Source organism: Leucogemmata humicola (genome assembly GCF_055379415.1).
Map to the genome: position 1 here is coordinate 4,828,086 of NZ_AP040875.1, position 57,671 is coordinate 4,885,756.

Below are 57,671 nucleotides of genomic sequence, written 5' to 3' on the forward strand. Positions count from 1 at the left end.
TTCGGCTTGCGCGCGGCCTTGGCAAACGACTCGGCGATCTCGAGCGCGAGCACCGAGCCGCTGCCGTCGTCGTCGGCGCCGTTGTTGATGGAGTCGACGCGGGCGGGACGGATGGCGCGGAGGCTGTCGAGAATCGCTTTTACGCGAATCATCTCGTCAGGCGTTGCGGGCCGAGCGCGATCGTCGGCGCCGCGAGGGCGAACGACCGTATTGAAGGCGCGAATCGAATCGTGGTCGACGGGCCGCGCAAAGCCGACGTGATCGTGATGCGCGCCAACGGCGACATACGTCGCACGGAGCTTTGGATCGCTACCGCGGACGATGCCCACGACATTGTACGCCGGCGCCTCCGTCGGGCGATCGATGAATCCTGCGTGCCCGCTGAGCGGTGCTCCAACAGTTCCGAGCGCGACGTCGGACAGCGGCTTCCCGAAGAAGCGCGCAACTGCCGCGTTGCTCATTGAAATGACGGTCAGCGGCCGCGCGCCGGCGGGCGGCGACGGATCCCAGTACGTCTCGCGCGGTGTGCGATACGCAGCGGGAGCGCCGAGGTCGAGCGTGGCGACTACGACAGCTTTCGCGTCGGCGTAGCGACGAAGATTGTCGCGCTGCCAGAAGGCGAAATTCGGATTGGCACCCGCAGCGAACACCACGACCTTTCCGCGCGCGAGCTCGGGCGAGATCGTCGAATCGCCGATTCTGCCGCCGAAAACCGTGGACACGTTCTCGCCGCTGAATGCGCCGCCGAAAGGTTGTCCGCCGAGTGCGAGCGCGAAACCGATTTTCGGAATGACGAGAAAATCCGCGTCGGGACGAAGCGCGGCGTCGCCGATCTTGAGGGCGCTCGTCGAGTCTGGCGTACGCTGCACCCACGGGATCGCTTGGAAGTACGTCCCGTTGTCGCCGGCTGGCTCGAGGCCGAGTCGTTTGAGCTCGCCGGCGATGTAGTTGGCGGATCGGAGTCCGCCGCGACGGCCCGTGTCGCGCCCTTCCATCGAGTCGTCGGCGATGACGTACGTTCGCGTCATGACGTCGGCGACGGTGATGTCAGCGGTCGTCGGTTCCGGTTTGTGCGTGCGAGGCGGTTCGGCGCGTTGCGCCAGCGCGGTCTCGGACAACAGGGCGAACAGCGCGATAAATCGGAGTGTCATTCCGGACGCTAGCGCCGGCCATTGCGGCTGTCGAGGCGCCTTACGGATTTGCGACATCGCGCGCAGTCGTCATCACGGCGCGCAAGCGTGAGAGAAACGCGGCTGGGCCGGCGTCGTTCGGCAGGTCGGCGAGAACGCGAAGCACGTCTTCTTCGCGGACGGCGAGTCCGGCGCTGATCGTGTTGGGGTCGACGCCAACGCGCTCGAACTCGTGTAGGAGATGTGCAAACCGCTCCGTTTGCGACATCGGTGTTTGGCTTAGGGTCGTGGTGCGATATTAGACGGGCTCAAGCTGCGACGATCGGTGCGTTGGGGGAAGAGTCTGGCAAAAGCAAAGCGGCCGGTCCCGTTGGGGACCGGCCGCTCGTATTCCAGCGTGTTTCGTTAGCGGCCGAAGGCCATCACTGCGATGGTGACTGCGGCGGCAACGATCACGAGTGCGGAAGCTGCACCGACTGCGGCGAACGGCGTGATGACGAACTCGCGTCGGAACCAGGGCGTAATGACCTGAGGAGCCGACTGCGGCAGCGCTTCCATGATGCGCGACTCGAGATAGATCGGCGTCACCATGCGGCGACGACGTTCGACTTCGACGTTGATGTTCTTCCAGAACTCCACGTCATGAGCCGTATCACCCTTGCGAACGCTGGCTTCGGGAAGCTCACCGTCCAACCACGCATGCACCGCTGGCGCGAGCACCCGTGAATCATTCTCCTGATGACCTAGCGGCACTTCTCGGTCGGCGAGCGGACGCTCTTTTTCAGAGCGCCGCGTGGGCCGATGATGGTGGCCGTCGAACCCGCCTAGGCCGTCGTCGGAGCGGAGATCGTCGATCATGTTAGGCGTACTTTTCCTCTAAGAGTGCTTGGAGAGCTTCACGCGCGCGATGTACGCGCATCTTCAGCGCTCCGACTGTAGTACCCAGCAAATCGGCCATCTCTTCATATGACCGGCCTTCTACGTGTTTCATGACGAACGCTTCGCGAAGTGAAGCAGGCAACGTCGTGAGCGCTCGGTCGAGATCGGTCCTGAGTTCAGTACGGTCCAGTTCTTCGTCGGGTGTCGCGTACGCTGAGGGTTGATCATCCTCATCGTAGCTGAGATGCGATCGGCGAATGTTCTTCAGCCAATCCTTGCATCCGTTTGCGACAATCCGGAACACCCACGCATCGAAGCGTCCACGCACCTCAGCGAGATGCTGATACGCTTTGATGAAGCTGAGCTGCAAAATGTCTTCAGCGACATCCGGACTCCCCGTCATGCACAAAGCATGACGGTAGAGAGGATCGGTGTAGCGTTGGATCAGAGTTTTGAACGCATCCCGGTTTCCTGCCAGGACGCGCTGGATAATGAGTTGATCAGTGTTGTCCTGATCAACTACGCTTACGCTCTGATCAGCCCTTAAGGCTGGCTCCGTCGTCTTCACGACAACAGAGTAACGCACTTTCGTCGCTTCGGACAGGGCGGTAGGCCCTCCGCTTCGCTCTAAAAGGTTCGCCACGTTCAAGTGACGAGGAATGCGGATTGGAGGTAACGGGGGTGGAACAGACTGAAACGGACGGGTCTAGGTGCGGTGGTTTTGAGCCAGCGCAAACGCGCTCCACGCATTCCGGCGAATCAGATCGCCATGCTCGTCGATGCCGGGCGGATCGAAGCGGATAGCGCCACCGACACTCGACGGCATTCCCGTTATCGCCGATCCATTCGTTTCTCGCAGCATCTCGAGTACGGTCTGCACGACTCCGTTCGGAACGCCCACCGCGTCGAGCCGAGCGCGCCAGACCGCGGCCGTCTCGGTCACCAGCGTTCGTGAGAACTCTGTGACGATGCGATCGCGCTGAGCCAGCCGGCCGGCGTTGCTGCTCAGCGCGGGATCGTCCGCCAGCGCCGCGAGTCCGAGCGCTCGTGCGCATGCGCGCCACTGTGCATCGCTGCCGACGGCGATGACGATCGGCCGATCGGCGGCACGAAAGAGCTGATATGGAACGAGGTTCGGATGGGCGTTCCCCCAACGCTTTGCGTCAGCGCCGGATACGAGACTGTTCTGGGCGACGTTCACCAACGCCGCGCGCGCGCTGTCAACGAGCGAGATGAACGCGCGTCCGCCGATTCCGGTTCGGTCGCGTTGGATGACGCGCGCAAGAATCGCAATCGCCGCGTCTTTGCCGGCGAGTACATCGGCGAGCGCGACACCGATCTTCATTGGATCGCCATCGGGTTCTCCGGTAATGGCCATCCAACCCGTTTCGGCTTGCGCGACGAAATCATATCCCGGACGGTCCGAGTCCGGCCCGAATCCGGTAATCGTGCACCACACTAACTCTGGTCGGCGCCGGCACCAGTCGTCGGGCGAGATCCCGCGCCGCTCCAGGAGTCCGGGCCGATAGTTGTCGACCACGACGTCCGCCGTGGCAATCAGCTGCTCGAGCACCGTCCGATCCGACGGCGCGTCGAGATCTGCGGCGATGCCCAGTTTGTTGCGGTTGATACTCAGATAGTAGGCGCTCCGGCCCTGCCCATCGAACGGCGGCCCCCACGTCCTGGTCTCGTCGCCGACCTCCGGTCGCTCGACCTTGATGACATCAGCACCGAGGTCGCCGAGTATCATGGTGGACAAAGGGCCGGCAAGAACGCGCGTTAGATCGAGTACTTTGAGCCCAGTCAGCATCTAGTAGTCTTATACTCTTGCTATAGTGTTGGCATAGTGTCTTACTCACATGCAAACAGGACCGCGTTGCGTCAGAACGCTCCACTTTGGGTCAAGCTGGCTTGCGTAGCTGCTGCAGAATCATATACTTCCGCCCGACTCGGTCCCCCCTGCGCGCGAAAATAGCGCGCACGTCGAAGCCCGACAACGCGCTCGCCGGCCCCTTTCGCTACTTCGGCTACTTCATATGGTGGACAAGAATCCGGTCCCTGGTGCTTCCGTCTCTCCCAACCCGACGCCGACCGCGCCGCTCACACCGACCGACGCCGCCCCTTCGGCTGACGCCGGAACGGCCGCCGCGCCACTCCCTCCTCGGCGCGGACCCGGACACCGTGGCGCCGATATGCGCGACACGGTCGCCGAGATGGCCGAGCGTGCGCAGCTCATCAGTCAGGAAGCTGGGAGCAAGGTCGCCGCGGCAATGAAGGACGTCGTCAGCGCAGCCGCCGGAATCACCGGCTTCGCCATCGAAAGCGCGCGCGATCTCGTGCTCTATATGGTGAAGCGCGGTCAGATGACGCCGGAAGAAGCCGACAAGCTGATCAAAGAAGCTGAAGCCGCGCACGACAAGAGACCGGCGAGCGAAAAGGCTCGACCGACCGCGACGACGATCGCCGCGGAAAAGGCCGCTATCGCGAAAGCCGAAGCGCAGGCTCGCGCAGCAGCTGCTGCCGCGGCGATGCCACCCTTCCGACCGGCGCTGCGTCCGATGGCTCCCGCGCCAACAGCGCCCGTCGCCAAGCCTGCACCGCCGGTCGTTGCCAAGCCCGTAGCGCCAGCAGCGCCAGCGGCGCCGGCCAAACCGGAAAAGACGGTGGCAAAGCCCGCGGCGAAAACCGCCGCAGCAAAGCCGGCAGCAAAGGCAGCGGCCAAGCCCGCCGCCAAACCGGCCGCGAAGGCCGCCGCGAAGCCGGCGGCAAAGGCTTCAAAGAACGCGAAAGCTGCCCCTGCACCCGCCGCCAAGTCGGCGAAAAAGGGCGGGAAGCACTAACCGGTTTTCGCCAGCGACTCGCCGCTCCGCCGCCGGAATATCTCGGCGAGCAGTTCTCGAAGGGCTTCGGTATCCGTAACGCTGAACTCTGCCGCCGTCGCCGACGGTGGCAAGTCGTGCGCGACCCATACGGTCACGCCTCCGGGAATGGAAACACGGAGCGCGTTGAACATGTCCTCGTCGGTCAGATCGTCGCCTGCGGCGAGCACCGATGCATCGGGCTCGGTTGCTCCGAGCACGCTCGCGACCTCGAGCGCGGCAGTGCCCTTGTCGACCTGCACTGGCGGACGCACCTCGAGCGTTTTCTTCGCGTGCTTTACGATCAATCCATAGTCGCTGGCGATCTGCACGACGCGCGCGGTCAGTCCCGGTACCACGGCTGGATCGGCGAGTCGATAGTGCACGCTCGCCGTCCACTTCTTGTCTTCGATGAAAACGCCGGTGAGTTCGCTCGCAACATCGGAGAGGCGCGCCGACGCGGCCGCAACGCGATCCGCATACGGGGCGATATCCTCGCGGACCGCGATGACACCGTTCGGCGGCGCGATCTCGATGCCGTGATTTCCGATCGCCCAGACGCCGTCGACGTCGAGCATCCGGAGTCCGTCTCCGACTGCGCGGCCGGTTACGATCGCCACATACGTGTCTGGCATCGCAACGAGCGCCGACACCACTCGGCGCGTTTCATCCGGGACGATGGCGTCGATAGGGCGAGGCGCGATCGGCGACAGCGTTCCATCGACGTCGAGCAATAGCAGGAGCGGGCTGCCCGAGAGGCGCCGCACGAGCGACGGCGTCAGCGGCAACGCGGGCGTTGGCACGTGACTAGGCACTCACGACAGGTTCGTGGTCGAGCGCGCCCATGACCTGTGTCGCGCGAGCGAGGATCGAATCGAGCCAGTCGAAGATCGTGGAATGAAAGAGATGGCGACGCATTCGGTGCATTCGCCGGCGCCGCTCATCGGGCGACATCGCGAGCGATGTGCGGATGGCTTCGACAAATCCGTCCACGTTGAATGGGTTGATGAGCACGGCGCCGTCGATTTCCTCTGCGGACCCGGTGAACCGGCTGAGTATGAGCACGCCGCGTTCGTCGAGCTGACAGGCAACGAACTCTTTCGCGACGAGATTCATTCCGTCCTGCAACGACGAAACGATACATAGATCAGCCGCCCTGTACACCGCGGCGAGCAAATCGGCATCGACATTTTCGTTGATCAGCACGATTGGCGTCCACTCGGGCGTACCGAACTTCTCATTGATCGCGATCACGGACTGCGTGACATCGCGATCGAGCAGGTTGTACGCCGGCAGGTCGCTGCGCGACGGCGTGCAGACGAAGATGAACGTGAAGCGTTCGCGTAGCTCGGGCGATTCCGTCCACAGCGTTTCGAGTGCACGGACCCGTTCGGGAATTCCCTTCGTATAGTCGACGCGGTCGACGCAGACGCCGAGTTGGCGCGTGCCCTTGGCGTAGCGGCCTCGGAGCGTGGCAATGCGGGCTTCGCTGTCCGCCGATCGCGCCATGCGCTCGAAGCGCTCGACGTCGATGCTGATTGGGAAAGCGCCGACTTGGACGATTCGATCGCGAAACGACACGGTGAGGTTCACGTGGTCGACGCGCGCTTCGGGAATGTATTTGTCGACGCAGTCGAGAAAATTCATCGCGTATCGGTCGATCTGGAATTCGACGAGATCGTTGCCGAGCAGACCGCGCAGAACGTCTTGATGGGTTCCAGCGGGGAGCAGCCGGAGAATGTCGGCTGGTGGAAACGGAATGTGCCAGAACTGATGGATGAACAGCGACGGCTGCATCGCGCGCAGGTACTCGGCGGCGAGTGCGAAGTGGTAGTCCTGAATCCACGCCATCGCGCGCCCGGTGCATCGCTCCGCTTCGTCAGCGACCGCGTGCGCGAAACGCAGATTCACTGTGCGGTAGCGCTCCCAGTACTCCGTGCGATACTCGAAGTGCTGAATGAGCATGTGACACAGCGGCCACAGCGCGCGATTGGCGAATCCGTGGTAGTAGCCGTTGACGTCGGCCTCGTCGAGCCACACTCGGCGGAGCGTGTAGCAGTCTTCGCCGGGCGGGACTTGTACGCGACCCGTTTCGTCGGAGGATTCGTGGTCGGCGGTGCCGGAACCCCACGCGACCCACGTCCCATGCGTTCGACGCATGGTGGGATCGAGCGCAGAGACCAGCCCGCCGGCTGGTTGCTTCACCTCGATGCCGTGCTCGCCGTGCATGTGCTCGTACGGCTCGCGATTGGAAACGAGGATGAACTTGCAGTCAGCGAGATATTGTTCGAAATCAAGCATTGAGGGTGCTTGAGCCCGCACAAGCCATGCCCAGTGCGAATGAGCCTTTTTGGCGTGTTGATTGGCCGAAATCGGCGCCGATGAATACGTTTAGCCCGACTTTCACCCACGCCCCGGCCATGCAAAAACTTGGAATGCGTGGATGTTCAGCGCTCAGCGGTTCACTTCGTGGCTGACATCGTTACGCGCGCACCAACACGTATCGACTTCGGTGGCGGTTGGACCGACGTCCCGCCGTATTCCGAAGAAGTTGGCGGATTCGTCTGCAATCTTGCGATCAATCGCTACGCCACCGTGCGAGTTCAGCGCGGCGGCGGTGATCTACGCGCGCCGTCAGAATTTGTCGGCGATCGATCGATTGCCGACGCAGCAGCGCGACGCTTTCGCATGAGCGACGCGTGGCTGACAGTACAGAGTGATTTTCCGGTTGGTGCAGGACTGGGCGGTTCGTCGGCGGTTGGTGTTGCTGCGGTGGCGGCACTCGCAGCAACGCGCGGCGAGTCGATGAACCCAACCGCGATCGCCGAACTCAGCCGAGAGATCGAGATCAGCGATCTCGGAATAGCGGGAGGACGACAGGATCACTACGCGGCCGCATACGGCGGCGCGCTCGGCCTTCGCTTCTCGGCACGCGGTGTCGTGGTGCGTCCGATTCCAATGTCCGCCAAGACACGAACAGAGCTCGAGCGGCGCTGCATCATTCTATATACCGGGCAGAGTCGCATTTCTGGCGAAACGATCACGGCTGTGATGAACGGCTATCGTGAGCGCAACTCGCACGTGCTCAACGCGCTGCAGCAAATGCGTGAGATCGCTGAGCGCATGGCCGACGCACTCAGCCATGGACACGTCGACACGCTCGCAACGCTCGTTGGCGAACAGTGGAAGCGTCAGCGCTCGCTGCATCCGGCAATTCCCACTGCGACGATCGACGACGTGATCGCGCGAGGAACCGAAGCGGGCGCTGCCGGCGCGAAAGCACTCGGCGCATCCGGCGGGGGATGCGTGCTGCTCGTCGCGAAGCGCGATCGCGTCGATCAGGTTCGCAAAGCCGTTGAACCGCTCGGCGAAATTTTGCCGTTCGCGATTGACGTCGACGGCGTCGAGCGATGCACGTAGCACGCGGCGACGCGGTCGCGCTGACACGGGAGCTCGTCCGAATCGATTCGCGAAACCCATCGCTCGTTCCGAACGGGCCAGGCGAGCAAGAGGTCGCACGCGCACTCGCTGACGTGCTCGGCGCTTGGGGATTTCGCGTTGAAATCGTGGAGGTTGCGCCGCGGCGGCCGAACATCGTCGCGCGAATCGGTCGATCCGGAGGCGCGACGTTGATGTTCAACGGACATCTCGACGTCGTCGGCACCGAGGGCATGGTTCACGATCCGTGGAATGCGCCGGATCGTGACGGTCGAATGTACGGGCGCGGCTCCACCGACATGAAGAGTGGCGTCGCGGCGATGTGCGCGGCCGCGGTGCGCGCAGCAGACGATTCACTCGATGGTGAAATCATCGTCGCCGCAGTGGCCGACGAAGAATTCGAGAGCATCGGAACGCGGGCGCTGATCCAGTCTGGCGTGCGCGCTGATGCGGCGATTGTCACCGAGCCGACGCGACTCGCCATCATGCCGGCGCACCTCGGCTTCGTGTGGATCGAAGTAGTGACACACGGTAGAGCGGCGCACGGCAGTCGGTGGGACATTGGCGTGGACGCGATTCGACACGCGGGGTTGTTGCTCGCTGAACTCGATCGAATCGATGCAGAAGAGCTGCCGACGCGTCGTCATCCGCTCCTTGGACGGCCGTCGGTGCACGCGTCGACGATCGAAGGTGGAACGGGTATGTCTACGTATCCCGATCGTTGCGTCGTACGAATCGAACGTCGAACGATTCCCGATGAAACACCGGAACAGGTGCAGCGAGAACTCGAAGCCGCGTGCGAACGAATCGCGAAACGAAGCCCGCGCTTTCACGCTGACGTGAAGGTTACTTTCTCACAGATCCCGAGCGACGTGAGCGTTGACGCACCGATCGTCTGCGCCCTCGCGCAAGCACTCGGCGATTGTGCGGAAGAGCAGCGCGTCGAAGGAATGACGGCGTGGACGGATGCCGCACTGCTCAATGCAGCGGGAATTCCGGCGATCTGTTTCGGTCCGGGCGACATTGGTGTCGCGCACGCCGCCGAAGAGTGGGTGGCGATCGACGAAATCGAGCGCGCAACGCGAGTGTTGACGCGACTCGCGACGAACTGGTGCAATACAGCGAGAGGAACGAGTAGTTCATGGCGCAGTTGACCCACGAGCAATACGAAACGCTCGAACGAGCCTTGGCGGGCGGCACCCGGATCCTCGTGAGACGCCGTGGGCGCCGCGAGTATGTTCTGATTCCACTCAAGCTTCGACTGGAGGGCGGCCGCGAAGCCATCGAAGCGGTGAATCCGACGACTGGCCACGCGCTGACCATTTACTTGGACGACGTAGATGATATCGAGGTTGTGAGGTGAGTCACACGCCTAACGAGCCGGAAAGCCCCACCTTTCCTCTACTCGCGATCTACGCCGACGAGTCGTGCCTGGGAAATGGACGTGAGGGCAGTAACCCAGGCGCCGCGGCTGGGGTCATCGAGTATATCCACGCCGAGTCGGGGAATCTGACGCGGTGGGACTATTGGGTGTCGGAGCCGGGAACGACGAACAACCGAATGGCGCTTCGGAGCGTGATCGAAGCCTTTCGTGGAATCTCTCGGAAGGGCGTGCGCTTTCGCGTCTCGTTCACCAGCGATTCGCAGTATCTGGTGAAGGGGATGAGCGAGTGGGTGTTCGGATGGATGTCGCGCGGATGGAAGAAGAAGGAAGGTCCGATACTTAATCTCGAGCTGTGGATGGACGCGGTGGATTCGGTACGCGGCCATCAGGTGAGCTGGAACTGGGTGCGAGGACATGAAGGGCACCCGCAGAACGAGTACGCGAACTACCTGGCGACGAGCGCGGCGCGGGACCAGACCAGTTCGGATGGCATTGCGGCGTCGAAGTTCGACGAATGGTTGGCGGCGGAACGCGCCAAGGGGAAAATGAAGATCGAGCCCCAGGCGTTTCCGAACGCAGAGCGCTTTCGCGCGACGCGGCCCTACCCAATCATCGCTCGGCCGACGCTGATCACTTGAGCCTTCGACGACGGAGGCGAGGAGGCGGGAAATGAGGCGGGCAATCGTTGCGTTGATCGTCGGGCTGGCGCTGGGCTACCACTGGGGATACGGGGACGGCAACGGTGGCCGGCCGACCGTAGCGGCTCGGGCGCTCGACCGATTTGGAACGTCCAAAGTGAAGGCGGCTCAGGAAGCGCAGGATCGGCGGATTCAGGAGGCGAGCCGACCGTAGTATTATCCGCCATGGATAATCTCGACCGCATGTACCGCCACCTCGTGCGGACAATTCGTTCGCGCTTCCCTCAGTACATGTCGCAGCCGTTCGACGTCGGCGAGCTGCACCAAACAATCCTCCCGTACCGTCATCACCGACGTGAGCTCGGGATCGACACGAACGAGGATTACGAGATCACGCTGTCGCAGCTCCTCGCCGGGGAGCGCAACTACCTGATCGTCGACGACCGGATGCACGACGTGCTGAAGGCGGAGTTGGCGACGACGAATCCCGACCCGACACGATTCAAGCAGTTCGCATCGGCGCGAGTGGCGCTTTCACCCACAGCGCTCCGCAGTCTGAGCATCGGCCCCGAGGAGGATTCCCTCGACGCCGCGTCGATGCCGACGATGGAGATTCCGGTTGACGGCCCGCCCGCGGTGACTCCCGCGGAACCAGCGTCGCCGCCACCTCCGCCTCCGCGCCTCACTTCGCCGGTTGTCTCGCCCGTTCCGTCAGCCACGCCACCTGCGCAGCCCGTGATCATCTCGCGCACGGTCGTTCCGCAGGCTGGCGAGCACTGCCGGTCGTGCAATGAGCCGCTGCCGAGTGGGCGTGCCGTCACGTTTTGTCCTCACTGCGGGCAGAACGTCACCACCGCGCACTGCCCAGCCTGCGGGTCGGAGCTCGAAGTTGGCTGGCGGTTCTGTCCTACCTGCGGCCGACCGGCCGCCGCCGGGTAGTCGAGGTAGGCTTCGGCCGTCAGAAGGACCGCACGAACTGTGCGGTGTACAACGCTCTATGAACCACATCGACCAGCAGAAACGCGCGCCCCGATTTGCCGCGACCGCAGCAGGAGCGTCGCTGCTCATCGCGTGCGCCGCCGCCACGCTCGCGGCATCGACGCCCACTTTGCCGGCTTCGCCGCGCCACGCCGCTCGCGTGGCCGCACCCGTTGCACCACCAACGTGGCGCGTCGCAACGCTCGAACACGTGGACCTGTGGCTCCACGGTTTCGCAATGCTGACGAGCGACACTGGCCGCGTTCCGTTCTTTGCGCGGGGTTACAAGCAGCAGATCGCTGCCGCCAAGCGCGAGAAGAACATCGTCACGCAGCTCGACGCGAATCAACCAACGCTCTCGGCGCGCTTCGCGACGAATCCGGGCTTGGCGAACGCGCAATTCCTCGCGATGTACTTCACGTCGCTGCAGGAAATCGCGACGGCGACAGACTATTTCATCCGGTCGAATGGCAATCCTCGATCTGCGCGCGACCCGCAGATCGCGCAGGAGATCGCGATTCTCGCTGCCAACTTTCCGCAGCCTGGCGATCGCGTGTGGTTGCGCACGTTCGTGCAGAGTCTGCAGGACGAGGACACGCGCTTCTTTCACGCGTACTGGTCCAACCAACAGACGGTTCGCGCTGGCGCACTCGCCGCGGTGAACGAGCAGTGGTCGTCGCGCTACTATCCCAAGCTTACGCGTTTTCTAAACAACACGCAGCAAGCGGGTGGGCAGCTCCTGCTTTCTATTCCGCTGGGCGGTGAAGGCCGCACGGTGAACGACAGCAAGCAGCAGAACATCATCGCCGTCGGTTTTCCCACGACGCCCGAGGCGGCATCGGACGCGATTTTCGTGTTCGTGCACGAAGCGGTCGCAACACTCGTTAGCGAAGCGATCACCGACAACACAACTCCAGCCGAGCAGCGTTCGGGCGCGGCGAACGAATACGCGGGGAACGGCGCGGTGCGGGCAGGCTTGGTTCTCTTGCAGCGTGTCGCTCCCGACCGCGGCGCCGACTACATGCGCTTCTACCTGAGAACGCTCGGCAAGCCCGTGGCTGATGGCGATCCGACGGCTGCGTTTGCCGCGGCGTTTCCGATTCCGCCGGCCATTCTCGCAGCCACGACGAAGGCGATCGATACGGTGCTCGGGGGCATATAACGCGCAGCTATCTTTTACGTCATGGCTGATTCTTCGCCGTCCGGACCCAAGGTGCCAGCGCGACTCGACCGCGCGTCGCTCGAGCGCGTCCTCGCGCGCGCGTCGGAACTCCAGGCCGGCACGGGCGACACGCCAGACGAATTCACCGAGGATCAGCTGATCGACCTCGGCAAAGAGGTTGGACTTTCCGCGCAGCATCTCCGACAGGCGCTCGCCGAGGAGCGAACGCGGTCGATCGTGCCGGACGACGAGCGCGGAATCGCGGCCAGTCTGTTCGGACCGAGCCGCGTCCGCGCCGCCCGAACGGTTCCAGGTCGCGCCTCCGATGTCCTCGCGAGCATCGACACGTGGATGCAGCGCCAGGAAATGCTGATCGTCAAACGGCACCACGCCGATCGGATCGTTTGGGAGCCGCGCCGCGATTTTCTCGTGGGGCTCAAACGAGCTCTCAAGGTCGGTGGACGCGACTACGCGCTGTCACAAGCCTTCGAGGCCTCGGCGACGGTCGTGCAGATCGATGAGACGCGAGTACAGGTCGGGCTCGACGCCGACTTTCGCACGAGCGTTCGCGCGTCGACCAATCAGGTCGCCGGCACCACGCTCGCCGGCGCCGCGTTGACCACGTCGCTGTTCGTGATTGGCGTGATGGCCGCAGTCGCGGTGGCTCCGGTCGTCATTCTGCCGGCGGTGGGAGTCGTCGGCGCACGTGCGCTTCAGAGCCGCGTCGTCACGCGCGCGCAGCTTTCGCTCGAGCAACTCCTCGATCGGCTCGAGCGCGGTGAAATCGGCCGTCGTGGTGGCGAGTCGCTCCTCGGCGCCATCGTTGCCGCAGCCACCGCGCTCCCGCCGCGACGTCCGTAACCGGCCGTTCTACCAGCCGACGACGACGGGCTTTACGCGAGTCCGCGCGACGAGCCAGGTCATTACACGATTGCTGAATACGCCCATGACGCTCAGCGCGGTGAGCGACTTCACTTCTGAGCGTGAGATTTTCACGACCTCGCGGCGGGCAAGCGCGCCGGGATTCTTCGTGAGATCGCGCAGCGTAGCATAGGCGAAGAGAAGCGGCAGAGCGCAGAATAGCCGAATGCTGGCGGCGCGCCTTGGAATCGTGAGCAGGTACGCTGTGGCCTGATCGAGGTCCTGCCACGCGAGCTGGACGAGGGTTGCGAGCGCCGCACGCGTTTCGACCGCGCGATTGGGCGCGAGGATCTGGTCATGGCCACTGCCATGCTGTCGCAAAAGCTCGTCGGGCACATAGATCGAATTCTCATGCTCGGCGTCGCGCGCGACGTCCTTCAGGATGTTCACCGTCTGCAGCGCCTCAGCGAAAGCGCGGCAGCGTTCACGCAGCGCCTCGTACTGCGTGACACCAATGACCGGCGAGTGTTCGTGCCAGAGATCGGTGAGCATGTACCCCACCGTGCCCGCGACGTAGTAGCAGTACTCCTTGTACTCGTCGAGACTCTGAATGCGGACGCCGCGAGGATACGCGAGCGCGAACTTGCGCATGCCCACGATCATTTCGCCGACCCAGTGCTGAACGGCGGCGCGACTACGTCCCGGCAGTCCACGAAACGCCTCGAACACGAGGTCGCTGTTTCCGACGAGGCGCACGTGTGCCGGATCACCGCTGATCGCCGCGGCGCGCGACGTGAACGCCAGCGCAGCCTCCGGGCCCGTGAATGACGCGCTCAGCGCGTCGAAGAGCTCGGCCTTTTCCTCGGCGGCAAGACGCGGCTCGTCTTCGATCGTGTCAGCAATGCGGCAGATGAGATACGCGCACCGAACCGCACCACCGAGGTCGCCGGGAAGCAGACGAATGCTCAGCGCGAACGTGCGAGAGACCGCGGGAAGAATCTCGCGACAGAATTCGTTGGCCTGCTGGGATCGGGTCCCGGGCTGCGTCATGAGGGTGGGTTGCTCGCGTCGCTCGCGTCCGTTTCGTCGCTCGGGTTACACTACATCGGCGACGAATCGCAAGATAGCCGCAGGAAACCGGCGTCGCCGTAAACCGCCAATCGTAGACGATGCATCTGACTGCTCCCAAAGATTTTCGGGGCGTGTTTCGTGTGGACGACGACGCTCGCGGCGTATACGCCGAGGCGGCGGGCATCGCTCGCGTTTGGCCGCGCGCGGTGGCAGTACCGGTCGACGTAGACGATCTGTCGACACTCGTTGCCTGGGCTGCGTCGTCTGGCGTCCCGCTGATTCCACGCGGATCTGGCAGCAGCATGCCGGGCGGCGCGATCGGCGATGGCGTCATCGTCGACGTGAGTCGATGGAATGCGATCGGTGAAGTCGATCAGGCGGCGCGTACGATTCGCGTTGGACCGGGCGCCGTGCGCGCGAACGTCGATCGTGCGGCGCGGGCGCACGGACTGCGCTTTCCAGTCGATCCGTCGAGCGGAGCGTTTTGCACCGTCGGTGGAATGACCGGTACCAACGCGGCGGGCTCGCACTCGATGCACTTTGGCCCGATGCGTTCGTGGGTCCGCGCGATCGACTGCGTTTTCGCGGATGGCGCCCGCGGAGAAGCTCGTCGCGGCTCTCCGCCGCCCGATGTTGCGGCCGTTCGCCGGTTTGAGAGTGAGATGCCGAGGCTGTCGGCGGAGGGGTCGATCGCCGCTGCAGCGCACGCCGGCGTGATCAAAGACTCATCGGGCTATGCTCTGCGCACGTTTTTCCGGTCGCACGAGTTGGTGGACCTACTCGTTGGCAGCGAAGGCACGCTCGCATTTTTTGCCGGGCTGGAGCTCGACCTCGCGCCCGCGGCGCGCGCGACGAGCAGCGTGCTCGGAGCCTTTGCGTCGATCGAGGCAGCCGTGACGGCGGCGGTGAAGGCGCGCGCGGCTGGAGCGGTCGCGTGCGAATTGTTGGATCGCACATTCCTCGACGTCGCGGCGTCTGGCGGCGCGCCACGGCCCGTTCCCGCGGAGACTGAATCGGCGCTGCTGGCAGAAGTCGAGGGAGACGACGCCGACGCCGCCGCTGCGGCCGCGCGCGCGATCGAAGGAATTTTCCGCGAGGCGGGCGCGACGACGGTTCGAATCGCCCTCGACCGGCCGACAGAGACGGAGCTCTGGGAGCTGCGTCACGCTGCGAGTCCGATTCTCGCCAAGCTCGATCCGAGCCTGCGATCGATGCAGTTCATCGAGGACTGCGCCGTTCCGCCCGAGAATTTGCCGACGTTCGTGCGCGGCGTTCGAGAAATTCTCGCGGCGAACGACACGCGCGGCGTGATTTTCGGCCATGCTGGGGATGCACACGTCCACGTAAATCCTCTCGTTGACGTCGGACGAGCGGGTTGGCGGGAGCGTGTGGACGCGATTCTGTCCGCCGTCGTCGCGTTGACCGCATCACTCGGCGGCACGCTCACCGGCGAGCACGGCGACGGTCGTCTGCGGACGCCGCTGCTCGATCGCGTGTGGCCGGCCGCCGCGCTCGACGCGTTTCGCATCGTGAAAGACGCGTTCGATCCCGCGGGCATTCTCAATCCCGGCGTGAAAGTCCCGCTGCCGCACGAGCGCGCGCTCGGTGCGATCAAGTACGATCCGGCGCTTCCCGCCCTTCCGCCCAAGGTTCGTCGCGCGCTCGACGACGTCGAACGCCGTCGCGGTTACTCGGATTCTCGGCTGGATCTTCTCGAAGGGAATTGAGCCGGCGACTTATTCGCGACTTGTTCAACGACGCACAACGCCGTTGATTTCTCGCCTTCGCCATTCGCACTCCGCGTCGCGCGTCCCAACGCTTCCCGCCTCCGCTTCCCGCCATGCGTTACTACTCCGAGCCCGTTCTCACACTGCTGGCCCGTCCGAGCTTCACGGCGCCGGAACATCTGCCGGTCGAATGGATCGGTGACAGCACCGATGGCGAACGGCTGGCGGAATTTGCTGGGCGGTTGTGCTACATGAGCCAGCACAATCCGGCCAAGCGTCAGACGCGCGAATACCTCGAGAACATCAAGAAGCAGGGGCACGGCAGCGTCCTCGAGCACGCGAACTACTCGATTCTCTACGAGGGAGTCAGCCGGTCGCTGACCCACGAACTCGTTCGCCACAGAGCGGGATTCGCGTACTCACAGCTCTCGCAGCGGTACGTGGACGAGTCGAACGCGAGCTTCGTGATTCCGCCGGCGATGATCGGCGATGAGGCGCTCGAGGGCGCGTGGCGCGATCAGGTGGAGGGCGCGCAGACGACGTACGTGAACTTCGTTGGCGAGTTGATGGAGCGGTACGGTTGGGTTGCGGACAAGGTCCACCGCCGGAAAATGGCTCGTGAGGCGGCACGCGCCGTTCTGCCCAACGCGACCGAGACGAAGATCGTCGTGACTGCGAACGCACGGGCGTGGCGGACGATGCTGGAGCTGCGCAGCAGCGAGGGCGCGGAGCTGGAGATTCGTCGCATGGCGGTGGCAACGCTGCGCTTGATGCAGAAGGAGGCTCCGGGATTTTTCTCCGATTTCGAGATTTATACCGGGGAAGATCGTCGCGAGGCGGCTCGGATCTCGTACCACAAAGTGTGAGGCCTCGGTGTGAGCCGTGATGCGTACGGCGAGAAGTCTGCGGCGAGAAGCGTGCGGCGTGAGAAGATGTTCGATCGCGCGAAAGAAAATCATTGCGCCGAAATTTTTCCGTTCGTATTTTGCGCATCGTCGGTGAATGGCATTTCTCTTGCGCCCTCGCGTCGTTGAGCAGAACGCGACGCACTACTCGCAGATCGAGCTCCAGGCGGCGCGCTGCCGCGGACGACCAACAGAGACTGGATGACGCGCATCGGGTTCGCGTACAACCAAAAGCCTGAATCGACCGTGGGGCTGGTGAGCGATGCGACTGCAGAGTCGCGCGCGGACGAAGAGCCTCCCTCCCCCAGCATCGACGACGTTTTCGCGGAATGGGATTCCGCCGATACGATCGACGCCGTCGCGTCGGCACTGTCCGCCTACGGCACCGTAGTCCGCCTCGAAGCGACGTCCGAGTTCCCGGAACGCCTTCGCGCTGAGCGACCCGACATCGTCTTCAACATCGCCGAAGGCCTCCACGGCACGAATCGCGAAGCCCACGTTCCCGCGATCTGCGAGTTCTTCGACGTTCCGTACTCAGGCAGCGACCCGTTCACGCTCTCGCTGTGCCTGCACAAGGGCCGCACGAAAGACTTCCTGTCCGCTCACGGAATCCCGTGCGCGCCGTTCCTCGTCGTCGAATCCAACCACGACCTCGACGCGCTCCTCTCGAACTCGAACGCGCGCTTCCCGCTGACCGCCTCCCGCTTCCCGCTGTTCGTGAAGCCGGTGCAGGAAGGCTCATCCAAGGGAATCACCGAGCGTAACTTCGTCCGCACGCCCGACGAGCTCGAGGCGCAGACACGCTTTCTCCTCGAGACGTACGCGCAGCCGGTCATCGTCGAAGCATTCCTGCCCGGCGCCGAGTTCACCTGCGGCGTGCTCGGGAATGGTGCGAGCGCGCGCGTGCTGCCGCTCGTCGGGATGAACTTCGGCTCGCTCCCAGGCGGAGCGCTGCCCATCTACGGCTACGAAGCGAAGTGGATCTGGGATGTCCCGGCAAAGCCGCTCGACATCTTTCAGTGCCCCGCTCCAATCGCTCCACAACTGCAATCCGCGATCGAAGACGTCGTGCTGCGCGCTTACCGCGTGCTCGGCTGTCGTGATTGGTCGCGCATCGACGTTCGCCTCGACGCGGCCGGCGTGCCGAATATCGTCGAGGTGAATCCGCTTCCGGGCATTCTGCCCAACCCGCAGGACAATTCGTGCCTGCCAAAAGCCGCGCGCGCGGCCGGTCTCAACTACGACCAACTCATTCAGTCTGCGCTGCTCCACGCCGCGCAGCGATATGAGATCGCGCTCGAGCCGCGTGCCTCACGGCGCGCCCAACATGCCGAGGTCGCATGAAGGTGGCCATCCTCTTCGACGGCGCGTCGGCATACGCCACGAAACCCGATCAGCTCATCCTCGGCACAGTGGAGGCGATCGAGAAATCGCTTGTCGCTGAGGGGAACGAGGTCGGATACGTCCCGGTCTACCAGGACGGCAAATGGATCGAGAAGATGCGCCGCGCCAAGTTCGACCTCGCCTTCAACATGTGCGAAGGCATCGACGGCATCGCGGCGCTCGAGTCGGCCGTCATCTCGGTGCTCGAGCTGTTCAAGATTCCATTCACCGGCGCGTCGAGCTACACCACGGCCGTCTGCCTGCGAAAGCACGTCGTCAACGGAATGCTCGAAAAGGCCGGGCTGCCCGTTCCGCGCTTCGCGGCGATCCGTCGGGGCGACCCGCTCGTGAGCGTCGGTTTCCCTGCCATCGTGAAGCCCGCCGCCGAAGACGCGTCGCTCGGCGTGGAGCAGCGCTCCGTCGTGCGGAACACGCGTCAGCTCGCCGAACGTGTCGAAGCGATGCTCGAGCTCTGGGATGAAGTGCTCGTCCAGCGCTACATCGACGGGCGCGAAGTGAATGTCGGAATCCTGGGTGACACGGTTCTGCCGATCGCCGAGATCGACTTCAGCAACATGCCGAGCGGTCGCTGGCACATCGTGACGTATCAGTCCAAGTGGGCAAGCGGCAGCGTCGACGACCTCGGCGCTGAACCGCGCTGCCCCGCGCGCCTTCCAGCCAAAGTTGCTGCTGAGTGTCGTCGCGTTGCGCTCCGCGCCTGGAAACTCTCCGGCGGATTCGGCTACGGCCGGGTCGACATGCGCATCGACGCGAACGGTCAGCCGTGGATTCTCGAGGTCAACGCAAATCCGGACATCTCGCCAGACGCGGGACTCGCGCGCATGGCGCGCGTGGCCGGCATCGAGTATTCGCCTCTCATTCGAAATATCTGCGAGCTTGCCCTCGCGCATGCCCGCGAAGTGCCGCCCGCCGACGAGTGGGCGCTCGCACAAAAGCTGTCCGGCGTCGAGACACCTCGGCCCGACTACGATCTTTTTGCGGTTCCGGCAGTATCTGAGGAGTGAAATGCAGGTAAGGCTTGGGGCCCTGCAACGGGGCCATCGCAATCGCATTCGTGAAATTTTGGACGCGACCTCGGTGTTCCGAGAAGAAGAGGTCGCGATTGCACTCGAACTGTTCGACGAGACCTTCGCGGTGGGACCGGCCCGGGCGCCGTACGATCCGGGCGACGGCGTGGCGAATTACGAGTTTGTCGGGTCGTTCTCCCGCGAAGGTCAACTCATCGGGTACGTGTGCTATGGCGCAACGCCGGGTACGGACCGTGTGTACGATCTCTATTGGATCGCGACACACCCGGCGTTTCAGGGCGAGGGCGCAGGGTCGTTGTTGCTCGATGAAGTCGAGCGACGACTGCGTCAGCGAGAAGCACGAATGTTGGTCGTCGAAACGTCGTCGCGTAGTGACTATGCCGGAACACGCCACTTCTACGAAGCACGCGGGTACCGTCACGCAGCAACGGTCACGGATTTTTACGCGCCCGGGGACGATCGCGTCATCTACACGAAGCGCTTTGCAGCAGTAGAGAATTCCCTCCTCCATTCCAGACAGAACGCGGAGTCGTCACGCAATGAGTGACTGGCAGAAGGCCCTCCACAGCAGCGTGGACACCCTCGACAAACTCGCCGAGAAGTTCGGGCGAGACGTCATCGACGTCGAGGCGCTCCAGCCCGCGTTCGACAATTTCCAGATGCGCATCACGCCCAACTCCTTGGACACGATCAAGGAAGTCGGCGATGCGATGTGGCAGCAGTACATCCCCACGACGCAGGAGCTCGACATCATCGACGGGGTGATCGACTCCCTCGATGAAGACGGCGACTCGCCCGTTCCGAACATCACGCACCGGTATCCGGACCGCGTGCTGTTCCTCGTCAGCCCGGTCTGCGCGAGCTACTGCCGCTTCTGCACGCGGCGCCGCAAAGTCGGCGATCCGGAAAAGATTCCGCTCAACCAGTACGATTCGGCCTTCGCGTACATCGCCGAGCACCCGGAAATCCGCGACGTCATTTTGTCTGGCGGCGATCCGATGATGCTCTCCGACCGGCGCCTGGAGTACATCTTCCAGAAGCTTCGCGAGATCCCGCACATCGAGATCATCCGACTCGGCAGCCGCATCACGAGCCACCTGCCGTCGCGTATCACGCCCGAATTCTGCGAGATGGTCAAGAAGTACCATCCCGTGTACATGAACACGCACTTCAATCATCCGAACGAGCTCACGCCAGAAACCGTGGCGGCTCTCGGTCGCCTGGCCGACGCCGGGGTTCCGCTCGGCTGCCAGACGGTCCTGCTGCGCGGCGTGAATGACGACCCGATGATCATGAAGGAGCTGATGCAGAAGCTCCTCAAGGCGCGCGTGCGGCCGTACTACATCTATATGGCTGACCAGGTTGCCGGCGGTGAGCACTTCCGCACCACGGTCGAGAAGGGCCTGGAGATCGTGAAGGCGCTGCGCGGATGGACCTCGGGCCTCGCCGTCCCACACTTCGTGATCGACGCGCCAGGAGGCGGCGGCAAGGTTCCGCTCCTTCCGGAGTACGTCGAGGAGATCAACGAAGACGAAGTGATCTTCCGGAACTATGAAGGCCAGCGTTTCGTGTACAAGCAGCCGCGTCAGCCCGCGATCGCCGCATCGGCGTGCGGAGACGCAGCGGCGGCCGAGTCAGACATCGTCCCAATTCAGGTTGGCAAAAAGACGCGAACTCGCGCCTCGAGCTCCAAGAAGGCGGTCGGAAGAAAACGAAAGACCGGAACTTGAGCGAGAAGGGCCGAGCAGTGAGAGGGTGAAAGGCGAAAGCCTTTCACCTTTTTCTTTCCCGGACATTTAGTCTTCACTTACAGCTCGCTCCACTATGCGTCTCGTCATTGCCGTGGTTGCCACTCTGGTCGCCGCCGTTCCCGTCATCGCCCAGTCTGCAAAGCGGGCCGACGTCGTCTACGAGGCGACGATCAGCGACCTCCAGGCGTCGATGACGACCGGGCGTGCCACCTCGGTGAGTCTCGTCGACGGCTATCTCGCGCGTATTGCCGCGTACGACCATCACGGCCCAGCGCTCAATGCCGTGATTCGGCTGAATCCTCGCGCGCGCGCTGATGCCGCAGCGCTCGACGCCGAGCGGAAAGCCGGCAAGGTGCGCGGGCCGTTGCACGGAATTCCCGTCATCCTCAAGGACAACTACGCCACGCGTGGCATGCCGACTTCAGCGGCTTCAATCGCGTTGGCGGATCTCGACCTTCCCGATGACGCGTTCCAGGTTCGCCGCCTGCGTGAGGCTGGCGCGGTGATCCTTGGAAAGTCGAACATGAACGAACTCGCCGCGGGAATATCTGGCATGAGTTCGCTCGGTGGACAGACGTGCAACCCGTACAATCCGGATAGAAATCCAGGCGGCTCGAGTGGCGGCAGCGGTGCGGCGGTCGCCGCAAGCTTCTCGACCATCGCCTGGGGTTCCGACACGTGCGGCTCTATTCGCATTCCGTCCGCGGTGCACAACCTGTTCGGGCTGCGCCCAACGAAAGGACTCTCGAGCATCAACGGTATCGTTCCGCTCTCGCATTCACAGGACGTCGGCGGCCCGATTGCTCGCACGGTGATGGACCTCGCGATCGCGCTGGATGCGACTGTCGGGCGCGACGCGGGCGACCCAGCGACGAGCATTCTCGACGGAAAGCCGCTTCCGCAGTTCGTCCGCTCACTCGATACCGCATCGCTTAGAGGCAAACGGCTGGCTGTTCTCGCGTCATATTTCGTTGTCGACGCCGACGATCAGGAAGGCGCCACCGTCGTCCGCGCCGCAATCGAGAAGATGAAAGCGCGAGGCGCCGAGGCAATCGATGTCGCCATTCCGGGACTCGACACGTTGCTTCGAGGCTCCCGACTCGACGACTACGAGGTGAAGTACGACCTCATCGACTTCTTCGCCAAGGTCGGTGCGCCAGTCACCGGACTCTCCGACATTCTCGCTCGAGGCTTGTACCACGAGGGACTCGAGCAAGCGTTCCGTCGTCGCGATAGTCTCGGCACGCGCGACAACGCAGCCTATCGCGAGGCGCGAGCGCGCGGCGCAGCAGCCCGCGCTCTGGTCATCGCGTTCCTCGACGCCAACCACTACGACGCGTTGGTCTATCCGACGATGCGTCGAAAGGCCGCGCTCATCGGTGAGCCCGCGCGCGGGTCGACGTGCGAACTGAGCGCAGTCAGCGGACTGCCGGCGCTCAGCATGCCTGCCGGCTTCACGCCCGATGGAATGCCGATCGGCGTCGAGTTGCTCGGTCGACCCCTCGCCGACGCCAACCTTCTCGCTCTCGCCTTCGACTACGAACAGTCGACCCATCCACGGCGCGCGCCGAGTACGACTCCACCGCTCGTCGACGGTCGCGCGCCGAAGCCAGTTGCGTTCGCGACATCGGCGACCAGCAACGGCGCCACCGCACACGGCGCCTTCACGTTCGACGCGACGCGTCGAATGCTCACGTATGACATCCAGGTATCCGGCGCTCCGGCGACGAAGGTGTTCGGCGTGAACCTCACACGTGATAGCGCCGGCAAACCCGGTCCGATCGTTCGGCAACTCACGGGTCCGGGCGTGCGACAGTCGAAGGGGTCGCTGATACTCGGCGACCAGGAGCGACGGGCGCTGCTGTCCGATCGCCTCGCGTTCGTGCTCTTTACGAATGGAACGACTGGACCGCAGGCCAGGGCTCTGATTCGCGCGCGCTGAATTTCGACGCCGGCAAACCATTCGGCGGTGCCGAACGACTGTAGGGTGCATGAATCAATCACCCGCATCACCAATCCCGGACGTCCAGCTGGTTCTCGCCGTCCAGCGCGACGGATCGGACTCGGCATTCAGCGTTCTCTATGACCGCCACACTCCGCGCGCGCTGCAGACCGCTTGGCGAATACTCGGCGGCAACGCGGCCGAGGCCGAGGATGCCGTGCAGGAGGCGTGGGTCCGCGCGATCGCGTCGCTCGATGCCTGGAATCGCGGTGATTCGTTCGGCGCCTGGCTCCGCGGCATCGCCGCTCACGTGGCGATCGATCAGCTGCGGCGCGAGCAACGACTGACGTTCACGAACGACCTCGAAATCGCCGCTCCCGAACAGAGTATCGAGCACATCGACCTCGAGGCGGCGATCGCGGCGCTAGCCCCGGGTTATCGATCCGTTCTCGTGCTGCACGACGTCGAAGGGTTCACTCACGAAGAGATTGCCGAGCAGCTCGGCATCACGGCGGGAACTTCGAAAGGACAACTATTCAAGGCGAGGCGCGCCGTGCGTGCGCGACTCGTAGCAAATCCAGTGGAGAGGTCGAATGGCTACACACGATGAATTCAACGAAGACCAATGGACGGCCGAAGAGCAGGCGCTCTTCGCGTCGCTCTCACGCGAGCGTGCTCCGTCGCCGAAGCTCAAGGTGCGAACGACCGAGGCGGTGCGTCGTCGGATCGCTGCCGCGCCGATCGAACGGCGACCATCGCGGCGAACCTTCGTTCTCGCGGCGGCGGCGTGTCTGATTTTCATCGCCGGCGCGGTCGTTGGGTTTGCCGCCGCCAGACGAGCGACTCGATCGCCGGCAGAGCCGCCGGTCGCGGCGACAGGGCAGGCCGTCGCCCGCGCGAACAGCGCGATCCTCATCGTTCAACCAACGGGGAACGTCGTATGGTACTGACTTCTAGACGAATTGCGGCGATCACCGTGTTAGCGTTCTTACACGCCGCCACCGTCGCGGCACAGCGCGGAGCACAACCGGGCGGAGCGCGCCCGGGCGAAATTCGAACGATGTTGTTCGGCTTCGCGCTTGGTTGCCTGGACTGCCCGCCGGGTGAAGGCGCCCGCGGGCGGGGCCGAGGCACCGCGCCCGTGGTTTCCTTTCGAAGCTTCCCGCAGGTGCTGTCCGTCGCACCCGGTAGTGCTGCGGAACTCGCGGGCGTGAAAGAGGGGGACGTGCTTCAGTCCATCGACGGTTTGTCGGTACTCAGCGATTCCGGCTCGACGCGCCTCTCGCGCGCCGTCGAGGGCGAGAAGGTCCGTCTCACCTTCGAGCGAAACTCGAAGCCACTCGAGATTTCGCTCGTCCTCGGCCCCGTCGCCCGGAAATCCGGACCGACGCAAATCCTGTCGGGATACCTCGCCTTGCAGACCGGCGACGGCGACATGAAACTGGAAATCTGGAGCGACGATCCGGTTTTCGTCCAAGAGCCAAGAACCAGCGACGACCACGGTGAGATCGTTCTTAAGATCGGCGAGAAAACGCTCATGCGACTGCGGCTCAAGAAGGATTCGACTGGCACGTTTGGAGGCAGGCCGGCTCGAGGAAAACCCGATGAGCCTCACGAGCCTCCCCCACGCTGACCCATGAGGAAACGCAAACGGCACACCGCGCTGGGCGCAGTGTGCCGTTTCTCGTTCCGCCTGCGGTCAATGCGTGGCCGCCAGCTCCTCTTCGCGTTCTTTCGCGTGCTCCTCGATAACCTTCTGTGCAACTTCGGTCGGCGCCTCTTCGTAGCCTTTGAACTGTCGATGAAACACCGCACGCCCCTGCGTCATCGACTGAATCGAACTCGCGTAGCTATGTAGCTCGGCCTGCGGCACCACAGCACGAATGATCGTTTCGTTGTCGCCCGGCTCCGTGCCAAGAATGTGGCCGCGACGAGATGACAGATCGCCGAGCACGTCGCCCATGTAGTCGTCGGGCGTGTGGATCTCGAGTTCGTCGAGCGGCTCGAGCAGCACTGGCTTGCACTTCGCCGCCACGGCCTTGAACGCGAGAATGCCGGCCATTTTGAACGACATTTCGTTCGAATCGACCGTGTGATACGACCCGTCGAAAATCTCGACCCGGAAATCGACGAGCGGAAAACCGGCGAGCACTCCACGCACCGCTGCTTCCTGAATTCCCTTGTCGACCGCGGGAATGAAGCCGCGCGGAATCGCGCCACCCACGATCTCGTCGACGAAGGTGTAGCCCGCCCCGCGCTGCTGCGGCGCGAATCGCACCCAACAGTCACCGAACTGGCCGCGGCCGCCCGACTGCTTCTTGTGTCGCCCCTGCCCTTCGCCCTTGCCTCGAATCGTTTCGCGATACGCGATGCGTGGCTTCGACAGCTCGGCAGTCACCCCGAATTTTCGTTTGAGCTTGGCCGTGCTCACCTCGAGATGCCGTTCGCCCAACCCCGACACGAGTGTCTCGTGCGTCTCGGCGTTGTAATGCACTTCGAAGGTCGGATCTTCGTCGTGCAGACGATGAAGACCCTGCTGCAGCTTTTCTTCGTCGGCGCGAGCCGTGGCGTGAACCGCCATGACAATCTGGCCTTCGGGGAACTGAATCAGCGGCAGGCGGACGGGATGAACGCGCGTAGACAGCGTGTCGTTGGTATGCGTGTTCCGCAGTTTGGCGACGCAGCCAATGTCGCCGGCGTGCAAGCGCGGCACTTCGATGCGCTCCCGGCCCTGTGCGATAGAAAGGTGATTCAGCTTTTCGACGCCGCTTCGCGTGGCGTTGTAAAGCTCGTCGCCGTTGTTGATCGTGCCCGAGAAGAGCCGGAAGAACGTCACGTCGCCGACGTGCGGCTCGGAGGTCGTCTTGAAGACGTGCGCTGCACACGGCCCGTCGTCCTTGGCGTGAATCTCGACCGTCGCCTCGCCCTCGGCGCCTTTGAACGCGTGGACTTCTTCCATTTCGTAGGCGTTCGGCATCAACTCGACGATCGTCGACAGCACCGCCTGAACACCGTAGTTCAACTCGCTCGACACGCAGAAAAGCGGGAAGAGCTCCATGCGCTTCATCGCCTCCTTCATGCCGGCGATGGCTTCGTCACGCGTGATCTCGCCGCCCTCGAGGTAGTGTTCGAGGAGCGTGTCGTCCGTGGCCGAAATGGATTCGATCAACTCATTGTAGTAGCGATGGAACTGCTCTTCGGCCTCGGGTGGAATCTCCGTCTCTTCGTATTCCCCCGTCTTCACGCCGCGCTTGAACTGATGCGCGCGCCGAGTGAAGAGGTTCACGATGCCGTGAAAGCTTGCGCCCTCGCCGATCGGGATCTCGACCGGAATGACCTTGTTGGTCAGCCGCACTTTGATCTGCTGATAGATGCGATCGAAGTCGGCGTGCTCCTTGTCCATCATGGAGACGACGAACAGCACGGGGTCGCGACGCTTGACGGCCTCGCGGAACATGCGCTCGGTGCCCGTCTCTACGCCCGCCGTGGCGGGAATGACGCACAGCGCACCGTCGGCAGCGGCGAGACCGGCGACCGCGTCGCCCTGAAAGTCGAGGTACCCTGGTGTGTCGATGAGATTGATCTTGGCGTCCTGCCATTCGGCGAACGCGGGACCGAGATTGATCGAATATCCTCGTTCGATTTCTTCGGGACCTGTGTCGGTGAGGGCAGTGCCGTCTTTCACCGACCCGTGACGCTTCGAGCTTCCTGACACAAAGGCGAGCGCATCGACCAAACTGGTCTTACCGCTCGCCCCGTGACCTACCACCGCGATGTTGCGGATTTCCGAGCCCTTGTACTCCCTCATAGCATTGGACTCCTGCGCGAAAGGCCGTTACGGCAGAGTACCGATTCGCGGGGCTGCTTCGAGCCACGCACGCAGGGCCTCGTCGCCAACGGAATTGTCCAGGCGCGCCAGATTCACGATGATCGCACGTCCCGAATTCCGCCCGTCGCTGATGCAGGTGAAGATCATGGCTTCGCCGATATGAGCGGCGCTCCATAGTCTCCCTCTGTCATCGGCGAACACGCGGTCGCCGGTCGATGGAGTAAGATTCGTGCTGCGCGGGGACACCCTTGGCATTGCTATCCTCACCCTGGTCATCGTGACACTGCTGTCACGAAGCGGGGGAGTCAAGGGGCTGCCGGCTGGGGCCGGTTTGGATCGCCCCAACGGGCCGAGCGGTGAGGGCAAAAGAAATGGGCGACGCTTGCGCGCCGCCCATTTTACCGCTCTGACAAGTCAGGTTCCGTTCTAGTCTCCCTCGGTTTCGAATGCGAGGCCGTCTGCCTCCCGAAGCCGCTCCATGACCGTCTCGAGCGGTGCGAACACCGGCGCGGTGATACCGACGATCGGTCCGATCGAAACGCTGATCGCCCGTCGTGCGCCTTCTGGCCAATCGGGCATCGAGAGCCCCGCGACCAGCCTTCGAATCAACTGCCCACACTCGAGCAACAACTGCTTTGCCGTCGAATGCAGAATCTCGAGTGGAATCTCGAGATCGCTCGTTACGAGCTGACCTGTTGCATCTCTCCAGGCAGCATCTCCAACCGCTCCCCGTTCTGGCCACACACCGAGATGTCGAATCGCCTCGGTTCTTCCGTCGTTTGTTCTGTGCGACTCGACGGCTGCGGCTAGTGCGAGCGCCAACGACTCCGGACTTGGTTCCCCGTACAGCGTCACGATGTCTCGCGACGGCCGCTCCGATGAATGCAACGGCGACGGGACGGAGTTCACATGCGCCAGCACCGGCGAGTGATCGGGGTTTTCCTCGAGCATTACGAGGATGTCCATACCCCCCTCCTGAAATGGAAACTGCTCCACCATCACTACCACCTCGACGATCGCCGGCTCCTACGAGTTTCAAACCGGTGAACGTTTTTACATCACCTAATCGAAACCCACCAACCGACAATTGTTCCTTGTACAACCGCCTCGTACAGCGCTCGGTCACATCTGTTTCGGAGCGTTACGCGAGTGCTGCAATCAACCGTGCATTTCGCGGTATGGTCGGGCATATCGCATGCCCACTACGAGTGCGATCGTCAGAATCACCGCAAAGGTCACGCGATCGCCGAGCGTGAGCGTGCTCGCAATTCCGGCACCGGTGAAGTGCGCCACGAGCCACGACGTCGTGAAGTTGGCAACGCCCACGACGATCGCAGCAGCAACACGGTTCAGGCGGTCGGCGAGCCAGACGAACACGAGGGTCCATAGAAGCATCGAGGCCACGTGCAGGCCGATTCCGATGATGACCGTGGTCGCGCTTCCGCCGCTCGCAGCTCGCCGAGCGAGCACAGAACCAATCGCGGCGAACGGTAGTGACACGCTGCCGGCTCGATGACCCATCGCGATGAGCGCGCCTGTTGTCGCCGCGGCAACGACGCCGCCGACGACGCGAAAACTGGAGGGTTGGGTCACGCCACAAAACAAGCGGGCACGCGATGCCGACTCAAGTGGCCGTCGCGTTTTTTCCCCTTGGTACAACGCCGATTTTAAAGAATCGTAGGCAACTTTCGGTTCGTCACTTGCTCGGCTCTGTCCCAGCAGTAACTTCACCCACCGATGCATGCAGCAGCCCACCTCACCACGATTCTCGTCGTGGAAGACAGTCCCGATGTCGTTGAACTGCTCCGACGAGTTCTGAGCGAGCAGGGGTACGTCGTTCGTACGGCTTCCGATGGCGACACGGGACTGGAAAGCGCCCTCGAGAACGAACCAGACCTCCTGATTCTCGACGTAGGTCTCCCCTTCCGAAGCGGCTTCGACGTCGTCCAGGAGCTCAGGGTCAAGGGGATCAACGCGCCCACGCTCATGCTCACCGCGCGCGGTGAGGTCGCTGACCGCGTCACCGGGCTTGAGTGCGGCGCGGACGACTATCTCACGAAACCATTCGATACTGACGAGTTGGTGGCGCGAGTGCGCGCGCTTTTGCGCCGCGCCACGTCGCATGGTCGCGTCCCTCGCCTGTGCGTGGGCGACGTCGTTCTCGATCCGATCACCCGCGAAGTCTCGCGCGGCAACAGACAGCTCATGCTGACGCAGCGTGAGTTCGCGCTGCTCGAATACTTGATGAAGAACGCGGGACATCCGCTCACGCGGTCAGCCATCGCCCAGCAAGTCTGGCGTCAGACGCCCATCGACGTCGACGAAACGAATATCGTCGACGTGTACGTCACCTATCTCCGCCGTAAGCTCGACGCCGAGGGCGATGAGCCGATGCTGCACACGGTTCGTGGCACCGGATACGTACTGCGCGCCGTTGAGTAGCAAGCCGTCGAGTAGCAGATAGAACAAAGGCCCCGGCGACGAATCGCCGGGGCCTTTTGCTTCTACGTCGTGGAGATCGACTCTAGAATCCGTCGACGATCGGCGCTGGCGTCTCGACGCAGTTCGGATCGTTGGGCGACGGGTCGCACGGCATTCCGCCGACGACGTTGTAGCCGCTGAAATGCTTCACCCGGCGCCAGATGACGCCCGTGCGAAGGTTGATGTGTGTCAGCAGGCTCGAGTCGAACGCGGCGTCAGTCACGCCCGTCGCACCGAGATCGGGAGTGTAGTACATCCCGAAATAGCGCAGCAGCGACGGATTCAACGCGAACAGCGGTCGCAGGTTCGTGAGAATCGGTGCATACATCCCAGTCGAGAGCGTTACCTGTGCGCTCGGACTGAAGCGAAGGGCTGGGCTGAAATCGATGACCGGGCCACCGTTGGCGAAGCCGAACGTCGCCGTCACCGTGATCGACTCGCCGTCGCCGAGCGTGACGCACGGCGAATCCCATTGCCCGGGACCGTAGCTGCTGCCCAAAACGCAGACGCCGTTCGCCGGAACGTTCAACGTGTAAAAGCCATCACCGACGTTGTAGCTACCACCAGCCGACGTCAGAGCGAAGCTCGCAGTACGAAAACCGCCGAAGCGGAATGGACCGCTGTAGTCGAGCGACGGATGGTCGGCCGCAGTGACGGTTCGCGCCGCTGGCTCACGCGGACTCGTCGGCGAGTCCGAACAACCCGTGATGCCAGCGATCGTACAACCCGCGATCATGATTCGAATCAGTCCGCGCATGATTGACCGTTTGGGTGGGAAACCGACGTTACCGACTTGCTCGATCGCATCCGCGTGACGATGCAACTCGTCACAGGATACCGAGGCGAACACTATCTAGCCAGACCTAGCCGTACCGCGCTGTGAGCCCAGTCACCGTTGAGCTAGCAGATCGTAACGTCTTGTCATTTCAGCATATCCAAGCTTCCGAACACGGTCGCTATACCTCGTAATCGACGACCGAATTGCGTCACGATCGAACTCCACCAGCGATTCAGCGCACACAGCCGTCAGCCAAGCCGCCGAGTATAGATCAGATGTTTCCGCCAGAGCAAGCGCAGACGTGAACCGACCGAACCCCTCGATCGGCCGACCCTGCAGCACCGCCAGCCGGACAAATAGCGCCTCGGCGATCTCTCGGCCCTGGAACCAGTCGGGGCGCTCACCGATCCTCGCCTGCAACTGATTGGTCGCGTCACGCGCGGCCGCCTCTCGACCCAGTTCGAGCGCACACAGACCAGCGCCTGCGATCGCGCCAATCTCGATATCCGCTTGGCCAATCCGCTGGGCCAACGGAATCGTCGCTTCATACAACTCGGCCGCGGAATCCCAGAGCCCGAGTTCCCGCTCGACATGCGCCATGTTGAAGAGCGCGGCGAGCTGATACTCGCTCTGCTTGACCGCCGCAAAGAGTGCGAGCGCCTCGACGAACAATTCGCGTGCGCGATCGTAGTCACCGCACTTCTGTGACAGCACGCCCAGGTTGAGCGCAGCGAGACCCCAACGATCGGGCATTCCACCAGAACGAGCCACCGCGATCGCGCGACCGTACGCTTCAATCGCCTCATCGAGGCGCGACTCGAACTGCGCCGCAACACCAAGGTTTCCGAGACTCAGCGCCTGACGGCGCGCATCACCGATGCTTTCGGAGAGCGCGAGTGCTCGAGCATAGATCGCGTACGCGCGGCCGGGCGCCTCGCTGAGTAGCGCATTGCCCAGCCGAATCAGGGCGTCAGTCAGCAATGCAGAATCGCCGAGCTTCTCTGCCATCTCGACCGCTTCGGTCGCGATCCGCTCCGCGGTGCGTTGATCGCCTAGTCGGCCGTACGTCTGGGAGGTCGCGAGAAGGATCGCGACGCGTTCGCTGTCGAAACCCAGTCTTTTGGCTTCCGCATCCAGCGTGATCATGGCCTCGAGCGTTTTGCGCGCCGGTTGCGCCAGTTCCATTCGCGCACGCTCGCGCATTCGCCGCAGCGTCAGCGCTCGACGCTCATCGGCCTGCCCGTCGAACCACTCGATTGCCAGATCGCACAGCTCTTCAACTTCGTCGAACCGACCACCGGTCTCCGCCACATGCGCCAGCGCGACGCGAATCTCCGCGAGCTCGGCTGGCGTCGTCGCATTTCGCCCTGCAACCTGTAGGTAGAGCCCGGCCGCTCCGTGCGCGTGCACGCGGTCAGCCATCTTCGACGCCGCCTGCGCCGCGCGATAGGCGTCGGCCTTCTCACCCGCCGCATCGAAATGCAGGGCGATTTCGCCCGCACGCTCTGGGTGCCGACGTTCGAGCGCGAGCGCAACGCGCGCGTGAAGCTGACGCTCGCGATCGTGCGGAATCGCATCGACGAGAACGTCGGCGATCTCCCCGTGAGCAAACAGGTAGCCGCCGTGGCGCCGCTCATACGTCGCGCGCAGCAATCCAGCGGTCACTGCTTCGGAGATCGCGAGCCGCACCGCCGGCTCGCTTCCAGCGCCAGCTCCAACGAGCAACCCAACGTCGAACTCGTGTCCTACGATCGCCGCGGTGTTCAGCACCGCCTGCGTGCTCGACGAAAAGCGACCGAGTCTCTGCGAAATCAATTCGCTGCGGCTGGCTGGAAGGCGGAGTTCCGACACCGGACTCCACTCCCAGCGCGTTCCGTTGTGCCAGATCGCGCCCTCTTCGATCAGCGCCCGGAGCATCTGCGCAATGAACAGTGCGTTGCCTTCGGTGTGCCGGTAGAGAAAGGCCAGAAACTCGCGGCCGACCTGCTGGCGATGGAACGCCGCCTCGAGCCACTGCTTCACATCGTCGCGCGTCAGTCGCGATAGCACGATCTCGCGCGCGATCTCGTGCCGACTCAACATCTGGCGGTGCGGCGACGTGTCGTACGTTGGATCGGGACGATGCGCGAGACAGATCAACAGACGATCGGTGTCCAGCTGCGCGAGCAGTTGCTCGACTGCGTCCCACGAGGTCGAATCCGCAAACTGCATCTCGTCGAGCACGATCACGAGCGGACGATCAGCGGCGAGCGCGCGAAAGTATTCAGTGAGTTCGCCGAGTAGGCGGTACTGGCTTCCTGTTGGAGAGGCGCTCGCGGTTGGGCTTCCGAGTGACGGCTCGAGATGCTGCAGTTCGTGCCATTCGCGCTTTGGTGCGGTCGGGAATCGATGCGTCGCTCGCAGGAGCGAGCTCCACACGCCGTACGGAGGCCGCACGAGCGCATTTGGCGACGTGCCCATCGCGAACACTCCGCCACGCAGTCGCACCTCGGCCTCGAGCTGTCGAAGCAGCGTCGCGGTCCCAGTTCCCGCATCACCGAACACAGAGACCACGCGCGGTTGGCCAGCGCACGCTTCGTCGAGCCAGCCGACGAGTGATGCCCATTCTTCCACGCGGCCAGCAAAACGATCGATCGCGAGCGGACGATGTAGCGCTTCGTGATGCGGCAGCGGCGCCGCGAGGGCACCGTCTCTGCCCTGTGCCTGAACACGACTCAACGCGACACGTGCCGGCTTGAGCACGGACTCCCATGACGTGCCGTGCTCGGGCGCGGCGGCGGTACCGACGGACAGTGTGAGTGGTCCGAGCCCCGGACCGAACGAGTGATTTCGAATGGCCGCGCAAATTCGCTCGGCAACCGATCGGCCGTCGTCCGCAGTTGCGCCGGGGAGCACCATCACGATCGTGCCGTCGACAAAGCCGACGTGGTCGTCGGCACGAAGCATGTGCCGAACAATGTCGGCAACGGCTCCGTCGGAGATGGTCGCCGCCCTTCCGGAGGGGTCGGACGGCGGATCAATCTCCGAAACCAGTACGGCCACTGGCTGCTTCGGAACGGTTCGAGAGACGGCGGCCTGGGCAGCCGAGATGAACTCGTCCGACGACCTGTAAAAGATTGGCACGACTAGGTTTGCGACCTGCTCAGGGATTCGGGCAATCGGCGGCTGCGCCGACTCGTCAACCGTAGACCTCGCGCACAGCAGGCGCAAGAGCGCGCTGGACGTTTATTAACGCCGCCCGGCCCGTCGCGTCTACTCAGCAGCGGGTCGACGGTTTCCGATCACCGGGTGTACCATCATGCGCAAGCTTGTCGTTTTCCTATCCGTAGCGGCCGCGATTCCCTGCGTTGCCCAGGCGCCCAAGTCGGCGCCCAAGGTGGCAGTGACGGCGGCACCAACGGGCGAACTCCTTCCTGACGAGCAGATTCAGCAAGTTCTGAATCGACTCACCTTCGGCCCGCGTCCTGGCGACGCCGCGAAGGTTCGCAGTATGGGAGTCGACCAGTGGATCGACGCGCAGTTGCACCCCGAGCGAATCGACGATCGCACGACCGAGCAGCTGATCGGTCAATACTCCGTGCTCAACATGAAGACCACGGACGTCATCCGCGACTACAACTCATTGCAGCAACTGCAACGCCAGGCGAAGAAGAACGCGAGCGCGGACGGCGACACCACGATGGACAAGAAAGACATTCGTCGTGAAGCCGCAATGGAAAATCCAAAGCTCGCCGCCGCGGCGCGTCAGACGCAGCAGTTCGTGGGTCAGCTACAGTCGGCCAAGCTCGCGCGTGCCGTAACGAGCGAACGTCAGCTGAACGAAGTGATGGTCGACTTTTGGGAAAACCATTTCAGTGTGTTCGCTGGCAAAGGTCAGACGCGTCTCTACCTCGCGCAGTACGATCGCGACGTCATTCGGCCGCATGCTCTGGGCAAGTTCCGCGATCTGCTCGGCGCCGTTGCCAAGAGTCCGGCGATGCTGTTTTTCCTCGACAACTGGCAGAGCGCGGCGGACAGCACGCGGCCAACACTCGTGGCGCGCAACGGTGGACGTGGCGGACGCCCCGGGCTTCGCCCTGGCATCATCGCGCGTCGGCCGGCGGGGGGATTCGGCGGCGCTGGGATGTTCCCGCCTGCAGTGCGCGAGCGAATGCAGAACGCCACGCCTGAAGAGCGCGCCCAGATCATGGAGCGAGCAAAGCAGCAGGCCAAGCGCGGTCTGAACGAGAACTACGCGCGTGAGTTGATGGAGCTCCACACGCTTGGCGTTGACGGCGGGTATACGCAGAAGGACGTCCAAGAAGTCGCGCGCGCGCTCACCGGTTGGACGTTCAACCGGCAGAACGGCGAGTTCGTCTTCAATCCAATGATCCACGATGCAGGCGAGAAGCTGATTCTCGGTCAGAAATTCCCCGGAGGTCGCGGTGAGGAAGAGGGCGAGCAGGTGCTCGATCTCGTTTCGCGTTCGCCGGCAACTGCGCGGTTCATCACGACGAAGCTCGCGCGCCATTTTGTGTCCGACGATCCGCCGCCGGTGCTTGTCGATCGCTGCTCCGACAAGTTTTCCAAGACCGATGGCGACATCCGTGAAACACTTCGCTGCATCATCACGTCGCCAGAATTCTTCAGTCGCTCGTCGTATCGCGCCAAGGTGAAGACGCCGTTCGAAGTCGTTGCTTCGGGCTTGCGAGCCGTCAATGCGCAGGCCGACAGCACGCCGCGCACGGCGCAGGTCGTCGCGCGACTCGGCCAGCCGATCTTTGGACGTCAGACGCCCGACGGTTGGCCCGATCGTGGTGACGCGTGGATGAATACCGGCGCAATTCTGAATCGCATCAACTTTGGCCTGAGTCTCGCAGCCGGTCAGGTACCGGGCGCGCGGCTCACGAGTTGGCCGCAGTACGACGCGGTGCGAGCGCTCAGTCGTCAGCAGCAGGTGGACAGCGTCGTAAAGTCGATGCTCGGCGGGCAGGTATCCGCCGAGACGCGTCAGGTGTTGATGAGCGGCGAGAATCCGATGTTGGCGAATGCATCTGCGAACGACGTGAACGGCATGATCATGAGCGACACTGATCCCGTGATGGGCCGGGGTCGCGCAGGTGGCGCGAAAGTGACGGCCAAGGATGCGGGCGGAAAGGGATTCCCACGCGGCCCGGGCGCGCAGTTGCCGGGATTTGGGCGGCAGGTGAATCTGCAGGGATTGGCGCAGGTAGTCGGGCTGGCGCTGGGAGCGCCGGAGTTTCAGCGGCGGTAGTAGTAGTCATCCTACGCCGCGCGCAGCGCGGCGTAGGATCTACTCTCACTCATCGGATTTCCGCTGGGTGAGCGGAGTTGAACAAGGTTCGATTTTGCGCGAGTAGATCTTCTGCTCGCTTCACTCGCGAGGATGACGATGAATCGCCGAATCTTCATGAAGTCTGGCGCGCTGGCGCTGGCCACGATGGGCCTCGACCCGACGTTCCTGCGAAAGACGGTTTTCGCGCAGGATCTGCTCAAGGGTGCCGCGCTCAACGGCAATGCGCGCGGCAAGACGCTGATCGTGCTCTTTCAGCGCGGTGCCGCCGACGCATTGAACGTCGTCGTGCCGCACGGCGAGCGCGCGTACTACACGATGCGCCCGTCGATTGCCATTCCGCGACCAGTCGCAGGCGCCGCACAGTCGGCGATCGACCTCGATGGATTCTTTGGACTGCACCCATCGCTGTCGCCATTCAAGCGCCTGTGGGATGACGGAATCCTCGCGCCAATCCACGCGGTGGGAAGTCCGAGCAACACTCGCTCGCACTTCGACGCGCAGGACTACATGGAGAGCGGCACCCCCGACAATAAGGGTACGCGCGACGGCTGGCTCAATCGCTATCTCGCGGTGAAGGGCACGTGCGACGAGTGCCATCTCGGTACGAACGCCAAGACGCCGGCTGGGGCGCCATTCAGAGCGGTAGCGATGACGCCGCAGACGCCGCGCATTCTCGAAGGTGGCGCGCCGACCGTAGCGATGAACAGCCTCGACGAGTTCACGATTCGAACCAACGGGTCGCAGGCTGAACGTATCGAAGCACTGTACCGCACCGGCAATGCCGACGTCGTCCATGCCGCGGGTGGTGAGATGTTCGAGGCGATGAAGATTCTCAAATCGGCGAACCCGCAACAGTACGTTGCCGGCAACGGTGCGGACTATCCGCGGTCGCCGTTCGGGAATCACCTGCGCCAGATCGCGCAGCTCATCAAGTCAGATGTTGGCCTCGAGATCGCTTTTGCCGACGTCGGCGGTTGGGATACGCACGTCAATCAGGGCGGCGCGACCGGACAACTGGCGCAGCGTCTCGACGACTTCTCGAAGTCGATTGCCGCGCTAGTGCAGGACCTTGGCGATCGAATGTCCGACGTCACCATTCTCACCATGTCGGAGTTCGGCCGCACGGCGCGACAGAATGGCAACGGCGGAACCGATCATGGTCACGCCACAGCGATGTTCGTCATCGGCGGCGACGTGAAGGGAAAGAAGGTCTACGGCAAGTGGCCCGGCCTGCAGCCCGAACAGCTGAACGAAGGCCGCGACCTGGCGCTGACGACCGACTTCCGTTCAGTGTTCTCTGAAATCGCTTTTAAGCACCTGGGTGCGGCGAAGATGGATGCGGTATTCCCGGGCTTCACAGGCGATTCGTCCAAATGGGTAGGCGTGCTATAAACGCTCAGCTCCGGCGATAGCAAAAGGCCCGACGCGGCGACACCGCGTCGGGCCTTTTTCGTACTCTCTACGCTAGGTGTTCAGGGCGTCACCATTGCACGAATTGGCTTTCCATCGATGTCCAGGAAAACGAGCGGCGCAATGTTCGTCTTTCGCAGCGGCTCCTCGATCACCGCACGATCGCCGACGATCACGATGTCGAGATGTTCGAGATCGATGTACTTCTTGGCCACTCGCACCAGGTCTTCCTTCGTCACTGCATTGACCTTCGCTGCGAACGTCTGGTAATAGTCCTGTGGCAGGCCTTGGAGATAGATGCTGGCGACCGCGTCGCCCGTTGACTGCACCGATGCGAACATGCTCGGTAGACTCTGCGCCAACGCAGCCTTGCCCTGCGCGAGTTCGTCATCGGTGAACGGCCGCTCGCCTTGCACGCCGCGCAGTTCTTTCATGAACTCGATCAGTGCACTGTCGGTCTTGGCCGTGGTCATCGCGCCACCGCCGCGGAATGCGCCCGGGCCTTTACCGTAGGCGAAGCGTGAGTTTACGCCGTAGCTGTAGCCCTTCTCTTCGCGAATATTGTGCTGCAACCGGGACTGGAAGATTCCGCCAAGAATCGTGTTCATGACCTGCAGCGAGAAATAGTCGGGGTTGTCGCGCGACGGTCCCACGAGACCGATCGCGAATACCGACTGTGCCGCCTTCGGCTTGTCTACGAGGTAGATCGCGGTCGACGCCTTTGCGGGAACGGCCGGATAGGTGAACGCCGGACGCTCGCCGCCGGTTGTCCACGCGGCGAACGCTTTCTCGACGGCTGCTTTTACCGTCGCCGCATCGACGTCGCCAGTCACGCTGACGATGGCGCGACCTGGCTTGAAGAACGCCTGATGGAACGCCACGACGTCGTCTCGAGTGATCGACGATACGGTCTGCTCCGTTGGTACGCGACCATACGGGTGCTCCGTGCCGTACAGGACATGCGAGAACACTGTCGACGCGATCGAGCCCGGCTGGTCCTTCGCCTGAGTCAGATTCACCAGCGTCTGTCCGCGAAGTCGTTCCAACGCCTCCGCGGGAAATGACGGGTGGAGAACCATGTCCATGAGCACGTCGAGCGTCGGCGCAAACTTGGCCTTCGTTGATACGAAACCGAGTGAGCCAGTTTCCGACCCGACGAAGATCCCGACACCACCGACGCCGAGGAGCTCGAGTGCATCGGAGATCTGATCGCCGGTGCGAGATGCGGTTCCTTCGCGCATCATCGCCGTCGTCAGATTCGCCAACCCCGTTTTTCCTGCGGGCTCGAACTGACTCGCGCCGCCGACGAAACTGATCGTCAGCGACACGAGCGGCAGATCGTGCTTGGGCGTTACGATCAACTCGGCGCCGTTCGAGAGTTTGGTCTGCGTCCACGTCGGCACACGAAGTGGCTTGGGCGCGGTCGGTGGCGGTTCGAACGTGCGGTCGAGCTTCTGCGCGGACAGGCGAGTCGTAGAGGCTAGCAACAGCGCGACCACGGGCGTTGCTCGCATGCGGAAGAATGAAGTCGACATCAGCGTGCCTCCGATCCGAGCTTGTTGGTGGAAAGCGCGCTCACCTTCGCGCTCGCTTCGGGCTTCGCTGCTTGATCGGCCTTGCCCATCGGGACGATGCTGAGCACGACGCGCCCCTTCGTCAGATATTTGGCCGCGACACGCTTCACGTCGGCAGACGTGACTGCCAGCGTCTTTTCGAGGCTCGTGCGGTAGTAGGTCGGATCGTTGAAGTACACACTGCCACTCGCCAGCGTCTCCGCCTTTCCGAGGATGGATTCGAGCCTGGCGATCGAGCTCAGCTCGAGCCCTGCCTTCACCTTCTGAAGCTCCTCGGCAGTTGGCCCCTCGGTCTTGATGCGCTCGAACACCGAGTCCGCTGACAACTCGAGCTCGGTGAGCGAGTGCCCCGGCCGCGGAATCACCGTGAGGTTGAACGTTCCCGCCGCTTCGCTCGACTGCTGTCCGGCAAAGGCCTGCGCGGCCGACTGTCGATCGTAGATGAGCGTTTTCGTAAGTCGCTTGGTGCGTGAGCCCGACAGAATTCCGCCCAGAACGTTCAATGCGATCGCGTCGGGGTGCGTGGTGCCGACGGTCGGCCATACGATGTACAGCCGCGGGAGTTGCACGCGGTCCTCATAGACCAGGCGCTTCTCCGCAGGGAGCGTGACCAGCGGCGATGTCGGTCGCGTGATCGGCTTGCCGCGCGGAATGTCGGTAAAGTATTTCGTGATCCACGCCTTCACCTGCGCCGGATCGAAGTCGCCGACCACGGTGATCGTTGCATTGTTCGGTGCGTAGTAGAGCCGGAAGAAATTCTTGACGTCGTCAGCCGATGCGTTGCTGAGATCAGTCATGCTTCCGATCACCGGCCACGAATACGGATGCTTTGCCGGGTACATTGCCGACGTGATGATTTCGTTGGCGCGGCCGTATGGTTGATTGTCCACACTCTGGCGCCGCTCATTCTTCACGATATCGCGCTGTGCATTGAGCTTGGCGAGATCGAGCGCGTCGAGCAGCCAGCCCATCTTGTCGGACTCGATCCAGAACTGATCCTCGAGGTAGTTCGACGGCACGGTCTCGTAGTAATTCGTGCGATCGTTCGTCGTCGATCCATTGTTCGGTGGACCCCCGACGCCCTCAGTCAGGCGATCTTGCACGCCGTATGGGACGTGACCCGATCCGGTGAACATCACGTGCTCAAAGAGGTGCGCGAAGCCCGTGCGACCGGGCTCCTCGTTTTTCGAGCCGACGTGATACCACATGTCGACGGCCACCATCGGTGTCGAGTGATCCTCCGAGAGAATCACCGTCAGGCCGTTCGACGGTAGCGTATACCGCTCGAACGGGATCTTGAGTTGCGTCGTTTGAGCGCCAAGACCTGACGCGATCATCGTGATCGCGACGAACGCGTTCGCGCGCCAGAAGGAGGGTCGCATGGCCGTCGATGGGAGAATGTTGAACGCCGCGGACTTTAAAGTCTGCGAAAGTCTCCCTCGTGCCGCAAGATATCGCGGCGCCACTGGAACGCCCCTGGTACGGGCGGGCAGGATCGCGACGTGAAGCGGCGCGAACATCGTGAGCCCGGGCTCGTCATACCGAGCCAGTCGAACCTCGCGAAACACACTGGCGGGCTGTATGCATTATTGGCCGGTTACCGAGGCGAGGAGTGCCCATGCTGAGCGATGCGAAAGTCGCCATGCTGATCGTCGCGAGCGGAATCATGCTCGCTGTACCGCCGCGTGCTGAGGCGCAGTCCGCCGCACGCATTACGCAGACTGATCCGCGATGGTACGCGTGGCTCGGCTGCTGGGCCGCTGATGAATCGGAGAGCGGCGAGCAAGGAACGTCATCGAGCGCCACGTGCATCGTTCCGATCGCTGGGTCCTCCGCCGTCGAGGCGTTGACGGTCGCGCGACATAAGGTGGTCGCGCGCGATCGACTCGACAGTAGTCGGCCGCACTCGCTCGACGGACAAGGATGTCAGGGCATGGAGGCGGTGAACTGGTCGTCGACCGGTCGCCGGTTGTTCGTCCGCGCCGACTACACGTGCTCATCGGGCATCAAGGGAACGTCGACGACCCTGTTCGCTTTCTCGCCAACCGGCGAGTGGCTGCGCGTCGAAGAAGTTCGGTCCGGCAACGGATCGACAATGACAGTGGCGAGAATGCGCGATGTCGGTCTGCTTCCAATAGTCACGGCAGAGGCGGCCCGCACGATCGAGGATCAGCGCCGCACGATCATCGCAGCGCGCGCCGCGGCCGCAACCACAATCACCGTCGAAGAAGTTTCGGATGCGACGTACGCGCTGAGCGCGGGCGTCGTACGCGCGTGGCTCCTGGCGGCGAACTTGGTGAGTGCGGATACGCGCGAGATCGCGGCGCTCGCTCGCGGCGACGGATCGCTGTCTGCGCTCCAGACGTTGGCAGCACTCGCGCAGTATCAGGGCGGGCAATTCTATCCGCCGAACAACGGCAACGACGTCTACATGAACAGCAGTTCGGTGTACGTCGCACCTCAGGTGGCGTCGGCGTACGACAATCCGGGTTATCAATGTTCGCCCCTGAACTGCCCGTACACGCCGTACTCATCGTTCAATGGATTCGGCGGCTTTCCGTTCGGCTATCCCGTGGCGTTCATCACCCAGCGCAACAACGGCATCAACAAACAGCCCTTCCACGGCCAGCAGTCGCACGGCGGACATTGGGACTCGGGCTCACAAGGCCGTCCGGGTGGTCAGGGACGATGGGGTGGCGGGGGCAACGCGGGCAACGGAGGCGGCGGGCGAAGGTAGCGCTCTACGGCTTCACCACCTCGAATGCCGACGACGGGACGCGCGCCAACGCCGCGAGCTCGTCGTCGTTCCAGCGTGGATCGGGCGCGCCACTCACGTACCAGCCGCTGCCGTTGTCGGCGACAAGCATTCCATAGCGCATCATCGCGCGCAGAATGACGCGCACGTTCGGCGTGAAGCCCGTCGTGTCGAAGTTGGCCTTGAGGCGAACACGCATTCCCATCGCGGGCAGCGCGCTGCTCGTGTCGTTGCTCGCGTAGTGCCGCGCCGGAGCAACGTAAGCCTTACGCGTGCGCGGGCATGTGAACCGCAGCGCATGATTGATCGCGCCCTGCTCCACCACCTCGTCGTACCGCACGAGTCCAGGAAAGATCGGAAGCCCCGCGGCGTCTGCTGACGTCCAGCCGGCGGGCCGCAGCGCATTTGAATTCAGATCGAACACCGCGCCGGAACCAGCGGTCCAGCTCGCGCCACCATTCACTGGATGCGCATCAAAGAGCTCATACAACTTCCACGCGTCCACATCGACCACGAGCACATGGCGATCACCGCTCCCATTTGATCCACCTTCGATCGGTGCCGATGGCGGAATCGGATATGGCCCCGGATCACTCTCGTCGTCGTAGTCGAACTTCACCGGCACCTTCGCCTGCCCAGCGTGCACGATCACGTACGGAATGCCGTTCGGCGCGCCGTCGTACGTCGTGCCAAAATCCGGATGCAGGTTGCGCACACCACACGATGCAATGAGCGTCGAAGATTTTGCATCGACGCTCGCCGTCGAGATCACGGTGTTCCACGGATTGTCCGACGGAAACACACGCTTGGCCGTCGACGGCGGTGGCGTATCGTTCGAGCCCGTTTGCTGCTGCGTCGGCGCCGACGACGGGTCGCTCGTTCCGCTGCACGCACTCGCCACCGTGAAGGTTGCTAGAAGAATGGCGATGACCGTCGTCGACTTGCGCATGACGTATTGGATTAGCGAAGAACGAGCGGGTCGTTGAGACCACCGGCCAAACTTCGACCGCGCTCGAAACAGCGTTCGACACTCACCAGCGCGCGCGTATTCGCGCGCGATGTCCGTACCGGTTCCGGCGACGGATTCGTCGTCGCAGCCAAACCTTGCAGCGACCCGAGTGAGAAACGCTCGACCGCGAACTGAATTGGCGAGGCTGCATCCGTCGAATCGACGTTGACGCGAACGACGCGCATCACGGCCTGCAGCGAATCAGGAATTGCCGGATCTGGAGAGATACCAGTCATTCCATTGCTTACGACCTGTCGCGCCCGCCACACGATCGTAGTGACCGTATCGCCGACGTGACTCACCGACGTACACACACGCCTCGGCAGCACGTAGTAGAGGTCTCCCGGCGCAATCGTCACAGTGGAAGGCTTGGCGGAGGCGAGTTCGACAGTCGCAATCGTTCGTGGGCCCGCTTTGGCGCAGCCAACACCGAACAGGACAGCAACTGAGAGGGGGGCAGCGATCGTCATCGATCGGCTGAACAGGGACTGCAACATCATCCATCTCCATCGGGACCGGGCGACGCAAGACGCAACGTCAGCGAGCCGGAGGTTCAATCGGAATACGATTGTACAGCCGGCTCTGTCGCCCGTTCCATGGAATACACCATGGATTCAGCCAACTTTCTGTGACGTACGTCAGAAATCGCCGAGGCTGCGTGCGATGTCCGCGGCTACCAGTGGATGATCTTGCGCAGAATGCTGCCGATGCTACGGCCAACCGCGGTGATCGGATCGGTATGTCCCTGAGCCTGCGGATTGCCCTTCGAGTCGACCGCGACCTGATTCGGCTGCGGGCCCGTATGCAACTGACATTCGTTCTGCGGCTCGCTCCCCGGCTTGTACCATTGACGCACGCGCGACGGACACCACTCCGTCGCGAGCTCGCCACTCTGTGGATCGACCACGGCCGACACCATACCAACGGGCACCGCGAACGCCGATCCAACTGGCTCCTTCCATCCCGCCTGGTACATCTCGGCCCACGCCGGCGCGGCGAGTCGTCCGCCTGATGCGCTCGTACTGATCTGACGCGGCTGATCATAACCGAACCAGATTCCCGCAACGATCGACGGCGTATAGCCAACGAACCAAACGTCCTCGCCGCTGTTCGTCGTGCCCGTCTTTCCGGCGACTGGCGCCGTGATTCCGTAATCACGCACCGCCTTTCCGGTTCCGAAGTTCACCACACCCTGGAGCATCTGAGTAATCTCATATGCATCCTGTGGGTTCATCGCCGGCGTCCGCGTGCGAACCTCCGAGCTCCACAAGAGCGTTCCGTCTGGCGCTTCGATGCGCGTCACAAGTCGCGGCGTCACTCGCATTCCACCGTTGGCGAACGGCGCGTACGATGCGACCAGCTCCACCGGCGTCACGCCTTCAGCACCAAGCGCAATTGATGGAACCGGCGACAACGGACTCGTGATGCCGTTGCGGCGGGCCGCGGCGATCACCGCCGCTTCGCCGACCGATCGGCTCACCCGCACCGTCGCCGCGTTCGCCGACAGCATCAGCGCGCGCGCGAACGTGATGCGCCCGTTGTACTCGCCGTTGTAGTTCGCCGGCTGCCAGATGTCGCGACCTACCTGCACGTTGACGGGATCGTCATCCACTTCGGTCGCCGGGGAATATCCCGCCGCCAGTGCGGCCGCGTACACGAACGGCTTGAACGCCGACCCCGGCTGGCGACGCGCGGAGAACGCGCGATTGAATCCGCCGCGCTGCGTGCGCTTGCCAGGCACCAGCGCGCGAATGTCGCCCGTCGCCGGATCAAGCGCGACGAGCGCGCCCTGCGCCTCTTCGCCCGGCGGTCCCATCGTCTCGCGCGTTTCCTGAGTGATCTGCGTGATGTGTCGCAGCACCGTACGATCCGCCGCGCGCTGCAGGTTGAAGTCAACCGTCGTGTAGACGTTGACGTCGCCTTCCTTCAGGATATCTGGCGCAACCGAATCGACGATTGCTCGCACGGCGTCGAGCGCGCTCGCCTCGTTCGTCACCGACGGACGCCACTCGTTCTCAGCAATGCGGAGCGGAGCTCGCGTCGCAGATTGCGCCTGCGCGTCGGTGATATATCCCTGCTCGGCCATGAGTCCGAGCACCAAGTTGCGCCGCTGCACTGCGCGCGGCGGGCTGCGCCGAGGCGTGTAGGCAGACGGCGCTTTGGGCAGACCGGCGAGGAGCGCTCCTTCAGGGAGCGTCAGCTTGTCGACATTCTTGCCAAACAGGTCGAGGCTGGCCGCCTCGATCCCGTTCACGCCGTTCCCGAGATAGATGACGTTAAGATAGTGCTCGAGGATTTGATCCTTGGTCAGCTCGCGTTCGAGAAGGCGCGAGATTCGCAGCTCGACCAGTTTTCGGCGCAACGAGCGCCCGTGATACCGATCGGCAAGGAAGCTGTTGTGCGCCACCTGCATGGTGATCGTGCTGAATCCCTGACGAACGCCGCCCGCGCTGAAATTGCGCGCGACGGCGCGGATCACGCCGCGCCAGTCGAGCCCGTTATGTTCATAGAAACGCCGGTCTTCGGTGGCGACGAATGCGTCCCGCACGTTCTTGGGGACCATCGCGATCGGCACGTTGACGCGACGCACATTCGCCAGATGGCCGATGAGTTTCTGGTTGCGATCGTAGACGTTTCCACCCTCGCTCGGGTGGAAGGCGCGGATCTCAGCCGGCGACGGACAGCCGTAAAAGCCGCAGGTGCCAACCCATACGTCAAACGTGATGACGCCGGCGCACGCCAGAGCGAGCAGCCCAAGCCACGGCCACTGCCGTCTGATCCACTGGCGGGCGGGATCCGACGGATTGCGGCGCAGTCGCTGCCTGAAAATGGCAGCGCGTTCGCGAAGCGAAGTGACGTTCACGCAGGTGGTGTGGTGAGCATGCTAAAGACTGGTACGCTCTTCGCCATCGCAGGTTTCTGGCCGCGACGGCACAGCACGGCAGCGCAGCACGATTTTCAGCTGATTGAAGTGCCTCAACCATCAACAGTCCTACTCCAGTGGAATCCATGACGTTCCGTTCGACGGGCTTTGTGATCTGCGTCGCACTTTTCTCCGCCGCCTGCAGCGGCGGCGCGGGAAGCACCAAGCAGGTAGCGAAAAACGGGGCAACGGCGACAACGGCCGATTCGGCGGCCGGAAACGTCGATACCATGCGCGGAAGCCTGACCGCCAACCACGCGGGCAAGATTCCGGTGCTCGAGTATCACATCATTGGCTCGCCCAAGAACACGCTCTATACGCGAACCGCCGAGAGCTTCAAGGCGGATTTAGAGGACGTGTATAAGCGCGGCTATCGGCCGATCACCATCGCCCAGATGCTCGACAAGAACTTCAGCGACGTCCCCGACGGCATGTCGCCGGTGGTCTTCGTCTTCGACGACGCATCGCCCGAACAGTTCCGCTACATCGAGCAGAACGGTCAACTCACCATCGACCCCACGAGCGGCGTCGGCATCTGGCTCGACTTTGCCAAGTCGCACCCGGGTTGGAAGAATCGCGCGACGTTCTGCATGCTCAACGGCGGTGCGTCGGGCCACAACTTCTTCGGCGACGCAACCAAGTTCCAGGGCCAGAAGAAGGAATGGCGCTTCCAGAAAGTGAAATGGCTCGCCGATCAAGGCTTTGAGCTGTGCGACCACACGCTCTGGCACATGAAGCTCAGCCAGTATCCAGACGCCGCGGTGCAGGAGCAGATCGCTCGCAACATGATGGGCATCGATTCAGCGGTTCCAGGCTACAAGATTCGCACGATCGCTCTTCCGTACGGTCTATGGCCAAAGAACAAGCAGCTCGCATGGCAGGGAACGTGGACCGATCCCAAGACCAAGCTGGCGCACCCGTATCAGTTCGACGCGGTGCTCGAGGTGTCCGGCGGCCCCGCAAAGAGCCCCTTCGATCCAGCATTCAATCCGCACTCGATCAACCGCATCGAAGCGATTGGCAACGACATCTCCAAGACGCTCGATAATCTCGACAAGACCAAGACGCGCTTCGTGAAGTAGCGTCAGCGGGGGCTCGAGGGCGACACCACGCTCTCGAGCCCCCGCTCGGCAAGCGGATATCCCGGCGACGACGACAGCGCATGCTCGAACAGACGTCGCGCATCAGAGCGATTCCCCGCTGCCAGCTCCAGCATACCAAGCCGAGATAGTGCCTGCGGATCGTCTGGCTTGAGCGACACGGCGCGCGACAGATACGTCCGCGCCAACTCCAGACGACCTGACGTCTGCATCGCGCGTCCAGCGAGCACATAGACAATCGTACTGTTCTGCGTCGCCGCCACGGCATCGCTCGCGGCGCGCGTTGCGTTGTCCGCCTGCCCCGCCTGCGCATACGCGAGACTCGCCAATGCGAGCGACAGATCGCTCCGCTCCAACTGAATCGCCCGTTCGATATACGGAATCGCGTCGGCTCCGCGATCCTGTTCGACGAGAATCGCGGTCAGGTTACGCGGCGCATCGGCGCGCCACGGTGCGAGTGCCGCCGCGCGCGTGAACGCCACGCGCGCCGAGTCGAGCTCGCGTAGCTGCGTCCATACGAGGCCGAGCGCCATGAGAGTTTCCCCATTCGGCTTGAAGTCGGCGGTTTGACGGAGATACGGAAGCGCCGCGGCCGGCTTCCGCTCGGCTACGAGCACCTTCCCGAGCTGCTCCGTTGCCGCAGCATCGAGCGGATGAATCGCCAGCGCGCGCACAAGCAGCGACTCGGCGTCAACGAAGCGGTTTTCGGCGAACGCGATGGTCGCAGCGCGAACGCGTGCGGGAACGAACACTGAATCCATCACCATCGCTTGATGCAACACGCTGTCAGCGGCCGCGATCCTCGGAGGCTCGGCGCGAAGCAGCGCCGACGCGAGGTTGTCGTACGCCCGACCGTTCGTGGGAGTTTTGACGGCCGCATCGCTCCAACGCACGACGAGATCGTCGTACAACTCACTGCGATGGTAGGTCGCGACCGCAAGACACACTGCGATCGCACTCGCTGCCGCGGTCGCTGTCATTGAGCCGCCAAAGAGCAGCGCCCAAGCCGCAACCGCCGCGAGTGCTCCAACAACTGCCTGAACTACAACGGTGGGCGCCTGCACAAAACTCACATGGGCAGCAGTCCAGCCACTGATCACGGCATAGAACAACCCAACGCCGAGGATGAGTGCGATTTTCTTCGGAGCGCCGCGATCGATCTTGCTTTTACGAATGTGCTCGACGCCAATCACCACCAACAGAATGACCGCGACACTCGCGAGGTATACACGTCGCTCGGCGGCGACTTCTGTGCGGATTGGAAGAATGCTCGACGACGGCGCGAGAATCAGGAAGAAGCACGAGCTCAGAAAGGCGAGCCATTGCCAGCGTGGTTTCGTCCACGCCCAAATCGTCGCAACGACCGCGGCAGACAGTGCGATCAGCTGAGGCGCCGCGGACCAATCAGCTATGAGATTTCGTCCGTAGTCGAATGCCAGTTGTCCTGGCCAGAATAGCAGCGTGAGGTAGCGACACACGGCCCACGCCTGCGTGTACAGATATCGATACCACGGCACTCCGGCGTCGAACCCGGCAGTGCCGCCTCGCCCGAGCATGGCGAGTAGACCGAGCGGCAGCACCACCGCAGCCGCAACGATCAGATAGAGCCGTCGCCGATCGCGCGTGCCAAGAATCGACGACCACGACTCCGAGATGAACGCGCGATCATAGAGCAGCAGCACGATCGGCGCAGTGATCATGACTTCTTTGCTTCCTGCGCCGAGCGCCGCAAGTGCGGCGACCATCGCCAGCCTGGCGCGCGAAGTCTTCACGTCGCCGTCAAACAGAATGCGCGCGCCAACGAACAGCGTCGCGAGATAGAACAGCGAAACGAGAAGCTCCGTGCGCTGCGTGACGTAGTCCACCGCCTCGGTCTGTATGGGATGCAGCAGCCACATCCCCGCCACCACGATCGCGATGCGCTCGGCGTTCCTCGCCAAGGCTTCGCTCACTCGTCCGCGTTGCAATGTCAGGCGAACGATCAGGAAGATCAGGAATGCCGCGGCGGCATGCAGCAGAACATTTAGCAGATGAAAGCCGAACGTAGCGCGCGGTACATCGCTGCCGGGCGGAATTCCCAACGCCCGATTGATCGCCTGATTCACCGCAAACGAATACGCCACGACCGGTCGCCCATCGACCGGAGAACCGATGCCCGAGCCAAGTACGAGCGCCGCGGACGGACGTAGAGTGTAAATCGAGGCGTTATTGATAATCGCCGGGCCGTCGTCGAAGTCGAACGGTGCCCGCAGGGCCGGGCCAAACGCCACCAGCGCGAGCGCGACGAAGCCCACACCGATCAGTGTGAACCGCCATCGGGTCGACCTACGCAGTGCGCTCATCGCCGGCGAAGAATTCGTATCGTCTCATCCGCGTTCCAGAACGTCTCGACATCCACCTACGAAATGGCCCTTTCGCCAGCGCCCGTCATGCCGTACTGTCGACGTGAAACTCACTCGACGGTGGTCGTCTGCGAATCGCCCGTATTGCTGTACTCATCTTCGTTGCGTCCTGCGGAAACGTACTCGACGCCGGGGGAGTCACTCCCACGGGCACGTACACACTCGTGCGGCTCGATGGAGGATCCATTCCCGCGGTGATCGCGACCGGATCCACCGTGCGCGGCGCCATCGAATTGAAAAGCAACACCCATTACGCGCTCACCCAGACCGACAGTTCCGCAAGCGGCGCCACAAATTCGTCGATCACGGGAACTTGGAGTATTTCCGAGAACGCCTTGCAACTCATTCCCGATGCCGGCGGCCTGCAACTCGGTCTGCTGTATAGCGATACCGTGAAGCTGGACTACCGCGGCCACCAGAATATCTACGTGAGACACTAGCTGGCCCGTCGCGGGGTCGCAAACATCCGGTGCACCGCGAAGCGTGACCGCCGCGCAACCGGGTCCGTCCTAAGGAAGGCCATGCCTTCCTCGCTCAACTGCCCAACCTGCGGCGCCCCCGCGTCAGGCGCCGATGCCGTCCGCTGCGACTACTGCGGCTCGGCGCTTTCGTCGATGGGCTGCCCGTCGTGCTTCAGCCCCATGTTCGTGGGTATGGAGTTCTGTCCCGAGTGCGGCTCCAAAGCAGAACGCCTCGCAGGCGACGCCACGCTTCCCTGCCCCGGCTGTCGCGGCGCAATGTCGTCGGTGCACATCGGCGCCACGCCGCTTTTCGAGTGCGCTGACTGCCACGCGACGTGGCTCGACACCGAGACCTTCACGTCGCTCTGCGCAAATCGCGAGGCGCACGGCGCCATCGCCGACATGCTCGGACCCAAGACGGTCGGCGTCAACGCCTCAGCTACAACCGGCGTTCGATATCTCCCATGCCCAACGTGCGCCAAGGTCATGAACCGCGAGAATTTCGGCCATCGCTCTGGCGTGATCATCGACGTGTGTAAGGGCCACGGCGCGTGGCTCGAGCGCGGCGAACTGCACGCCGTGCTCGCCTTTGTCGACGGCGGCGGACTCGAACGCGCACGACGCATGGAAGATGAACGCCGCGCCGAAGAACGACGCGCATTCGAGGCGACCACGCGCGGCGCACGGCCGATCAGCGGCAGCTGGGACACGGCACCGGCCATTCGCAACGGCTCGATCGGCTCGGTGCTCGAAGACGCGTTACGAAACCTGTTCGGTTAATCGACTCTTACGCTGGAGATCACGTGTCCTTTCGTGAATTTGTCGCTGGAGAGCTGATCGACATCATCGAGTGGATCGATGATTCCGACGACACGATGCTGTCGCGCTTCTCGCGACCGAGAAACGAAATCAAGAATGGCGCGCGGCTCATCGTGCGTCCCGGTCAGGCCGCGCTGTTCGTCGACCAGGGCGAGATCGCCGATCTGTTTCTGCCAGGACGCTACGAGCTCGTCACCTCGAACCTTCCGCTGCTCTCGACGCTCCGCGGCTGGAAGTACGGCTTCGAAAGCCCGTTCAAGGCCGACGTCGTATTCGTGAACACTAAGCAGTTCACGAATCGCAAATGGGGCACGTCCAATCCCGTGATCGTGCGAGATCCGGCGCTCGGACCAGTGCGGCTTCGCGCCTTCGGCACATATGCCATTCGCGTTGCCGATCCGAGTCGCTTCGTGCACGAAGTGGTTGGAACGAACTCACTCTTTCTCGTCGACGAGATCGCCGATCAGCTTCGCGACCTCGTTGTATCGCGCGTAAGTGGCGTGTTGGCCGACGGCAACATCTCCGTTTTCGATCTCTCGACGCAATACACCGAGGTAGGCCAGCGCGTCCTGGAGCGCGTCGCACCGCAGTTCCAGCAGTACGGCATCGAGCTCACCCAGCTTGTCGTCGAGAATGTGTCTCTGCCCGCCGAAGTCGAAGGCGCGATCGATCAACGGTCCAAGATGAGCGTCCTCGGCGACCTCGATCAGTACACGAAGCTCCAGAGCGCCGACGCGCTTCGCGACGCGGCACGCAATCCGAGTGGCGGCGCTGCGGCGGGCGTCGGTATTGGCATGGGCGCCGCCATCGCGAGTCGTGCCATGTCGTCGTCGGCCTTTAGTGCGCCGGCGCCGGCGGCAACGTCATCGGGTGACGAGCCGCCGCCGCTCCCACAGGACGCGTGGTACTACGTGTTCAAAGGCGAGCGACAGGGCCCGGTGGATCGCGCGACGATCAAGAATCAGATCGCCGCGGGCGTCGTCCGTCCAGAAACACTCGTCTGGAAGAAAGGCTTCTCGGCGTGGACCAAACTGGCCGACGTCGCCGATCTCGCCTAGCGAACGCTAGCCCGCTCTCAACACATCCACGGCATCGGCGCGTCCAGCGCGACGCGCCGGCAGATAGCTCGCGAGCAGCGCGGCGACGACGAGCACGCCCGTCACGCCGGCAAACGCCACCGGATCAGTCGCCGTCACGCCGAACAGCATCGTGCTGATCAGTCGCGTCAGCATCACCGACGCCACCAGTCCAATGCCGATGCCGACGATCGCCAATGCGGCGCCCTGTCGCAGCACCAGGCGTACAACATCCTCCGCCCGAGCGCCGAGTGCGAGTCGAATGCTCAACTCGCGACTCCGTTGCGCAACGAGGTACGAGATCACGCTGTAGACGCCGAGCGTCGCGAGCAGCAGCGCCACGCTGCCAAAGACGCCGACGAGAAAAAGCGTGAAGCGACGATCGGCAACGGAGCGCGAGACCATCGAGTCCATCGTACGAAAGCGAGACGGAACGTCAGGGCGCAGCGCGTGCATCAGCGGAGCCGCCGCGGCAATCACCGATGCCGGCGTCGAGTTCGTTCGCATCACGATATTGATGGTACCGCCACCGCTCGACGGTCGCTGTCTATACAGTCCGTAGAACGACGCACCAGGCTCCGACTGAAAGCCGCGATCACGCACGTCGCCAACGATCCCGACGATCGTGAACGTGCGAAGATCGCCATCCATGTTTCCGTACTCGATGTACTTGCCGATTGGACTCTCTGACGGCCACACCTTTTTCGCCAGCGCCTGGCTGATCACGGCGACGTTTTCCGTTTCGTACCGATCCCCGTCGTTGAACAAACGCCCAGCGACGAGTGGGATATGCATCGTCTCGAAGTATCCCGGCGTCGTCATTCGATACTCGGCATCGCCCGCGTGGCCGGGAAGCTTACCGATTTCGCGGATGCTCTCGCGAAGCGCCTTCACATCGGCCGCTGGGTCGATGCGCGAAATTGGGCGATCGAGCACCACGAATTGACCGTTGTTCCCGCCGCCACCAAACGGTACGGTACTCACCCCTCCGACCTGAGACACGCCGGGCAGCGCGCGCATCTTCGCGACGATCTCGTCGAACGCCTGGATGCGACGCACGCCGGCCGCACTATCGGAACTCGTCCTCGGAATCGCCAGATCGAGCACGGCGAGATTCTCCATGCGGAATCCAGGATCGATCCGCAGCAGCTGCACGAAGCTGCGACCGAGCAGCGCGGCACCGACGAGGAGCACGAGCGTCATCGCGACCTGCGCGACGACCAGCACTCGACGCAGACCTACGCTCGCACCACCGCTCGATTGCGTGCGCCCCGATTGCGAGAGCGTTTCGCGAACGTCACCTCGCGTTCCGCGCCAAGCAGCGACGAGCGCTAGCGCAACCGCAACGATCACCGACACGCCAACCGCGAACGCCAGCACACCAGCGTCAACGCGAATGTCCGCGACACGCGGCAGCCCCGGCGGCGCCAACGCGACGACTGCACGCACACCCGCCACCGCCAACATCATACCCACCACCGCCCCACTCACCGACAACACCAACGACTCGGCGAGACATTGCTGAAGGACACGCGCACGCCCCGCGCCGAGTGCGACGCGAACCGCGAGCTCGCCCTGCCGCGATGCCATGCGGGCGACGAGCAGGTTCACGACATTCGCGCAGGCGATGAGCAGTAGCACCATCGACGCGCCCGCGAGCAAATAGAGAATCGGCTTCGTCTTGCCAATCATTTCCTCGAGCAGCGGCACGACCGTAGCGTCGACCGCATCCATCGACGTACCGTTGACCTGCTTCGCGCGACGCGTGATCGCGCTGATCTCCGTCTGCGCACGTTCGATGCTTACGCCGTCGCGCACGCGACCGAGCACCTGCCAGTTGTGCGCAGTGCGACTCGTGCGACGCGTCGACGTCGCCTCCGCGCTCACCCATAGATCCGCGCCATGAGGCATGTCGATGGCAGCCGGCATCACGCCAATCACCATGAAGCTCGTGCCGTCGACCGAGAGCGTCGTCCCGATCGCCGCCGGATTTGCGCCGAGTTGCTGTCGCCAGAACTCGTCGCTCACGAGCACGGCCAACGCGCCGTTCTCGCGCAACTCGTCGCCGGCAAAAACTCGCCCGCGCGTCGGTCGCACGCCTAACACGTCGAAGAACTGCCCCGACACCGGTGACACGTGCGCTCGCGTCGATGTATTGCCGATGATCACCGTCGCGTCACCGCCTGGTCGAAACGCCGCGAGGGACGCGAAGCTCTTGCTCTCGGTGCGCCAATCGTCGAGATCAGGATCGGAGGCGTTCTGTTGTCCGCCACGTGCGCCGACTTCCCAGATCTGTACGATCCGCTCGGGCGCGGGATAGGGCAGCGACCGGAACATCACACCGTTGACGACACTGAAGATCGTCGTCGATGCGCCAATCCCGAGTGCGAGCGTCGCGACCGTGACGGCAACGAACCCCGGCGACCGCGTGAACTGTCGCACAGCGAGCCGCAGGTCTTGCATCCACGTCTCGGCAATTTCGCGAACGTGCATTCGACGCATACGTGGCACCTCGGTGGTTTGACAGAACTCGCGGAGTTCATCGACGTTCCCGAATCGTCGCGCCGCCTCGGCGCGCGCGTCGGCTTCGCTCATTCCCGATGCAACGAGCGACGCGACGCGTGTCTCGATGTGAAACGCGACCTCATCGTCGAGTTCGCGCTCGAGCCGCGCGCGGTTCGACGGCAGTCGTAGCGCGCGGCGAACGCCGTCGGGAATGTTCGATCCGCCGGGTGTGGGACGCGGTGTCATGCTACGTGGCACCAAGCACGCGAGTGACCGCCTTGGCATACTTTCGCCACGTCGCGGCCTCGGCTTTCAGGAGCTGGCGGCCGGTCGGTGTGAGCGAGTAGTACTTGGCGCGCCGGTTGTTGGCGGACAGTCCCCACTCGGATGCGACGGCTTCGCCGTTTTCGAGTCGGTGGAGTGATTTGTAGAGGGCGACGTCGACGATTTCGAGGTCGCCTTCGGTTTGTGTTTCGATCCACTCGACGATTGCGTACCCGTGCTTCGGTCCCCAGGTGAGGGCTTTGAGGACGAGGACGTCGAGGGTGCCGTGGAGGAGGTTGTTGGCGTCGCCTGGCATGGCTGTCCACTAACTAGGTTAGTGGACGATACGACCCTGCGCAGGATTTTGTCAATGGTCCGGTTTGAGTGGTCGAGTCTGAGTGGGAAACGGAGTGTGAATCGATGCCCGATCGGTCACTTCGTTTGAAGACTCATTCGACGATTCGCAGCTGAATCTGTTCGCCTTCAGGAATGTCCCGGATCTGCCTTGCGATGTTTGCATAGAACTTCATCGCTTCTACGCCGTCGAGAACGCGTAAGTTCGAGAGCTCAAATTCTCCGCCTAAGACGAACGGAATCTTCGGAACCAGGCGCGCACCAGCCGGGAGTGGGCCATTGATCCCTTGCCACTCGTGCGCCAACGGCCAGCCGGTTTGAACTTTGAAGTCGACAACGACTTTCTCTGCCCACTCGTCCATCGAGCGTGCGAAGGGTTCGCGATTGGCGGTTTCAGGATCAAAACGCCAAATCACATCATTTGCGATACAGAACTGAGCACCGAACAGGTCCTCTGCAAAGAACAGGGTTTCAACAGCAGGCTGACCATATGCGGAGCGCCAACGCGACCATTCATTCCACGCCCCGAGGCTCGGCGGCGACACATCGTCAGATATTGGGAAAACATGAAGTGCGGATTCGAATGCGTAGAACCCATTCCTTGCCCAATAGAGTTCTAGCAATCCTTGCCCGAGAGCACCTGCCAGATCTGACGACGCCTTGTCAAGACGCGGAGTGTCATCGCTGAGTTCCGGTCCACCAAGTGCAGCAAGCCGTGCAATGTTTGACGTCGTCACTCTGGCACCACGCCTATTCGAACTTGGGTTGCATCAGGAAAAGTTCGGCATTGATTCCCCATACACGCTCCTGCCCCTCGGTTATCAGACGGCGCAACGTATGAAACGGCAGCCCCTCTTCCTCCTTCCGCGAACATTGCCGGCGGATACTCGTCGCGATCAAATCCGGCCTTAGTCGGTACACCAGCGAGGGCGTCCCTTCGCCGCGCACTCGCGCCGGCCCGATCAATTGTCACAATGGACGGCTTTCCGGCCGCTTGAGCATTCTCGATCGTCGCCGCGGATCCAGGATACTTCGACCTACTAATTGTGACACTCGGAACGCTTCCGGCAGGACCCATCATCAGCCCGCCGTCGCCACCACTAAAGAAACCCGCACCTCCACGACCCGCGGCTCTCCAGTCATCGGAACTCATGTTCCTGACATCGCGGGCGAACTGTTTCACATTCTCCCACAGACTAGAGAGGCTACAATTGGGAGGACAAGTCGCAAGACCCAACGGATCCGAATTGTTGACCGCGTCTCCGCCGCCGAACCCATACAGGTTCATCCCCCCGGCCAGCCCGATCGGATCTTCCTGCGTGAAGCGTCCCGTCGACGGATCCATGTAGCGGTTGCGCCGATACAGATATCCCGACGCATCCTCCTGCCCTTCGATCAGGCTCCCGTACCAGGACGGAGCCGGCAGATTCGCCACCGAATTCGCCGCCCCAAACAAATTCCGCTGCGGAAACTTGATCGTGGTACTCGGACACTTCGTCGTCCCACACAGGCCACCGTCGAAATGCCCACGCCAGTCCGCATACGGCAGAACCTGAAGCCAGCCGCTCTTGTCGAGCGCGAGTGGCTCGTCGATCCCGTAGCCGTGGACATAGCCCACCTGTCCGAAATCGACACTCGACGTCACATCGCTTTCGAGCGTCGCCGCCGACGCATTGACGCTCCCGTCGGTCCGAATCTCATAGAGTATCTGATCGCCATCCCACACCGTGCGCGTGACGGTGCTGTGGCAACCCGTCCATTTCTGCGGCGATCCAGTTGAGGAGTTGCACGTCGGACCTTTGACGGAACGCACCCAAATCCGCCGCCCAAGCGCATCGTATCGATACGAGTCCCCGCCATAATATCGATTCGGCCCAGCTTGAGCACTCGAAACATTGTACGCAGCCGTCTTCTGAAACAGCGTGTCGAAGACCAACACATGCGAGATCAACTTGCTTCGATCATCGTACGTGTCCTGCGTCTCCGTCCGCATCGTGAGGAACGTGTACTGCTGCGCGTCGGGCGCCGAATACGGACCGTGCGCTGCGAGGCTCAGCGTGTGATACTGATTGCCGATTAGATCCGTGTCATAGACCGTCGCGTCCATGCTCGCGTAGTCGCCCAGGCTCATCCGCGACAACAGGCGCCCGCTCCCACGTTCGTACGTCGACCACGCCACGCCCGGCTTGGTCCGCTTTGTGTCACTTTGCAGTGCATTGCCGTACGCATCCAACTGCAGCGTCTCTGTCGCGCCGCTGATCACACTCTTCGTGACACGCCCACGCACGTCGTAGGTGAATCCGTCGATCGCCGCAGAATTCTCGAGCAGACGGGCAACAGCGAGGACTTTGTCACGCGCGTCGTACGTGAGACTGTCATCATGGACGACGCTGTTGTCCGCCATCCGCATCGTACGACGAGCGAGGCGAGAATCAGCGTCATACGTGCGCGTCTCCGTCAGCGGGGAATTCCCCGCCCGCCACACCTGCTGATTCAGTCGGCCCGCATTGTCATACTGATACGTGAAGAGCTGGCCGAACTTGTCCGTCACCGAGGTGAGCAGTCCGCTGACCGCATCGTACCCGTAGGACGTGCGCGCGGTGGTACCACTTGCGAGCTGACTCGGGTGCTCGATCGCGATCTTGTGGCCGGCCAGATCGTAGCTGTACGTGAGTCCATACCGATGCACGCTGAAATCCGTGCTCCAATCAGACGTCGCAATGCGCAGCGTGTCGGTCTTGAGTGCTCCGTTCGGATAGTACGATCGCGAGATGTGCGCGGCGGGATTGTCAGCCGTTCGCATGCCGGTCGCGTCGTACGTGAACGTCGACAGCATCGTCCCATTGCGCCCAGTCAGGCGATTCAGCACGTCATAGGTCAGTATCGCCCCGACTGCGTCGCGACCACCCGTGATCAGATTTCCGGCAACGTCGTAGCTGAAGCGCAGGACCTCCTCATCGGCGTTCGCGACCCCGTGAACCATTCGCTCCGAGATCTTGCGATCCGCCTCATCGTACGCGAAGCGCCGAATGATCGTGCCCACCGTCCCGAGATCCGGCGCCCCGCGCTGGGATACCTCTATGAGATTGCCCTCCCGATCGTAGAGGTTCGCGACACGAAGCGAGTCGGCGCGATTCCACTGGAGCGACACGCTGTCGGCGCCCGACGCATCGTAGATGAAACGCTGTAGCAGCTTGAGGCTATCCGTTTGCGCAGCATCGGTCGGCTTCTTCGTCAGCGTATCGCGCCCGATCGCGTCCTTCAGCGCCTCCGTGACGATCAGCGACGGGCTCGTGAGTTTCCACGTGTTACCAAAACCGTCATAGTCGATTCGGCTCACGGCACCAACTGCGTTACCAGGCGTCGAAACAGTTTGCGGCTGTCGCGTGGCGGTGGTGTACGTGAAGTTCACCCGCGTGGCGCTCCCTCTTCCGTCCTCCTCCCACTGCTTGAGTCCCGTCGCCTGATCGTAGAATGAC

51 protein-coding genes (2 of these 51 cut by a window edge) are annotated in these 57,671 nt (G+C 63.0%); 27 read left to right on the forward strand and 24 right to left on the reverse strand.

All coding sequences use genetic code 11. The features are described from left to right. From AC6H4Z_RS20665 to AC6H4Z_RS20685, 5 genes are all read right to left on the reverse strand, one after another. On the reverse strand, positions 1 to 1,151 hold the 5' portion of the coding sequence (locus tag AC6H4Z_RS20665; protein ID WP_497543857.1) for a M28 family metallopeptidase. The gene continues 538 nt to the left of window position 1, outside the view; 1,151 of the gene's 1,689 nt are visible here — the first part of the coding sequence; the start codon lies at positions 1,149 to 1,151; its stop codon lies beyond the left edge, outside the window. Between the two features lie 40 nt (positions 1,152 to 1,191). Next, entirely contained in the window at positions 1,192 to 1,398 is a 207-nt protein-coding gene (locus AC6H4Z_RS20670; RefSeq protein WP_497543858.1) for a hypothetical protein, read from the reverse strand. A 137-nt stretch (positions 1,399 to 1,535) separates the two neighbouring features. Continuing rightward, positions 1,536 to 1,988: a hypothetical protein gene (locus AC6H4Z_RS20675; RefSeq protein ID WP_497543859.1), complete on the reverse strand. Its 453-nt coding sequence runs from the start codon at positions 1,986 to 1,988 to the stop codon at positions 1,536 to 1,538. 1 nt (position 1,989) lies between these two features. After that, positions 1,990 to 2,577 carry an RNA polymerase sigma factor gene (locus tag AC6H4Z_RS20680; protein WP_497543860.1) on the reverse strand — a complete coding sequence of 196 codons (588 nt, stop codon included), beginning with the start codon at positions 2,575 to 2,577 and terminating at the stop codon, positions 1,990 to 1,992. 138 nt (positions 2,578 to 2,715) lie between these two features. Next, positions 2,716 to 3,819 (reverse strand): CaiB/BaiF CoA transferase family protein, encoded by a 1,104-nt coding sequence (locus AC6H4Z_RS20685; protein ID WP_497543861.1) that lies wholly within the window; start codon positions 3,817 to 3,819, stop codon positions 2,716 to 2,718. A gap of 382 nt (positions 3,820 to 4,201) precedes the next feature. Between AC6H4Z_RS20685 and AC6H4Z_RS20690 the strand changes: the two genes are divergently transcribed. Then, complete coding sequence (locus AC6H4Z_RS20690) at positions 4,202 to 4,849, forward strand: hypothetical protein (protein WP_497543862.1); 648 nt, start codon at positions 4,202 to 4,204, stop codon at positions 4,847 to 4,849. Here the strand turns inward: AC6H4Z_RS20690 and otsB are convergent. Both otsB and AC6H4Z_RS20700 read right to left on the reverse strand, forming a co-directional pair. Beyond that, positions 4,846 to 5,682 (reverse strand): trehalose-phosphatase, encoded by an 837-nt coding sequence (otsB, locus tag AC6H4Z_RS20695; protein WP_497543863.1) that lies wholly within the window; start codon positions 5,680 to 5,682, stop codon positions 4,846 to 4,848. The two genes, AC6H4Z_RS20690 and otsB, sit on opposite strands and share 4 nt — an antisense overlap. Next, positions 5,675 to 7,168, reverse strand: a complete 1,494-nt coding sequence (locus AC6H4Z_RS20700) for an alpha,alpha-trehalose-phosphate synthase (UDP-forming) (RefSeq protein ID WP_497543864.1) — start codon at positions 7,166 to 7,168, stop codon at positions 5,675 to 5,677. The genes otsB and AC6H4Z_RS20700 overlap by 8 nt, the downstream gene beginning before the upstream one ends. 168 nt (positions 7,169 to 7,336) lie before the next feature. On the opposite strand from AC6H4Z_RS20700, the gene AC6H4Z_RS20705 reads away from it, so the two are divergent. The 8 genes from AC6H4Z_RS20705 to AC6H4Z_RS20740 are packed head-to-tail and all read left to right on the forward strand — an operon-like array spanning position 7,337 to position 13,328. Then, positions 7,337 to 8,287 (forward strand): GHMP family kinase ATP-binding protein, encoded by a 951-nt coding sequence (locus tag AC6H4Z_RS20705; protein WP_497543865.1) that lies wholly within the window; start codon positions 7,337 to 7,339, stop codon positions 8,285 to 8,287. Then, positions 8,278 to 9,459 carry an ArgE/DapE family deacylase gene (locus AC6H4Z_RS20710; protein ID WP_497543866.1) on the forward strand — a complete coding sequence of 394 codons (1,182 nt, stop codon included), beginning with the start codon at positions 8,278 to 8,280 and terminating at the stop codon, positions 9,457 to 9,459. The genes AC6H4Z_RS20705 and AC6H4Z_RS20710 overlap by 10 nt, the downstream gene beginning before the upstream one ends. Continuing rightward, entirely contained in the window at positions 9,447 to 9,668 is a 222-nt protein-coding gene (locus tag AC6H4Z_RS20715; protein ID WP_497543867.1) for a hypothetical protein, read from the forward strand. The genes AC6H4Z_RS20710 and AC6H4Z_RS20715 overlap by 13 nt, the downstream gene beginning before the upstream one ends. Continuing rightward, on the forward strand, positions 9,665 to 10,327 hold the full coding sequence (locus AC6H4Z_RS20720) for a ribonuclease H family protein (protein ID WP_497543868.1): 663 nt from the start codon (positions 9,665 to 9,667) through the stop codon (positions 10,325 to 10,327). Before AC6H4Z_RS20715 ends, AC6H4Z_RS20720 begins: the two co-directional genes overlap by 4 nt. Positions 10,328 to 10,358: 31 nt before the next feature. Continuing rightward, a complete protein-coding gene (locus AC6H4Z_RS20725; RefSeq protein WP_497543869.1) occupies positions 10,359 to 10,541 on the forward strand; it encodes a hypothetical protein in 183 nt (60 codons plus the stop codon). 11 nt (positions 10,542 to 10,552) lie between these two features. Further along, on the forward strand, positions 10,553 to 11,266 hold the full coding sequence (locus AC6H4Z_RS20730; protein ID WP_497543870.1) for a zinc ribbon domain-containing protein: 714 nt from the start codon (positions 10,553 to 10,555) through the stop codon (positions 11,264 to 11,266). A 58-nt stretch (positions 11,267 to 11,324) separates the two neighbouring features. Then, on the forward strand, positions 11,325 to 12,467 hold the full coding sequence (locus AC6H4Z_RS20735; RefSeq protein ID WP_497543871.1) for a hypothetical protein: 1,143 nt from the start codon (positions 11,325 to 11,327) through the stop codon (positions 12,465 to 12,467). 21 nt (positions 12,468 to 12,488) lie between these two features. Next, a complete protein-coding gene (locus AC6H4Z_RS20740) occupies positions 12,489 to 13,328 on the forward strand; it encodes a hypothetical protein (protein ID WP_497543872.1) in 840 nt (279 codons plus the stop codon). Between the two features lie 9 nt (positions 13,329 to 13,337). On the opposite strand, the gene AC6H4Z_RS20745 is transcribed toward AC6H4Z_RS20740, so the two are convergent. Beyond that, positions 13,338 to 14,378, reverse strand: coding sequence for a phytoene/squalene synthase family protein (locus AC6H4Z_RS20745; protein WP_497543873.1), 1,041 nt, complete (start codon positions 14,376 to 14,378; stop codon positions 13,338 to 13,340). A 119-nt stretch (positions 14,379 to 14,497) separates the two neighbouring features. Between AC6H4Z_RS20745 and AC6H4Z_RS20750 the strand changes: the two genes are divergently transcribed. The 10 genes from AC6H4Z_RS20750 to AC6H4Z_RS20795 all read left to right on the forward strand — a co-directional run bounded on the left by AC6H4Z_RS20750 (position 14,498) and on the right by AC6H4Z_RS20795 (position 24,789). Continuing rightward, the gene (locus AC6H4Z_RS20750) at positions 14,498 to 16,126 is read left to right on the forward strand and encodes an FAD-binding oxidoreductase (protein WP_497543874.1); all 1,629 of its coding nucleotides are present in this window, start codon (positions 14,498 to 14,500) and stop codon (positions 16,124 to 16,126) included. A gap of 113 nt (positions 16,127 to 16,239) precedes the next feature. Further along, the gene (gene thyX / locus AC6H4Z_RS20755; RefSeq protein WP_497543875.1) at positions 16,240 to 16,992 is read left to right on the forward strand and encodes an FAD-dependent thymidylate synthase; all 753 of its coding nucleotides are present in this window, start codon (positions 16,240 to 16,242) and stop codon (positions 16,990 to 16,992) included. A 240-nt stretch (positions 16,993 to 17,232) separates the two neighbouring features. Then, positions 17,233 to 18,375, forward strand: a complete 1,143-nt coding sequence (locus AC6H4Z_RS20760; protein WP_497543876.1) for a D-alanine--D-alanine ligase family protein — start codon at positions 17,233 to 17,235, stop codon at positions 18,373 to 18,375. After that, the gene (locus AC6H4Z_RS20765; RefSeq protein ID WP_497543877.1) at positions 18,372 to 19,439 is read left to right on the forward strand and encodes a D-alanine--D-alanine ligase family protein; all 1,068 of its coding nucleotides are present in this window, start codon (positions 18,372 to 18,374) and stop codon (positions 19,437 to 19,439) included. Before AC6H4Z_RS20760 ends, AC6H4Z_RS20765 begins: the two co-directional genes overlap by 4 nt. A 1-nt stretch (position 19,440) precedes the next feature. After that, positions 19,441 to 20,010 carry a GNAT family N-acetyltransferase gene (locus tag AC6H4Z_RS20770; RefSeq protein ID WP_497543878.1) on the forward strand — a complete coding sequence of 190 codons (570 nt, stop codon included), beginning with the start codon at positions 19,441 to 19,443 and terminating at the stop codon, positions 20,008 to 20,010. Next, on the forward strand, positions 20,003 to 21,193 hold the full coding sequence (locus AC6H4Z_RS20775; RefSeq protein ID WP_497543879.1) for a KamA family radical SAM protein: 1,191 nt from the start codon (positions 20,003 to 20,005) through the stop codon (positions 21,191 to 21,193). The genes AC6H4Z_RS20770 and AC6H4Z_RS20775 overlap by 8 nt, the downstream gene beginning before the upstream one ends. A 94-nt stretch (positions 21,194 to 21,287) precedes the next feature. After that, positions 21,288 to 23,156, forward strand: coding sequence for an amidase family protein (locus AC6H4Z_RS20780; protein WP_497543880.1), 1,869 nt, complete (start codon positions 21,288 to 21,290; stop codon positions 23,154 to 23,156). Positions 23,157 to 23,205: 49 nt separating this feature from the next. Further along, positions 23,206 to 23,766, forward strand: a complete 561-nt coding sequence (locus tag AC6H4Z_RS20785) for an RNA polymerase sigma factor (protein ID WP_497543881.1) — start codon at positions 23,206 to 23,208, stop codon at positions 23,764 to 23,766. Further along, entirely contained in the window at positions 23,750 to 24,106 is a 357-nt protein-coding gene (locus tag AC6H4Z_RS20790; RefSeq protein ID WP_497543882.1) for a hypothetical protein, read from the forward strand. Before AC6H4Z_RS20785 ends, AC6H4Z_RS20790 begins: the two co-directional genes overlap by 17 nt. Continuing rightward, positions 24,097 to 24,789, forward strand: a complete 693-nt coding sequence (locus AC6H4Z_RS20795; RefSeq protein ID WP_497543883.1) for a PDZ domain-containing protein — start codon at positions 24,097 to 24,099, stop codon at positions 24,787 to 24,789. Before AC6H4Z_RS20790 ends, AC6H4Z_RS20795 begins: the two co-directional genes overlap by 10 nt. Before the next feature lie 66 nt (positions 24,790 to 24,855). Here the strand turns inward: AC6H4Z_RS20795 and fusA are convergent, their stop codons facing one another. The 4 genes from fusA to AC6H4Z_RS20815 form a co-directional block, all read right to left on the reverse strand. Further along, complete coding sequence (gene fusA, locus AC6H4Z_RS20800; protein WP_497543884.1) at positions 24,856 to 26,964, reverse strand: elongation factor G; 2,109 nt, start codon at positions 26,962 to 26,964, stop codon at positions 24,856 to 24,858. 27 nt (positions 26,965 to 26,991) lie between these two features. Next, positions 26,992 to 27,240, reverse strand: a complete 249-nt coding sequence (locus tag AC6H4Z_RS20805) for a hypothetical protein (RefSeq protein WP_497543885.1) — start codon at positions 27,238 to 27,240, stop codon at positions 26,992 to 26,994. Positions 27,241 to 27,411: 171 nt separating this feature from the next. After that, entirely contained in the window at positions 27,412 to 27,951 is a 540-nt protein-coding gene (locus tag AC6H4Z_RS20810) for a hypothetical protein (protein WP_497543886.1), read from the reverse strand. Positions 27,952 to 28,143: 192 nt separating this feature from the next. Beyond that, positions 28,144 to 28,578, reverse strand: coding sequence for a hypothetical protein (locus AC6H4Z_RS20815; protein ID WP_497543887.1), 435 nt, complete (start codon positions 28,576 to 28,578; stop codon positions 28,144 to 28,146). Positions 28,579 to 28,722: 144 nt separating this feature from the next. On the opposite strand from AC6H4Z_RS20815, the gene AC6H4Z_RS20820 reads away from it, so the two are divergent. Continuing rightward, positions 28,723 to 29,427 carry a response regulator transcription factor gene (locus AC6H4Z_RS20820; RefSeq protein WP_497543888.1) on the forward strand — a complete coding sequence of 235 codons (705 nt, stop codon included), beginning with the start codon at positions 28,723 to 28,725 and terminating at the stop codon, positions 29,425 to 29,427. An 82-nt stretch (positions 29,428 to 29,509) separates the two neighbouring features. On the opposite strand, the gene AC6H4Z_RS20825 is transcribed toward AC6H4Z_RS20820, so the two are convergent. Continuing rightward, positions 29,510 to 30,223 carry a hypothetical protein gene (locus AC6H4Z_RS20825; protein WP_497543889.1) on the reverse strand — a complete coding sequence of 238 codons (714 nt, stop codon included), beginning with the start codon at positions 30,221 to 30,223 and terminating at the stop codon, positions 29,510 to 29,512. A 132-nt stretch (positions 30,224 to 30,355) separates the two neighbouring features. Continuing rightward, positions 30,356 to 33,286, reverse strand: a complete 2,931-nt coding sequence (locus AC6H4Z_RS20830; RefSeq protein WP_497543890.1) for an ATP-binding protein — start codon at positions 33,284 to 33,286, stop codon at positions 30,356 to 30,358. Between the two features lie 256 nt (positions 33,287 to 33,542). On the opposite strand from AC6H4Z_RS20830, the gene AC6H4Z_RS20835 reads away from it, so the two are divergent. Then, positions 33,543 to 35,498: a DUF1800 domain-containing protein gene (locus AC6H4Z_RS20835; RefSeq protein ID WP_497543891.1), complete on the forward strand. Its 1,956-nt coding sequence runs from the start codon at positions 33,543 to 33,545 to the stop codon at positions 35,496 to 35,498. A gap of 138 nt (positions 35,499 to 35,636) precedes the next feature. Next, positions 35,637 to 36,932 carry a DUF1501 domain-containing protein gene (locus AC6H4Z_RS20840; RefSeq protein ID WP_497543892.1) on the forward strand — a complete coding sequence of 432 codons (1,296 nt, stop codon included), beginning with the start codon at positions 35,637 to 35,639 and terminating at the stop codon, positions 36,930 to 36,932. An 80-nt stretch (positions 36,933 to 37,012) separates the two neighbouring features. Here the strand turns inward: AC6H4Z_RS20840 and AC6H4Z_RS20845 are convergent, their stop codons facing one another. Together AC6H4Z_RS20845 and AC6H4Z_RS20850 are read right to left on the reverse strand one after the other, a co-directional pair. Continuing rightward, the gene (locus AC6H4Z_RS20845; protein WP_497543893.1) at positions 37,013 to 38,485 is read right to left on the reverse strand and encodes a M16 family metallopeptidase; all 1,473 of its coding nucleotides are present in this window, start codon (positions 38,483 to 38,485) and stop codon (positions 37,013 to 37,015) included. Beyond that, a complete protein-coding gene (locus tag AC6H4Z_RS20850; protein WP_497543894.1) occupies positions 38,485 to 39,906 on the reverse strand; it encodes a M16 family metallopeptidase in 1,422 nt (473 codons plus the stop codon). The genes AC6H4Z_RS20845 and AC6H4Z_RS20850 overlap by 1 nt, the downstream gene beginning before the upstream one ends. Before the next feature lie 236 nt (positions 39,907 to 40,142). Between AC6H4Z_RS20850 and AC6H4Z_RS20855 the strand changes: the two genes are divergently transcribed. Then, the gene (locus AC6H4Z_RS20855) at positions 40,143 to 41,261 is read left to right on the forward strand and encodes a hypothetical protein (RefSeq protein WP_497543895.1); all 1,119 of its coding nucleotides are present in this window, start codon (positions 40,143 to 40,145) and stop codon (positions 41,259 to 41,261) included. Between the two features lie 4 nt (positions 41,262 to 41,265). Here the strand turns inward: AC6H4Z_RS20855 and AC6H4Z_RS20860 are convergent, their stop codons facing one another. From AC6H4Z_RS20860 to AC6H4Z_RS20870, 3 genes are all read right to left on the reverse strand, one after another. Then, a complete protein-coding gene (locus tag AC6H4Z_RS20860) occupies positions 41,266 to 42,228 on the reverse strand; it encodes a hypothetical protein (protein WP_497543896.1) in 963 nt (320 codons plus the stop codon). 11 nt (positions 42,229 to 42,239) lie between these two features. After that, positions 42,240 to 42,788: a hypothetical protein gene (locus AC6H4Z_RS20865; RefSeq protein WP_497543897.1), complete on the reverse strand. Its 549-nt coding sequence runs from the start codon at positions 42,786 to 42,788 to the stop codon at positions 42,240 to 42,242. Positions 42,789 to 42,961: 173 nt separating this feature from the next. Next, on the reverse strand, positions 42,962 to 45,151 hold the full coding sequence (locus AC6H4Z_RS20870) for a transglycosylase domain-containing protein (protein ID WP_497543898.1): 2,190 nt from the start codon (positions 45,149 to 45,151) through the stop codon (positions 42,962 to 42,964). 146 nt (positions 45,152 to 45,297) lie between these two features. Here AC6H4Z_RS20870 and AC6H4Z_RS20875 point away from each other — a divergent pair, with 146 nt between their 5' ends. Continuing rightward, a complete protein-coding gene (locus AC6H4Z_RS20875) occupies positions 45,298 to 46,293 on the forward strand; it encodes a polysaccharide deacetylase family protein (protein ID WP_497543899.1) in 996 nt (331 codons plus the stop codon). 2 nt (positions 46,294 to 46,295) lie between these two features. Here the strand turns inward: AC6H4Z_RS20875 and AC6H4Z_RS20880 are convergent, their stop codons facing one another. Next, complete coding sequence (locus AC6H4Z_RS20880) at positions 46,296 to 48,653, reverse strand: tetratricopeptide repeat protein (protein ID WP_497543900.1); 2,358 nt, start codon at positions 48,651 to 48,653, stop codon at positions 46,296 to 46,298. Between the two features lie 224 nt (positions 48,654 to 48,877). On the opposite strand from AC6H4Z_RS20880, the gene AC6H4Z_RS20885 reads away from it, so the two are divergent. The 3 genes from AC6H4Z_RS20885 (at position 48,878) to AC6H4Z_RS20895 (ending at position 51,051) form a co-directional block, all read left to right on the forward strand. After that, a complete protein-coding gene (locus AC6H4Z_RS20885) occupies positions 48,878 to 49,153 on the forward strand; it encodes a hypothetical protein (RefSeq protein ID WP_497543901.1) in 276 nt (91 codons plus the stop codon). Between the two features lie 81 nt (positions 49,154 to 49,234). Next, positions 49,235 to 49,954, forward strand: a complete 720-nt coding sequence (locus tag AC6H4Z_RS20890; protein WP_497543902.1) for a double zinc ribbon domain-containing protein — start codon at positions 49,235 to 49,237, stop codon at positions 49,952 to 49,954. 23 nt (positions 49,955 to 49,977) lie between these two features. After that, complete coding sequence (locus AC6H4Z_RS20895; protein ID WP_497543903.1) at positions 49,978 to 51,051, forward strand: SPFH domain-containing protein; 1,074 nt, start codon at positions 49,978 to 49,980, stop codon at positions 51,049 to 51,051. 6 nt (positions 51,052 to 51,057) lie between these two features. On the opposite strand, the gene AC6H4Z_RS20900 is transcribed toward AC6H4Z_RS20895, so the two are convergent. The 4 genes from AC6H4Z_RS20900 to AC6H4Z_RS20915 form a co-directional block, all read right to left on the reverse strand. Then, the gene (locus AC6H4Z_RS20900) at positions 51,058 to 53,820 is read right to left on the reverse strand and encodes an ABC transporter permease (RefSeq protein WP_497543904.1); all 2,763 of its coding nucleotides are present in this window, start codon (positions 53,818 to 53,820) and stop codon (positions 51,058 to 51,060) included. 1 nt (position 53,821) lies between these two features. After that, a complete protein-coding gene (locus tag AC6H4Z_RS20905) occupies positions 53,822 to 54,154 on the reverse strand; it encodes a PadR family transcriptional regulator (RefSeq protein ID WP_497543905.1) in 333 nt (110 codons plus the stop codon). A gap of 133 nt (positions 54,155 to 54,287) precedes the next feature. After that, the gene (locus AC6H4Z_RS20910; protein ID WP_497543906.1) at positions 54,288 to 54,929 is read right to left on the reverse strand and encodes an SMI1/KNR4 family protein; all 642 of its coding nucleotides are present in this window, start codon (positions 54,927 to 54,929) and stop codon (positions 54,288 to 54,290) included. Beyond that, positions 54,926 to 57,671: the 3' end of an RHS repeat-associated core domain-containing protein gene (locus AC6H4Z_RS20915; protein ID WP_497547071.1), read on the reverse strand. Its footprint extends 4,976 nt past the window's final position; 2,746 of the gene's 7,722 nt are visible here — the last part of the coding sequence; its start codon lies beyond the right edge, outside the window; its stop codon occupies positions 54,926 to 54,928. The genes AC6H4Z_RS20910 and AC6H4Z_RS20915 overlap by 4 nt, the downstream gene beginning before the upstream one ends.

Bases quoted from the DNA above. Each gene is read 5' to 3' on its own strand.
- AC6H4Z_RS20670 (WP_497543858.1), bottom strand. From the start codon at position 1,398: ATGTCGCAAACGGAGCGGTTTGCACATCTCCTACACGAGTTCGAGCGC.
- AC6H4Z_RS20675 (WP_497543859.1), bottom strand. From the start codon at position 1,988: ATGATCGACGATCTCCGCTCCGACGACGGCCTAGGCGGGTTCGACGGC.
- AC6H4Z_RS20685 (WP_497543861.1), bottom strand. From the start codon at position 3,819: ATGCTGACTGGGCTCAAAGTACTCGATCTAACGCGCGTTCTTGCCGGC.
- AC6H4Z_RS20690 (WP_497543862.1), top strand. From the start codon at position 4,202: ATGCGCGACACGGTCGCCGAGATGGCCGAGCGTGCGCAGCTCATCAGT.
- AC6H4Z_RS20700 (WP_497543864.1), bottom strand. From the start codon at position 7,168: ATGCTTGATTTCGAACAATATCTCGCTGACTGCAAGTTCATCCTCGTT.
- AC6H4Z_RS20710 (WP_497543866.1), top strand. From the start codon at position 8,278: ATGCACGTAGCACGCGGCGACGCGGTCGCGCTGACACGGGAGCTCGTC.
- AC6H4Z_RS20715 (WP_497543867.1), top strand. From the start codon at position 9,447: ATGGCGCAGTTGACCCACGAGCAATACGAAACGCTCGAACGAGCCTTG.
- AC6H4Z_RS20725 (WP_497543869.1), top strand. From the start codon at position 10,359: ATGAGGCGGGCAATCGTTGCGTTGATCGTCGGGCTGGCGCTGGGCTAC.
- AC6H4Z_RS20730 (WP_497543870.1), top strand. From the start codon at position 10,553: ATGGATAATCTCGACCGCATGTACCGCCACCTCGTGCGGACAATTCGT.
- AC6H4Z_RS20735 (WP_497543871.1), top strand. From the start codon at position 11,325: ATGAACCACATCGACCAGCAGAAACGCGCGCCCCGATTTGCCGCGACC.
- AC6H4Z_RS20740 (WP_497543872.1), top strand. From the start codon at position 12,489: ATGGCTGATTCTTCGCCGTCCGGACCCAAGGTGCCAGCGCGACTCGAC.
- AC6H4Z_RS20745 (WP_497543873.1), bottom strand. From the start codon at position 14,378: ATGACGCAGCCCGGGACCCGATCCCAGCAGGCCAACGAATTCTGTCGC.
- AC6H4Z_RS20750 (WP_497543874.1), top strand. From the start codon at position 14,498: ATGCATCTGACTGCTCCCAAAGATTTTCGGGGCGTGTTTCGTGTGGAC.
- thyX (WP_497543875.1), top strand. From the start codon at position 16,240: ATGCGTTACTACTCCGAGCCCGTTCTCACACTGCTGGCCCGTCCGAGC.
- AC6H4Z_RS20760 (WP_497543876.1), top strand. From the start codon at position 17,233: ATGACGCGCATCGGGTTCGCGTACAACCAAAAGCCTGAATCGACCGTG.
- AC6H4Z_RS20765 (WP_497543877.1), top strand. From the start codon at position 18,372: ATGAAGGTGGCCATCCTCTTCGACGGCGCGTCGGCATACGCCACGAAA.
- AC6H4Z_RS20770 (WP_497543878.1), top strand. From the start codon at position 19,441: ATGCAGGTAAGGCTTGGGGCCCTGCAACGGGGCCATCGCAATCGCATT.
- AC6H4Z_RS20775 (WP_497543879.1), top strand. From the start codon at position 20,003: ATGAGTGACTGGCAGAAGGCCCTCCACAGCAGCGTGGACACCCTCGAC.
- AC6H4Z_RS20780 (WP_497543880.1), top strand. From the start codon at position 21,288: ATGCGTCTCGTCATTGCCGTGGTTGCCACTCTGGTCGCCGCCGTTCCC.
- AC6H4Z_RS20785 (WP_497543881.1), top strand. From the start codon at position 23,206: ATGAATCAATCACCCGCATCACCAATCCCGGACGTCCAGCTGGTTCTC.
- AC6H4Z_RS20790 (WP_497543882.1), top strand. From the start codon at position 23,750: ATGGCTACACACGATGAATTCAACGAAGACCAATGGACGGCCGAAGAG.
- AC6H4Z_RS20795 (WP_497543883.1), top strand. From the start codon at position 24,097: ATGGTACTGACTTCTAGACGAATTGCGGCGATCACCGTGTTAGCGTTC.
- fusA (WP_497543884.1), bottom strand. From the start codon at position 26,964: ATGAGGGAGTACAAGGGCTCGGAAATCCGCAACATCGCGGTGGTAGGT.
- AC6H4Z_RS20805 (WP_497543885.1), bottom strand. From the start codon at position 27,240: ATGCCAAGGGTGTCCCCGCGCAGCACGAATCTTACTCCATCGACCGGC.
- AC6H4Z_RS20810 (WP_497543886.1), bottom strand. From the start codon at position 27,951: ATGGACATCCTCGTAATGCTCGAGGAAAACCCCGATCACTCGCCGGTG.
- AC6H4Z_RS20820 (WP_497543888.1), top strand. From the start codon at position 28,723: ATGCATGCAGCAGCCCACCTCACCACGATTCTCGTCGTGGAAGACAGT.
- AC6H4Z_RS20825 (WP_497543889.1), bottom strand. From the start codon at position 30,223: ATGCGCGGACTGATTCGAATCATGATCGCGGGTTGTACGATCGCTGGC.
- AC6H4Z_RS20835 (WP_497543891.1), top strand. From the start codon at position 33,543: ATGCGCAAGCTTGTCGTTTTCCTATCCGTAGCGGCCGCGATTCCCTGC.
- AC6H4Z_RS20840 (WP_497543892.1), top strand. From the start codon at position 35,637: ATGAATCGCCGAATCTTCATGAAGTCTGGCGCGCTGGCGCTGGCCACG.
- AC6H4Z_RS20845 (WP_497543893.1), bottom strand. From the start codon at position 38,485: ATGTCGACTTCATTCTTCCGCATGCGAGCAACGCCCGTGGTCGCGCTG.
- AC6H4Z_RS20850 (WP_497543894.1), bottom strand. From the start codon at position 39,906: ATGCGACCCTCCTTCTGGCGCGCGAACGCGTTCGTCGCGATCACGATG.
- AC6H4Z_RS20855 (WP_497543895.1), top strand. From the start codon at position 40,143: ATGCTGAGCGATGCGAAAGTCGCCATGCTGATCGTCGCGAGCGGAATC.
- AC6H4Z_RS20860 (WP_497543896.1), bottom strand. From the start codon at position 42,228: ATGCGCAAGTCGACGACGGTCATCGCCATTCTTCTAGCAACCTTCACG.
- AC6H4Z_RS20865 (WP_497543897.1), bottom strand. From the start codon at position 42,788: ATGATGTTGCAGTCCCTGTTCAGCCGATCGATGACGATCGCTGCCCCC.
- AC6H4Z_RS20875 (WP_497543899.1), top strand. From the start codon at position 45,298: ATGACGTTCCGTTCGACGGGCTTTGTGATCTGCGTCGCACTTTTCTCC.
- AC6H4Z_RS20880 (WP_497543900.1), bottom strand. From the start codon at position 48,653: ATGAGCGCACTGCGTAGGTCGACCCGATGGCGGTTCACACTGATCGGT.
- AC6H4Z_RS20890 (WP_497543902.1), top strand. From the start codon at position 49,235: ATGCCTTCCTCGCTCAACTGCCCAACCTGCGGCGCCCCCGCGTCAGGC.
- AC6H4Z_RS20900 (WP_497543904.1), bottom strand. From the start codon at position 53,820: ATGACACCGCGTCCCACACCCGGCGGATCGAACATTCCCGACGGCGTT.
- AC6H4Z_RS20905 (WP_497543905.1), bottom strand. From the start codon at position 54,154: ATGCCAGGCGACGCCAACAACCTCCTCCACGGCACCCTCGACGTCCTC.